The 56,669-nt window shown below is 72.6% G+C and carries 50 protein-coding genes, 1 pseudogene and 1 riboswitch (2 of these 52 only partly in view); of the genes and pseudogenes, 36 read left to right on the forward strand and 15 right to left on the reverse strand.

What is annotated here, in order from left to right; genetic code table 11:
• From K7B10_RS31970 to K7B10_RS32065, 20 genes are all read left to right on the forward strand, one after another.
• Positions 1-229, forward strand: partial view of an STAS domain-containing protein gene (locus tag K7B10_RS31970; RefSeq protein ID WP_229341649.1) — the 3' portion only. It extends 134 nt beyond the left edge of the window; 229 of the gene's 363 nt are visible here — the last part of the coding sequence; the start codon falls outside the window, past its left edge; the stop codon is at positions 227-229.
• Entirely contained in the window at positions 226-2,361 is a 2,136-nt protein-coding gene (gene glgX / locus K7B10_RS31975) for a glycogen debranching protein GlgX (RefSeq protein ID WP_229341660.1), read from the forward strand. The genes K7B10_RS31970 and glgX overlap by 4 nt, the downstream gene beginning before the upstream one ends.
• A 64-nt stretch (positions 2,362-2,425) precedes the next feature.
• The gene (locus K7B10_RS31980; protein ID WP_030157520.1) at positions 2,426-2,737 is read left to right on the forward strand and encodes an STAS domain-containing protein; all 312 of its coding nucleotides are present in this window, start codon (positions 2,426-2,428) and stop codon (positions 2,735-2,737) included.
• A 5-nt stretch (positions 2,738-2,742) separates the two neighbouring features.
• Positions 2,743-3,207 carry an ATP-binding protein gene (locus K7B10_RS31985; RefSeq protein ID WP_229341662.1) on the forward strand — a complete coding sequence of 155 codons (465 nt, stop codon included), beginning with the start codon at positions 2,743-2,745 and terminating at the stop codon, positions 3,205-3,207.
• A complete protein-coding gene (locus tag K7B10_RS31990) occupies positions 3,189-4,457 on the forward strand; it encodes a PP2C family protein-serine/threonine phosphatase (protein ID WP_229341664.1) in 1,269 nt (422 codons plus the stop codon). The genes K7B10_RS31985 and K7B10_RS31990 overlap by 19 nt, the downstream gene beginning before the upstream one ends.
• Positions 4,457-5,200, forward strand: coding sequence for a MinD/ParA family ATP-binding protein (locus tag K7B10_RS31995; protein WP_229341666.1), 744 nt, complete (start codon positions 4,457-4,459; stop codon positions 5,198-5,200). The genes K7B10_RS31990 and K7B10_RS31995 overlap by 1 nt, the downstream gene beginning before the upstream one ends.
• A 70-nt stretch (positions 5,201-5,270) precedes the next feature.
• Positions 5,271-6,011, forward strand: coding sequence for a type 1 glutamine amidotransferase domain-containing protein (locus K7B10_RS32000; protein WP_229341668.1), 741 nt, complete (start codon positions 5,271-5,273; stop codon positions 6,009-6,011).
• A gap of 31 nt (positions 6,012-6,042) precedes the next feature.
• Entirely contained in the window at positions 6,043-7,527 is a 1,485-nt protein-coding gene (locus tag K7B10_RS32005; protein WP_030871708.1) for an aldehyde dehydrogenase family protein, read from the forward strand.
• A gap of 48 nt (positions 7,528-7,575) precedes the next feature.
• Complete coding sequence (locus tag K7B10_RS32010; RefSeq protein WP_229341671.1) at positions 7,576-8,220, forward strand: NADPH-dependent F420 reductase; 645 nt, start codon at positions 7,576-7,578, stop codon at positions 8,218-8,220.
• Positions 8,205-8,777 (forward strand): (2Fe-2S)-binding protein, encoded by a 573-nt coding sequence (locus tag K7B10_RS32015; RefSeq protein ID WP_229341673.1) that lies wholly within the window; start codon positions 8,205-8,207, stop codon positions 8,775-8,777. The genes K7B10_RS32010 and K7B10_RS32015 overlap by 16 nt, the downstream gene beginning before the upstream one ends.
• Before the next feature lie 5 nt (positions 8,778-8,782).
• Positions 8,783-11,188 carry a xanthine dehydrogenase family protein molybdopterin-binding subunit gene (locus tag K7B10_RS32020; RefSeq protein WP_229341675.1) on the forward strand — a complete coding sequence of 802 codons (2,406 nt, stop codon included), beginning with the start codon at positions 8,783-8,785 and terminating at the stop codon, positions 11,186-11,188.
• The gene (locus K7B10_RS32025; RefSeq protein ID WP_229341687.1) at positions 11,185-12,009 is read left to right on the forward strand and encodes an FAD binding domain-containing protein; all 825 of its coding nucleotides are present in this window, start codon (positions 11,185-11,187) and stop codon (positions 12,007-12,009) included. The genes K7B10_RS32020 and K7B10_RS32025 overlap by 4 nt, the downstream gene beginning before the upstream one ends.
• Positions 12,010-12,034: 25 nt before the next feature.
• Positions 12,035-13,297, forward strand: a complete 1,263-nt coding sequence (locus K7B10_RS32030; protein ID WP_229341690.1) for an MFS transporter — start codon at positions 12,035-12,037, stop codon at positions 13,295-13,297.
• Positions 13,294-14,796 (forward strand): ATP-binding protein, encoded by a 1,503-nt coding sequence (locus K7B10_RS32035; protein ID WP_229341697.1) that lies wholly within the window; start codon positions 13,294-13,296, stop codon positions 14,794-14,796. Before K7B10_RS32030 ends, K7B10_RS32035 begins: the two co-directional genes overlap by 4 nt.
• Positions 14,797-14,808: 12 nt before the next feature.
• A complete protein-coding gene (locus K7B10_RS32040; protein WP_229341699.1) occupies positions 14,809-15,150 on the forward strand; it encodes a nuclear transport factor 2 family protein in 342 nt (113 codons plus the stop codon).
• Between the two features lie 128 nt (positions 15,151-15,278).
• Positions 15,279-15,926 (forward strand): TMEM175 family protein, encoded by a 648-nt coding sequence (locus K7B10_RS32045; RefSeq protein WP_229341701.1) that lies wholly within the window; start codon positions 15,279-15,281, stop codon positions 15,924-15,926.
• A 71-nt stretch (positions 15,927-15,997) separates the two neighbouring features.
• Complete coding sequence (locus tag K7B10_RS32050; RefSeq protein ID WP_229341703.1) at positions 15,998-17,323, forward strand: IS701 family transposase; 1,326 nt, start codon at positions 15,998-16,000, stop codon at positions 17,321-17,323.
• Positions 17,323-18,462 carry an XdhC family protein gene (locus K7B10_RS32055; protein ID WP_229341705.1) on the forward strand — a complete coding sequence of 380 codons (1,140 nt, stop codon included), beginning with the start codon at positions 17,323-17,325 and terminating at the stop codon, positions 18,460-18,462. Before K7B10_RS32050 ends, K7B10_RS32055 begins: the two co-directional genes overlap by 1 nt.
• 165 nt (positions 18,463-18,627) lie before the next feature.
• The gene (locus K7B10_RS32060; protein WP_229341715.1) at positions 18,628-20,070 is read left to right on the forward strand and encodes a GuaB1 family IMP dehydrogenase-related protein; all 1,443 of its coding nucleotides are present in this window, start codon (positions 18,628-18,630) and stop codon (positions 20,068-20,070) included.
• A 207-nt stretch (positions 20,071-20,277) separates the two neighbouring features.
• Positions 20,278-20,859 carry a sigma-70 family RNA polymerase sigma factor gene (locus tag K7B10_RS32065; RefSeq protein ID WP_229341717.1) on the forward strand — a complete coding sequence of 194 codons (582 nt, stop codon included), beginning with the start codon at positions 20,278-20,280 and terminating at the stop codon, positions 20,857-20,859.
• Here the strand turns inward: K7B10_RS32065 and K7B10_RS41385 are convergent.
• The 7 genes from K7B10_RS41385 to K7B10_RS32105 all read right to left on the reverse strand — a co-directional run bounded on the left by K7B10_RS41385 (position 20,793) and on the right by K7B10_RS32105 (position 30,564).
• Entirely contained in the window at positions 20,793-23,780 is a 2,988-nt protein-coding gene (locus K7B10_RS41385; RefSeq protein WP_308284654.1) for a LuxR C-terminal-related transcriptional regulator, read from the reverse strand. The genes K7B10_RS32065 and K7B10_RS41385 overlap by 67 nt on opposite strands.
• Positions 23,781-23,879: 99 nt before the next feature.
• Positions 23,880-25,115 (reverse strand): histidine kinase, encoded by a 1,236-nt coding sequence (locus K7B10_RS32080; protein ID WP_229341719.1) that lies wholly within the window; start codon positions 25,113-25,115, stop codon positions 23,880-23,882.
• Positions 25,112-26,896: a sodium/solute symporter gene (locus K7B10_RS32085; protein WP_229341721.1), complete on the reverse strand. Its 1,785-nt coding sequence runs from the start codon at positions 26,894-26,896 to the stop codon at positions 25,112-25,114. The genes K7B10_RS32080 and K7B10_RS32085 overlap by 4 nt, the downstream gene beginning before the upstream one ends.
• Positions 26,897-27,012: 116 nt before the next feature.
• Entirely contained in the window at positions 27,013-27,288 is a 276-nt protein-coding gene (locus K7B10_RS32090) for a hypothetical protein (protein ID WP_229341723.1), read from the reverse strand.
• A 225-nt stretch (positions 27,289-27,513) separates the two neighbouring features.
• Positions 27,514-28,359 (reverse strand): LytR/AlgR family response regulator transcription factor, encoded by an 846-nt coding sequence (locus K7B10_RS32095; protein ID WP_229341724.1) that lies wholly within the window; start codon positions 28,357-28,359, stop codon positions 27,514-27,516.
• A gap of 131 nt (positions 28,360-28,490) precedes the next feature.
• On the reverse strand, positions 28,491-29,456 hold the full coding sequence (locus K7B10_RS32100; protein ID WP_229345563.1) for an SCO0930 family lipoprotein: 966 nt from the start codon (positions 29,454-29,456) through the stop codon (positions 28,491-28,493).
• Between the two features lie 124 nt (positions 29,457-29,580).
• Positions 29,581-30,564 carry a GDSL-type esterase/lipase family protein gene (locus tag K7B10_RS32105; RefSeq protein WP_229345565.1) on the reverse strand — a complete coding sequence of 328 codons (984 nt, stop codon included), beginning with the start codon at positions 30,562-30,564 and terminating at the stop codon, positions 29,581-29,583.
• Between the two features lie 417 nt (positions 30,565-30,981).
• Between K7B10_RS32105 and K7B10_RS32110 the strand changes: the two genes are divergently transcribed.
• Together K7B10_RS32110 and K7B10_RS32115 are read left to right on the forward strand one after the other, a co-directional pair.
• Positions 30,982-32,451 carry an amino acid transporter gene (locus tag K7B10_RS32110; protein ID WP_229341726.1) on the forward strand — a complete coding sequence of 490 codons (1,470 nt, stop codon included), beginning with the start codon at positions 30,982-30,984 and terminating at the stop codon, positions 32,449-32,451.
• Positions 32,452-32,461: 10 nt separating this feature from the next.
• On the forward strand, positions 32,462-32,917 hold the full coding sequence (locus K7B10_RS32115) for an Lrp/AsnC family transcriptional regulator (protein ID WP_030871775.1): 456 nt from the start codon (positions 32,462-32,464) through the stop codon (positions 32,915-32,917).
• Between the two features lie 81 nt (positions 32,918-32,998).
• Here K7B10_RS32115 and K7B10_RS32120 read toward each other — a convergent pair whose 3' ends face one another.
• Positions 32,999-33,316 (reverse strand): WhiB family transcriptional regulator, encoded by a 318-nt coding sequence (locus tag K7B10_RS32120; protein ID WP_229341728.1) that lies wholly within the window; start codon positions 33,314-33,316, stop codon positions 32,999-33,001.
• A gap of 152 nt (positions 33,317-33,468) precedes the next feature.
• Complete coding sequence (locus K7B10_RS32125) at positions 33,469-34,185, reverse strand: GNAT family N-acetyltransferase (RefSeq protein WP_229341743.1); 717 nt, start codon at positions 34,183-34,185, stop codon at positions 33,469-33,471.
• Between the two features lie 445 nt (positions 34,186-34,630).
• Here K7B10_RS32125 and K7B10_RS32130 point away from each other — a divergent pair, with 445 nt between their 5' ends.
• From K7B10_RS32130 to K7B10_RS32140, 3 genes are all read left to right on the forward strand, one after another.
• Entirely contained in the window at positions 34,631-35,005 is a 375-nt protein-coding gene (locus K7B10_RS32130; RefSeq protein ID WP_229341745.1) for a glutathione S-transferase family protein, read from the forward strand.
• 168 nt (positions 35,006-35,173) lie between these two features.
• Complete coding sequence (locus tag K7B10_RS32135) at positions 35,174-35,974, forward strand: carbon-nitrogen hydrolase family protein (protein WP_229341753.1); 801 nt, start codon at positions 35,174-35,176, stop codon at positions 35,972-35,974.
• Between the two features lie 51 nt (positions 35,975-36,025).
• The gene (locus K7B10_RS32140; protein ID WP_229341755.1) at positions 36,026-37,723 is read left to right on the forward strand and encodes a flavin monoamine oxidase family protein; all 1,698 of its coding nucleotides are present in this window, start codon (positions 36,026-36,028) and stop codon (positions 37,721-37,723) included.
• A 78-nt stretch (positions 37,724-37,801) separates the two neighbouring features.
• Here K7B10_RS32140 and K7B10_RS32145 read toward each other — a convergent pair whose 3' ends face one another.
• From K7B10_RS32145 to K7B10_RS32155, 3 genes are all read right to left on the reverse strand, one after another.
• Complete coding sequence (locus K7B10_RS32145; protein ID WP_229341764.1) at positions 37,802-38,443, reverse strand: DUF5995 family protein; 642 nt, start codon at positions 38,441-38,443, stop codon at positions 37,802-37,804.
• Positions 38,444-38,535: 92 nt separating this feature from the next.
• On the reverse strand, positions 38,536-39,963 hold the full coding sequence (locus tag K7B10_RS32150) for a uracil-xanthine permease family protein (RefSeq protein ID WP_229341766.1): 1,428 nt from the start codon (positions 39,961-39,963) through the stop codon (positions 38,536-38,538).
• A gap of 64 nt (positions 39,964-40,027) precedes the next feature.
• A complete protein-coding gene (locus K7B10_RS32155) occupies positions 40,028-41,242 on the reverse strand; it encodes an MFS transporter (RefSeq protein WP_229341768.1) in 1,215 nt (404 codons plus the stop codon).
• A 55-nt stretch (positions 41,243-41,297) separates the two neighbouring features.
• On the opposite strand from K7B10_RS32155, the gene K7B10_RS32160 reads away from it, so the two are divergent.
• A complete protein-coding gene (locus K7B10_RS32160) occupies positions 41,298-42,455 on the forward strand; it encodes an ROK family transcriptional regulator (protein WP_229341770.1) in 1,158 nt (385 codons plus the stop codon).
• A 210-nt stretch (positions 42,456-42,665) separates the two neighbouring features.
• Here K7B10_RS32160 and K7B10_RS32165 read toward each other — a convergent pair.
• Positions 42,666-43,049 (reverse strand): annotated as a pseudogene (locus tag K7B10_RS32165) (CorA family divalent cation transporter); the annotation flags it as partial.
• Between the two features lie 19 nt (positions 43,050-43,068).
• Positions 43,069-45,444 (reverse strand): chitinase C-terminal domain-containing protein, encoded by a 2,376-nt coding sequence (locus K7B10_RS32170; protein WP_229341772.1) that lies wholly within the window; start codon positions 45,442-45,444, stop codon positions 43,069-43,071.
• A gap of 277 nt (positions 45,445-45,721) precedes the next feature.
• Positions 45,722-45,851: riboswitch (FMN riboswitch) on the forward strand.
• A gap of 247 nt (positions 45,852-46,098) precedes the next feature.
• Here K7B10_RS32170 and ribD point away from each other — a divergent pair.
• From ribD to K7B10_RS32220, 10 genes are all read left to right on the forward strand, one after another.
• Positions 46,099-47,187 carry a bifunctional diaminohydroxyphosphoribosylaminopyrimidine deaminase/5-amino-6-(5-phosphoribosylamino)uracil reductase RibD gene (ribD, locus tag K7B10_RS32175; protein ID WP_229345567.1) on the forward strand — a complete coding sequence of 363 codons (1,089 nt, stop codon included), beginning with the start codon at positions 46,099-46,101 and terminating at the stop codon, positions 47,185-47,187.
• The gene (locus tag K7B10_RS32180; protein ID WP_229341774.1) at positions 47,188-47,811 is read left to right on the forward strand and encodes a riboflavin synthase; all 624 of its coding nucleotides are present in this window, start codon (positions 47,188-47,190) and stop codon (positions 47,809-47,811) included.
• Entirely contained in the window at positions 47,808-48,461 is a 654-nt protein-coding gene (locus tag K7B10_RS32185) for a nicotinamide mononucleotide transporter family protein (RefSeq protein WP_229341776.1), read from the forward strand. Before K7B10_RS32180 ends, K7B10_RS32185 begins: the two co-directional genes overlap by 4 nt.
• Entirely contained in the window at positions 48,458-49,756 is a 1,299-nt protein-coding gene (locus K7B10_RS32190) for a bifunctional 3,4-dihydroxy-2-butanone-4-phosphate synthase/GTP cyclohydrolase II (RefSeq protein WP_229341778.1), read from the forward strand. Before K7B10_RS32185 ends, K7B10_RS32190 begins: the two co-directional genes overlap by 4 nt.
• Before the next feature lie 71 nt (positions 49,757-49,827).
• The gene (ribH, locus tag K7B10_RS32195) at positions 49,828-50,313 is read left to right on the forward strand and encodes a 6,7-dimethyl-8-ribityllumazine synthase (protein WP_030871826.1); all 486 of its coding nucleotides are present in this window, start codon (positions 49,828-49,830) and stop codon (positions 50,311-50,313) included.
• 35 nt (positions 50,314-50,348) lie between these two features.
• A complete protein-coding gene (locus K7B10_RS32200; RefSeq protein WP_030871828.1) occupies positions 50,349-50,630 on the forward strand; it encodes a phosphoribosyl-ATP diphosphatase in 282 nt (93 codons plus the stop codon).
• A 76-nt stretch (positions 50,631-50,706) separates the two neighbouring features.
• Positions 50,707-51,555, forward strand: coding sequence for an ATP phosphoribosyltransferase (hisG, locus tag K7B10_RS32205; RefSeq protein ID WP_053693951.1), 849 nt, complete (start codon positions 50,707-50,709; stop codon positions 51,553-51,555).
• A gap of 52 nt (positions 51,556-51,607) precedes the next feature.
• Positions 51,608-52,072 (forward strand): PH domain-containing protein, encoded by a 465-nt coding sequence (locus K7B10_RS32210; protein ID WP_229341781.1) that lies wholly within the window; start codon positions 51,608-51,610, stop codon positions 52,070-52,072.
• Between the two features lie 327 nt (positions 52,073-52,399).
• Positions 52,400-53,869 carry a hemolysin family protein gene (locus K7B10_RS32215; RefSeq protein WP_229341783.1) on the forward strand — a complete coding sequence of 490 codons (1,470 nt, stop codon included), beginning with the start codon at positions 52,400-52,402 and terminating at the stop codon, positions 53,867-53,869.
• The gene (locus K7B10_RS32220; RefSeq protein ID WP_229341793.1) at positions 53,866-54,939 is read left to right on the forward strand and encodes a hemolysin family protein; all 1,074 of its coding nucleotides are present in this window, start codon (positions 53,866-53,868) and stop codon (positions 54,937-54,939) included. The genes K7B10_RS32215 and K7B10_RS32220 overlap by 4 nt, the downstream gene beginning before the upstream one ends.
• 51 nt (positions 54,940-54,990) lie before the next feature.
• Here K7B10_RS32220 and K7B10_RS32225 read toward each other — a convergent pair whose 3' ends face one another.
• A protein-coding gene (locus K7B10_RS32225) for an AAA family ATPase (protein WP_229341803.1) crosses the window boundary here: on the reverse strand, positions 54,991-56,669 show its 3' portion. 271 nt of this gene lie beyond the right edge of the window; the window shows 1,679 of its 1,950 coding nt (coding positions 272-1,950); the start codon falls outside the window, past its right edge; its stop codon occupies positions 54,991-54,993.

Raw genomic sequence — 56,669 nt, forward strand, 5'->3', positions numbered from 1 at the left:
CATCGACCTCACGGCCGTCACGTACGTGTCCAGCGCGGGCCTGCGCACCCTGCTCGTCGTCTACCGCGAGGCCCAGCACGCCGGTGTCGCCGTCACCCTCTACGGGGTGAGCGAGGAAGTCCGGTTCGTCATGTCGGCCACCGGCTTCCTCGACTTCTTCGAGACGGGCGAGGCGGCGGCCGCGCAGTCCAAGGCCAAGTCGACGCCCAAGACCGCGGTCGCGCGATGAGCGAGGCCCGGTCCGAGCAGGTGCTGCGCGTCGACGCGTACCCGACCCACGAAGTGGGCGGGTACCGCGTCCGCGCCGGCAAACCGTTCCCCTTCGGGGCCAACGTGGTCCCCGGCGGGGTCAGCTTCTCCGTCTTCTCCGACCAGGCGAGCTCCATGACCCTGGTCATCTTCAAGCGCGGAGAGTCCGAGCCGATGGCCGAGCTGGAATTCCCCGAGGAGTTCCGCACCGGCAGCGTCTTCGCCATGACGGTCTTCGGCCTCGACCACGAGAACATCGAGTACGGGTACCGGGCCGACGGCCCCTACGACCCGGTGTCCGGCCACCGCTTCGACGCCCGCCAGGTCCTCTCCGACCCCTACGCCCGGCTGATCTCCGGCCGCGACGTGTGGGGCGTGGAGCCGGACCGCAGCCGCGGCTACCAGTACCGCTCGCGGGTCTGCCTCCAGGACTTCGACTGGGGCGACGACACGCCGCTGCGGCTGCCCGCCGAGGACCTCGTCGTGTACGAGACCCACGTGCGCGGCTTCACCCGGCACCCCTCCTCGCAGGTCACCGCCCCCGGCACGTTCGCGGGGCTGCGGGAGAAGATCCCGTACCTGAAGGAGCTAGGGGTCAACTGCATCGAGCTGCTCCCGGTGTTCGAGTTCGACGAGAGCGACAACATGCGCTCCAACCCGGAGACGGGCGAGCACCTCTTCGACTACTGGGGTTACAACACCGTCTCGTTCTTCGCACCGAAGGCGGGCTACGCGGCCACCGGACGCTACGGGATGCAGGGCGACGAGTTCCGCACCCTGATCAAGGACCTGCACGCCGCCGGCATCGAGGTCATCCTCGACGTCGTCTTCAACCACACCGCCGAGGGCAACGAGCAGGGCCCGACGATCTCCTTCAAGGGGCTCGACAACGCCACGTACTACATGCTCACGCCGGAGGGGTACTACTTCAACTTCAGCGGCACGGGCAACACGGTCAACTGCAACCACCCCGTCGTGCGCAACTTCGTGCTCGACTGCCTGCGCCACTGGGTCGCCGACTACCACATCGACGGCTTCCGCTTCGACCTCGCGGCCATCCTCGGCCGGGCCCTGGACGGCACGCCGCTGCCCAACCCGCCGCTGCTGGAGCTGCTCGCCTTCGACCCCGTCCTGCGGCACACCAAGCTCATCGCCGAGGCCTGGGACGCGGGCGGTCTCTACGAGGTCGGCAACTTCCCGGCGTACGGCCGCTGGGCCGAGTGGAACGGGAAGTACCGCGACACCGTGCGCAGCTTCCTCAAGGGCGACCCCGGGGTGACCGGAGAGCTGGCCACCCGGATCGCCGGCTCGCCCGACCTGTACTCCACCCGGGGCACCTCCGCCTCGGTCAACTTCATCACCGCCCACGACGGTTTCACCCTGGCCGACCTCGTCTCGTACAACGACAAGCACAACGAGGCGAACGGCGAGGGCAACAACGACGGCGGCAACGACAACGCCAGCTGGAACTGCGGGGCCGAGGGGCCGACCGACGACCCCGAGATCAACCGGCTGCGGACGCGCCAGATGAAGAACGCCCTGGCCATCCTCATGACCAGCCAGGGCATCCCGATGCTGTTGTCGGGCGACGAGGTCGCCCGCACCCAGCAGGGCAACAACAACACGTACTGCCAGGACAACGAGCTGTCCTGGTTCGACTGGAGCCAGGTCGACGAGAACGCCGAACTGCTCCGGTTCACCCGGGAGATGATCGCCTTCCGCGGTCGCCACCGCGAACTGCGCTCCACCTCCCACCCCACCGGCCAGGTCCGCGAGAGTCTCGGCCTGCCGGACATCAGCTGGCACGGCGAGCGCGCCTGGCAGCCCGACTGGTCGGCGGAGAGCCGGCTGCTGGCGGTGGCCCGCTGCGGCACCGGGGACGACGACGTGGTGTACGTGGCCATGAACTCGCACTGGGAGGCGCACGACCTGGAACTGCCCGCGCTGCCGCACGGGCGCAGCTGGCACCTGTTCGCGGACACCGGGGCCGAGGCCCCGCACGACATCCGCACCCCGGGCGGCGAGCCCGAGCTGGAGAACGCCGGGAAGTACCTGATCGGTCCGCGCTCGGTCGTGATCCTGGTCGGCCGGACGCCCGATCCCGAGCTCTAGCCCCGGCCGCACCCGCTCCCGATCCCACCGAACGCTCCAACCGCAGCGCCGAAGGAGACCTGACATGCCGCTTTCCGTGTCCCTGAGCATCGAGGGCGACACCACCGTGATCGAGCTGGCGGGCGAGCTGGACGCCAAGACCGCGCCGGACTTCCACCAGACCATCGAGAAGGCCGCCGGGCACGGCACCGGAACGGTCGAGATCCGGATGGCCGGTGTCGGCTACATGGCCAGCGCCGGACTGCGGTCCCTGGTCTTCGCCCAGCAGAAGGTGGCGAACCACGTGACCATCAAGGTGGTCGGCGCGATCGAGCCCGTGTCCCGGACCATCCGGACGGCCGGGCTCGACCGCAGCATCGTGCTCTCCGATGAGTGAATCGCATGACTGACATGGTCGAACTGGCGAGGGCGCCCGCGGAGCTGGAGGTGCCCGCCACGCTGGGGGCACTGGGCGACATCGCCTCGTTCGTCCTGCGGCTGGCCGGCCGGGCGGGCCTGGGCAAGGGGCCCGCGTACCGGATCCGGCTGGCCGTGGACGAGCTGGCCACGAACATCGTGATGCACGGGTACCGGGGCGGCGACGGGCGGATCACCGTCCGCGGCCGCTCCGGTCCCGGCCGGGTGCAGATCTCCCTAGCGGACTCCGCGCCGGCGTTCGACCCCGTCGAGGGCTGTCTGCCGCCCGCCCCCGGGGTTCCCCCCGAGCGGCGCAGGATCGGCGGTCTCGGCATCCACCTGGCACTGACCAGCGTGGACGAATTCAGCTACGTACGCAGGGACGGCCGCAACATCAGCACGCTGACTGTGAACGCTGAGGGGACGGACCCATGCCCTCCACGACCGTGATCATCCTCGACGAGTACCCGCCGCCGCCGCTCGAACTGCTCGACGCGATCCGCTCGATGGACGCGGAGATCGTCGCGCGCACGCTGGCGGAGCTGCGGGGCGGCCCGCTCGACGAGCTGCCGGTCGCCGACGTCCTGCTCGCCCCGGCCGAGGCCGACGGCGAGTCGGTGCGCCTGGCGGTACGGCGGCTGCGCCGCTGGGCCGGGGCCCCCATCGTGGTCGTCTGGACGGTGACGGGGTTCGCCGCCCTGGAGGAGCACGTCCGGCTCGGCCACGACTACCTCGTACCGCCCTTCCTGCCCGCCCTCGTCGGGGCCCGGCTGCACAGCTGCTCGGAGCGCGCCGGGCTCGGCCGCACCCTGCGTGAGGCCGACGCCCGCGCCGAACTCATGGGCTACGAGAAGGAGCTGGAGATCGGCCGGGAGATCCAGGCCGGCTTCCTGCCCGAATCACTGCCCGTTCCCGAAGGCTGGGAGATCGACGTCCGCTTCCGGCCCGCCCGGCAGGTCGCCGGGGACTTCTACGACGTCTTCGAGATCTCCCGCGGCCGCCGCCTCGCCTTCGTCGTCGCCGACGTCTGCGACAAGGGGGTCGGCGCCGCGCTGTTCATGGCGCTGATCCGCTCGCTGCTGCGGCACACCGCGGAGAACAGCGGACTCCAGCACCTGGTGGCCGCCGGGCGCGCCGGCGGCAGCCGGCGGATCCCGGTGGTCGGCGCGACGCCACTGCTCAACGCGGTCACCGCCACCAACGGCTATCTGACCCGCAACCACCTGAGACAGGGCTACTTCGCCACCCTGTTCTTCGGTGTGCTCGACCCCGTGACCGGCAGCCTCGTGTACATCAACGGGGGCCACAACGCGCCGCTGCTGCTGCGCGCCGACGGCGGCGACCCCCTCGCCCTGGAGGTCACCGGACCCGCCGTCGGGGTGCTGCCGGACTGCGTGTACACGCTCGGCTACGCCCAGCTGAACCCCGGCGACACCCTGTTCGTGTTCACCGACGGAGTGCCGGAGGCCCGCTGCCCCGACGGCAGCTTCCTCGGTGACGAGCGGATGCTGGAGCTGCTCGCCGGCTCCCCGGTGAGCGGCAGGGAGGTGGTCGACCGCATGGACACCGCGGTACGGGAGCACACCGGGACGGCCGAACAGCACGACGACGTCACCATGCTGGCCCTGCACCGGCCACGTGCGGCGCGGGGGCCGCACGCGGACCGGACCACGGCCGCGGGCCGTACGGCGGTGGCCTGATGGCCCGGACCATCGTGGTGCACTCGCACCGCGGGGGCACCGGCAAGTCCTCGGTACTGGCGAACCTGGCCCTGCTCATCGCGGGCGAGGGGCGCCGGGTGGGGGTGGTCGACACGGACATCCAGTCGCCCACCCTGGACCTGCTCTTCCGGCTCGGCCCGGGTCCCTCCCTGGCCGACTACCTGCTCGGTCGCTGCGAGATCGAGTCCACGGCCCAGCAGGTCGGCGTGCCCGGGCTGTACGTCGTACCGGCACGGACCGGGACGGCGGCCCTGCGCGAGCTCATGACCAGCGGGTACGACGTGGGGCTGTTGCCGGAGGGCTTCGACCGGCTGATCGAGCGCCACGCGCTCGACGTGCTGCTGCTCGACACGCACGCCGGGCTGAACAACGAGTCGGTGACCGCCATGGCGAGCGCCGACGTACTGATGATCATGGCTCGGGCCGACCGGATCGACCTCTCCGGGGTCGAGGAGACCATCGCCCTCGCCGGGCGGCTGGCCTGCCGGCGGGCTCTGGTCATGAGCATGGCTCCCGAGGGCATCGACGGGGAACGGATCCGCCGGCGTGCCGAGGAGGTGTACGGCGCCCCCCTGGCCGGAATCCTTCCTTATGTGCCGGAAATGGCCGCCCTGTACGGCGAGCGCATATTCGCCGAAGCCCATCCCGACCACCCCCTGGTCGGTGAATTCCGCACCATCATCTCCGCGTTGGACGCACCTCACGAAGTATCGCGCGCCTGACGCTCCCCCCTTACGCCCCCTGCGGGGGGCGTGTTGAATCGGCAGCGATTCCAGAACAAGGAGAGAAGTCATGAAGATTCTCGTCGTCATGACGGCCAAGGCAACGCTCCACCTGTTGGACGGGGAACAGCACCCCTCGGGTTTCTGGGCCGAGGAATTCGTCGTTCCCTACACCCTCTTCAAGGCCGCAGGCCACACCGTGGACGTGGCGACGATCGGGGGCCGGGCCCCCACGGTCGACCAGACCAGCATCGACCCCCAGTTCCTCCGGTGGGTCCGCCCCGAGGGCTCGCCCGACGAGGACGCGGCCAACGCCGCCGAGTACGTGAGAGTCGTCGAGAGCACGCCCCAGCTCAAGAACCCCATCGCCCTGGAATCCCTGGGCGAGAAGGACATCGCCGAGTACGACGGCATCTACGTCAGCGGCGGGCACGGCGCGATCGGGGACCTGCCCCACTCCGACGAGCTCGCCCAGATCCTGCGCTGGGCCATCGCCCAGGACAAGCCGCTCGCCACCGTCTGCCACGGCCACACCTCGCTGCTCGCACTGCGCGACGGCGAAGGCCACTGGCCGTTCGAGGGTTACCGGATGACGGCCTTCTCGCACAGCGAGGAGATGGTCACCAACATGGCCGGCCGCCTCCCGCTCATCCTCGAGGCCGAGCTCACCCGGCTCGGGGCGCGCTACGAGAAGGCCGAGAAGATCTGGGACTCGCACGTGGTCGTGGACCGCAGGCTCACCACCGGCCAGAACCCGTACTCCTCCAAGGCCCTTGCCGAGACGTTCCTGACACAGCTCGCCAAGGGATAGACCGCCCCCCATCCGACACCGGAAGGCAGCCATGACCAAGCGCGCGCTCAGCGACCAGCCCTTGGCCAACCCCGGGAAGCTGTTCATCGGCGGCACATGGGTCTCGGCCCAGGACGGCCGTACCGAGCCGGACATCAGCCCCGTGGACGGACAGGAGATCGTACCGGTGGCCCAGGCCGCCGCCGCGGACGCGGACGCGGCCGTCGCCGCCGCCCGCCAGGCGTACGAGGAAGGTCCCTGGAGCAGACTGTCCGCCCAGGAACGCGCGCTGCGTCTGAACCGGGTCGGCGAGCTCATCGAGCGCGACCTGGAGGAGATCGCCCTGCTGGAGACGGTGGACATGGGCAAGCCGTTCGCCTTCTCCAGCACGGTCGACGCCCCCATGGCCGCCCAGCTCATGCACTACTACGCCGGCGCGGTCACCCGGGTCGACGGCTCCTCGCGGGCCCCGGCCGGCGGGCAGCTCGCGTACACCCTGCGCGAGCCGCTGGGCGTGGTCTGCGCCATCACCCCGTTCAACTTCCCGCTGCTGCTGTCGATGACGAAGATCGCACCGGCACTGGCGGCGGGCAACACGGTCGTCCACAAGCCCTCCCCGGCCACCCCGCTCACCGCGCTGAAGATCGCCGAGCTCTTCCAGGAGGCGGAGATCCCGGACGGCGTGCTGAACGTCATCACCGGTCCGGGAGTGGAACTGGGCGAGACCCTCACCGGCCACCCCGACATCGACAAGATCGCCTTCACCGGCTCCACCGCGGTCGGCCAGACGATCATCCGCAAGTCGGCCGGCACCCTGAAGAAGGTGACGATGGAGCTCGGCGGCAAGTCCGCCAACATCGTCTTCGCCGACGCCGACCTGGACGCCGCCGAGGAACTCGCCTTCTTCGGCATCTACTACAACAAGGGCGAGATCTGCACCGCCGGCTCGCGCCTGCTGCTCCAGCGCCCCATCCACGACGAACTGGTCGAACGCCTGGTGAGCCGGGCCGCGGCCCTCAAGCCCGGCGACCCGCGCGACCCGGAGACCCTGTTCGGGCCGCTGGCCCACCGCGGCCAGTTCGAGAAGGTCAGCTCGTACATCGAGGTCGGCGAGAAGGAAGGCGCGATCCTGCGCACCGGCGGCACCGGCTGGACCCCGGAAGGGGCCTCCAGCCAGGGCCTGTACTTCCTGCCGACGATCTTCACCGGAGTCGACAACGGCATGCGGATCGCCCAGGAGGAGATCTTCGGCCCGGTCCTGTCGATCATCCCCTTCGACACCGAGGAAGACGCGATCCGGATCGCCAACGACAGCGCGTACGGGCTCGCCGCGGGCGTCCACACCAAGGACCTGCGGCGTGCCCACCGGGTGGCCTCCCAGATCAAGGCCGGCACGGTCTGGGTGAATTGCTACAACCAGTACGACCCCTCCGTGCCGTACGGCGGCTACAAGGCCTCCGGATACGGGCGCGAGTGCGGACCGGAATCCCTCGAGAGCTACACGCAGACTAAGTCGGTCTGGATCGGCATGGACTGAGCGCCCGACCGGCAGACCGACCGAGCGACCGACGGAGTAGGAGCGGCAATGCGCACAGGCATCATCGGGACCGGGCGGATCGGTTCCACCCTCGCGCGGATCCTGGTGGCGGCCGGGCACGAGGTCGTACTGGCCAACGCCCGCGGACCCCGGTCGATCGGCCCCTTACTGGCCGAACTGGGCCCGGCGGCCTCGGCGGCGCACCCCGCCGAGACCGCCGGCCAGGCCGAACTGCTGGTGCTGATGGTGCCGTACGCGAGCGTCCAGGGGCTCCTGCCGTCCGCGGCCGTACAGGACAAGGTGCTGGTGGACGCCACGAACGCGTTCGGCGGCGGCGGCGAGCCCCTGGACCTGGGCGGCCGCGCCTCCAGCGAACTGGTCGCCGAGTGGTATCCCGGCGCCCGCGTCGTGAAATCCCTGAACACCATGCATTTCGAGACACTCGCCGTCGCTGGGGGCACCTCCCGGACGAAGTCCAGGGGGAGCGCGTCCGAGGACGAACGCCTGGCCCATTTCACGGCGGGCGACGACGAGAAGGCGAAGGAAATCGTCGCGGGAATCATCGCGGATTTGGGATTCGCGCCCGTCGACACCGGCTCGCTGCACTCCGGGGGAATTCTCCAGCAGCCCGGCGGGCCCCTTTTCAACCGGCCGCTCACGGAAGCGCAGGCGCTGGCATGGACCTCTCACTGAACGTGAACGGAAGACCCGAGCAGTTCTCGGCCGAGCCGAACGAACTGCTGGTGGAACGGCTCCGCGACGGCCTCGGGCTGACCGGCACCAAGGTCGGCTGCGACACCGGCCAGTGCGGCACCTGCGTCGTCCGGCTCGACGGACGCTCCGTCAAGAGCTGCCTGATCCTCACCGCGTCGGCCGCCGGCTCCCGGGTGACCACCATCGAGGGGGTCACCACCCGCGGCGGCGAACTCAGCGGCCTCCAGGAGGCCCTGCGCCAGGAGCACGGGACCCAGTGCGGGTTCTGCACCCCCGGCATGGTGATGGCCCTCGGCGAACTCGTCGAGAACACCGCGGACCGCGAGGCGCCCACCGAGCCCGAGATCCGCGAGTGGCTCACCGGCAACCTGTGCCGTTGCACCGGCTACCACAGCGTCGTACGGGGCGTGCAGCGCGCCTGCTCCGCCGCCCGGACCGGGATACCCGAGGAGATCAGCGGGAGCGCCGCCGTCTCCGCGTCCGCCGGGTCCGAGCCGGCGTCCGTGTCCGCCTCCGCGTCCGGCCAGGAGGGGTGAGGCAGATGACCGCAGTGACGGGGGAGGCACCCCTCCAGGGACCGGGCCTGCTCGGCCGGCCGCTGGACGCCCGCGAGGATCCGCAGCTGCTGCGCGGCGAGGCCACGTACGTGGCCGACATCGACCTGCCGGGCACCGCCCACATGGCGATCCTCGGCAGCCCGGTCGCCCATGCGAAGATCCTGTCCATCGAGACCAAGGCCGCGGAGCAGATGCCCGGCGTGCTGAAGGTGGCCACGGCGGCCGACTTCACCGACGTGATGCCACTGCCCTGCATCTGGATCCCCGGCGGGGTCGAGAGCCACTTCCCGCCCCACCCCTACGGACTTCCCGGCGCCCGCCCGGTCCTGACCGGAGACGCCGTCCGGCACGTCGGCGACCCGATCGCCGTGGTCGTCGCCGAGACCCCGCGCCAGGCCGCCGCCGCGCTGGCCGCCATCGCCGTCGAGTACGAACCGCTGCCCGTGGTCACCCGGGCCGACGCGGCACTCGCCGAAGGCGCACCCCAGCTGCACGAGGCCGTACCCGGCAACCTGAACGCCTACTGGACCTGCGGCGACAAGGACCGCACCGAAGCGGCCCTCGCCGAGGCCGAGGTCAAGGTGGAGCTGGACCTGGTCAACCAGCGCACGATCAACAGCCCCATCGAGCCGCGCGGCGCCGTCGGCGACTACAACGCCGCCACCGACGAGTACACGCTCTACGCCTCCACCCAGGGCCCGCACAACCACCGCTTCCTGCTCGCCGCGCTGGTCCTCGGCATCCCGTTCAACAAACTCCGGGTGATCGCCCCGACCGTCGGCGGCAGCTTCGGCACCAAGGGGTACCTCTACCCCGACATGGCGCTGGTCCTGCTGCTCTCCAAGGCGCTCGGCCGGCCCGTGAAGTGGGTGGACACCCGCACCGGGCTGATGAACTCCACGGTCCAGGGCCGCGACCACCGCCAGCACGTGGTGCTCTCCGGCACCCGCGACGGCCGGATGACCGGCCTGTGGGCCACCAGCTACGCCAACCTCGGCGCGTACCCCTCCACCATCGGCCCCGGTGTCGCCACCGCCCTGATGGGACGCTCCATCAGCGGCATGTACGACATCCCGGCGGCCTTCTGCGAGGTGTACGCCGCCTTCACCAACACCGTCCCGCTCGGCGCCCAGCGCGGCAGCGGGCGCGCCGAGGCGGCCTTCCTGATGGAGCGGCTCGTCGACCGGTTCGCCTCCGAGATCGGCATGGACCCGGCCGCCGTCCGGCGCAAGAACCTGGTGCCGAACGAGAAGTTCCCGTACGACAACGGCCTCGGCTGGACGTACGACTCCGGGGACTACCGGCTGAACTTCGACAAGGCGATGGAGCTGTCCGGCTACGCCGACATGCCCGCCCGCAAGGCCGAGGCCCGCACCCGCGGCAAGCGGCTCGGCGTGGGCATCGCCACCTACGTCGCGATCTGCGGGGTCGGACCCTCCACCCGGATGTCCCAGGAGGGCATGCTCGGCGGCACCTGGGAGAGCGCGAACATCCGCGTCCACCCGACCGGCGAGGTGGCCGTCACCGTGGGCTCCGCCTCCACCGGCCAGAGCCACCACACGGTCTTCGCGCAGGTCGCCGCCGACGAGCTCGAGATCGACCCGGCCCTGGTCCAGGTGTACGAGGGCGACACGCTCAAGGCACCGTACGGGCAGGGCACGTACGGATCGCGCTCCTACAGCATGGCCGCGCCCGCCGTCGCCCTCACGGCCCGGAAGGTCAAGGCCAAGCTGGTCAAGGCCGGGGCCGTCTTCCTCGGCGTTCCCGAGGAGAAGGTCGTCTACGCGGGCGGGAAGGTCTACGAGGAGGGCAACGAGGAGAACGCCAAGACCTTCTCCGAGATGGCGATGGCCATGTGGTACGGCTGGGGGCTGCCCCACGAGATCGAACCCGCCATCGACGAGACCACCCACTTCGACCCGCCGGACTTCAACTACCCCTTCGGCACGCACGTCGCCGTCGTCGAGGTCGACGAACTCACCGGCGAGACCGCGGTGGTGGCGTACACCGCCGTCGACGACGCCGGCCACATCGGCAACCCGAAGATCGTCCTCGGACAGATCGAGGGCAGCATCACGCACGGCCTGGGCCAGGCGCTGATGGAGGCCGCCGTATACGACGAACAGGGGCAGCTGCTCAGCTCCGACCTGACCCGCTACGCCCTGCCGCGCGCCGCGGACGTGCCGTTCTTCACGCTCGGCAAGACCACCACGCCGACCCCGCACAATCCACTGGGCGCCAAGGGCGCCGGTGAGATCGCCACCGTGCCGCCCGCCGCCGCCGTCGTCAACGCGGTCGTCGACGCCCTGTCCGACCTGGGCGTACAGCACATCGACATGCCGCTCACCCCCGAGAAGGTCTGGCGCCGTCTGAGAGGGGAAGCCCAGTGATCCTCGCCGAGTTCGACTACGTCCGGCCCGTCGGCCTCGAAGAGGCCCTGACCCTGCTCTCCGGCACCCGGGGCTCCCGGGTGCTGGCCGGCGGCCAGAGCCTGCTGCCCGGGCTGCGCACCGGGGAGGACACCGCCCGGCTGCTCGTCGACGTACGCCACCTCGAAGAGCTCCGCGGCATCGACCGGACGGCCGACGGGATCCGGATCGGCGCACTGACCACGCTCGCCGAGCTGGCCGACCACCCGGTGGTCCTCGCCGAGGCCCCGGAAGTGGCGGCCGCCGCCCGGGCCAACGGGGACCCCCAGGTCCGCAACCTCGGCACCGCGGGTGGGAACCTCGCCGCCGCGGGACGCGCCACCGACCTGCCGGTCGCGGCCATCGCCGCGGACGCCGAGGTCGAACTGGCCGGACCCGGCGGGCGGTGGACCGTGCCCGCCGAAGAGTTCGCGGTCTCCGGGGCGCCGGCCGCGGCCGTGGTCACCGCACTGCTGGTGCCCGCCGCCGGGCGGGCCGCCGCCTTCGAGAAGACCGCCGACCGGGCCACCCGCTACCCGGTGTGCGCCACCGCCGTACGGATCACCCCCGGCGGACCGCGCATCGCGGTCACCGGGGCCACCGCCCACCCGCTGCGGCTGCGCGGGGTCGAAGAGCGGCTGCGCGGGGGGCCGTACACGACCGAGGCCGTGCTCGCGGCCTTCCGCGCCGAGCCCAGGGAGCTGTTCGTCCCCGGGCGCGGCACCTCGGCCGAGTACCTCGGCCACCTCGCGGGGGTGCTCGCCGCCCGCGCGCTGCAGAGGGCAGACCAGGCCCTCGCCTGACCGCCCACCACGGGGAGTTGACGCAGTGGCCGAATTGTCCAGGACGACCACGGGGGTTCCGGCCGGGCCGGCCGCCCAGGCGGCCGCGGCCCCCAGAGGCTCCGGCTTCTGGGTGGTCGGGGCGGTGCTCGTCCTGCTGATGCTCTCCTCGTCCGTACCCTCCGCCCTCTACGTGCTCTACCAGGAGAGGTGGGGCCTGTCCTCCGGCACGATCACGGTGGTCTTCGCCCTGTACGCGGTCACCGTGCTGATCGGGCTCCTGCTGTTCGGGTCCCTCTCGGACACCCTGGGCCGGCGCCCCGTGCTGGGTGTCGGCCTGGTCCTGGCGATCGTCTCCATGGGATTGTTCGCCGGGGCCCAGGGGCTCGGGCTGCTGCTCGCCGCCCGCGCCGTACAGGGGCTCGCGGTGGGCCTGGCCACCGGGGCCATGGGCGCCGCCCTGCTCGAACTCGCCCCGCGCTCCCGGCCGGCGCTCGGCGCCCAGGTCAACAGCGCGGGGCCGACGGTGGGCATCGGGCTCGGCGGGATCGGGGCCGGGCTGCTCGTCCAGTACGCGCCCGCCCCGACCGTGCTCAGCTACCTGGTGCTGATCGCCGCCTTCACGGTGACGCTGGTGGGGGTGTTCAGGATGCGTGAGAGCGCTCCCGAGGCCCGCGCCGGCGGCCGGATGCGCATCAGCGCGCGCCGGATCCACGTCCCGGCCGCCGTACGGGGCCGGTTCGCGATCCTCGTCCTGACCATCGTCGCCGTCTGGTCGGTCGGCGGCTTCTACCTCTCGCTCGGGCCGCACCTGGCCCTCTCGCTGCTCGGCAGCTCCAACTACCTGGTCGGCGGGGCCACCGTGGCCCTGCTCGCGGGCGCCGCGACCGCGGCGCAGCTGCTGCTGGGCCGCGTCGAGGCCCTGCGCACCGCGGTCCTCGGGCTGTGCGGGCTGCTGGCCGGGCTGGGCCTGGTCCTGCTCGCGCTGGGCCTGCGCTCGGCCCCCGTGTTCCTCGTGGGGACCGCCGTCCTGGGCGGCGGCTGGGGGGCGGCGTTCCTCGGCTCCTTCCGGGCGCTGAGCTCGCTCGCCGAGCCGGCGCACCGCGGCGAACTGACCGCCGCCGTGTACGTCTTCGCGTACCTCGCGATGAGCGTGCCGGCGGTACTCGCCGGAATGCTCACCAACATCCACGGTCTGCACCGCACCTCGGTGGGCTTCATGGCCGCCGTCGCCGGGGTGTGCGCGCTGGCCCTGCTCGTCACGCTGCGGCTGGCCGCCCGCACCCGGGCCGAAGGGAGCACGACATGAAGGCTGCCGACACCGACCCCGCCGAGCTGCGGTCGTCCCTGCTCGGACTGGAGATCTTCGCCGGGCTCACCGAGGACCAGCTGGACTGGCTGGTCTCCGTCTCCGAGCCCCGGGTCCTCGGCGACGGGGAGGTCCTGTTCCGGGACGGCGAGGAGGCTTCCGGCTTCCACGTCCTGCTGGCGGGTGGGCTGGTCGTCACCAAGGTCGTGGACGGCCGGGAGGAGGTACTGACGCGGCACTCCACCGAGGAGGAGAGCGCCGCCGCCGAGGAGCACGACGGGAAGCCGTCCGCCGCACACCGCTTCACGGGCGAGCTGCCGCTGCTGACGGACGGGGCGTACGTGGCCACCGCCGCGGCGAGCGGACCGGCGACGACCGTCGTCGCGTACCCGAAGCCGGTGTTCTTCGAAATGCTGACCCGCTGCCACGGGGTGGCGGCCGTCCTGATCCCGGTACTGGCCTGGCGGATCAAGTCCTCGGAGGTGCAGGCCCGCAAGCGGGCCACCGTCGAGGCGCTCGGCACCCTGGCCGCCGGCCTCGCGCACGAGCTGAACAACCCGGCGGCCGCCGTGGCCCGGGCCGCGCAGGAGCTGGCGCCGGCCCTGGAGGGGCTCACGAGGACCGCACAGGCCTGGGGCGCCGCGGCGACGGGCGCGGAGCGCTCCGTGCTCGACCGGCTGGCGGAGGAACTCGACAAGCTGCCGCCGCCGGTCACCACCGACCCGTTCGCCCAGGCCGACGCCGAGGAGGAGATCGCCGACTGGGCCGAGCGGGCGGGTACCGAGCGGCCCGGGCTGCTCGGCTCGGGGGTCTCGGACCTCGGGCTGGAACTGGGCTGGCTGCTGGAGCGGCTGGAAGGGATCGGGGAGCCGGCCCTGCCCGCCGCCCTGGACCATCTGGCGGCCCTGCTGGAGATCCGCTCGCTCGCCGCGGAACTGCGTGCCGCCGGTCCCAGGATCTCCCAACTCGTCGCCGCCACCCGGGATTACGCCAATCTCGACCGGGCACCCGAGCAGCGCTTCGCGGTGGCCGACGGGATCGAGAACACGCTGGTCGTCCTGCGGGCCAAGCTCGCCGGGATCACCATCGTGCGCGCGTACGAATCGGACCTGCCCGAACTGACGGGCTATCCGAGCGAGTTGAACCAGGTGTGGACCAACCTGGTCGACAACGCGGCCGAGGCCATGGAGGGTGCCGGCACCCTCACCCTGCGGGTGCGCGCCGAGGGCGTGTGCCTGGTCGTGGAGATCACCGACACCGGGCGGGGCATCCCCGAGGACTCCCTGCCGCGGATCTTCGAGCCCTTCTACACGACCAAGGACGTGGGGAAGGGCACGGGCCTCGGACTGCACCTCAGCTACCGCATCGTGACCCAGCGCCACCACGGATCGATCACCGCCCGCTCGCGTCCGGGCGAGACCCGGATGGTCGTCCGGCTGCCGCTCACCGCGGCCGCCGCCTGCGCCGAAACACCTGATGAACCCACCTCCACCCACTGAAACGGAGTCGACATGGCCACGTACGACCTCTCCAAGCTCCACCCGGTGTTCGTCCGCCAGATGGAGGCGCTGGCCGCCCTGGACATCGAGGCGGTCATGAAGAACTACACCGACGACGCGGTGCTGTTGCGCTTCGAGGGGGCCTCCGTCGGCATCGAAGCCGTGCGGGAGACCTTCACGGGATACCTGACCGTGAAGCCGACCCTGGTGGAGCTCCAGGAGTACATCGAGACCGAGGACACGATCTTCTACCGCGCGATCATGAACCTGAACGGCGAGCCGGAGCACGCGTTCGGGACACTCGTGGTCCGCGATGGCCGGATCTGGCGCCAGACCGCCGGTTTCGGCAGCTGACCAACGATATCTGGGTAGCGTGTGCGGGGAGGGCGAAGGCAGCGCCCTCCCCGCACGTACAAGCCCCTCCGGCGACAGGGACGGCGCCGGTCGGAAGGCTTGGCTTGTGAAATGGCAAAGGGGAGGTCATGGAACGCGAAACCGGGCGGGTCGAGGCATTCAGTGACGGTGTATTCGCCATCGTCATCACGATTCTTGTTCTGGAACTCAAGGTTCCGGAGGAAAAAGGATCGGACTTCTGGCACGGGGTGTCGGAACAGTGGCCGCACTATGCCGCATACGTGGTGAGTTTCCTCATCATCGGCGTGATGTGGGTGAATCACCACACCATCTTCAGTCACCTGAAGCGGGTCGACCGACCACTGTTGTTCCTGAATCTCCTGGTGCTGATGGTGGTATCGGTGATTCCCTACACCACCACCGTGCTGGCCGAGCACCTCGTCGAAGAGGGCGGCTCCGCCAATGCCGCCGCCGTCCTCTACAGTTCGGTCACCGTCGCCTACGCGCTGGCGTTCCTGGCCTTCTGGTGGTACGTCACGCGGGTGGGCCACCTGTTCCACGAGCGGGTGGACAAGGACGGCGCCCGCGCCACCCGCGTGCGCTTCGGTCTCGGCGCCGTGGCCTACCCCTTGACCGTTCTCCTGTCCTTCTTCTCCGCTCCCCTCACTCTCGCCGCACACTTCCTGATCGCTCTCTACTATGCGGCGAACCAGATCCCCATCCCCCTCGTGGTAGAGGAAGAGCGGCTCGAATCTGTGAGCGACCTCAGGAAGTAGCCGCCGGGGCCTACGGCCGTTCTGTACGGTCAAGTAGGGTATTGGATCTAGTGGTCGCGGGGGAGGCCCAGATGGCTCGCGTAGTCACGCCGGAGGATTCCACGAAGGAAATCTCCGAATTGATCGACGTCCTGATCTCTCTTTTCTTCGAATCCTTACCCCGGCGGGACCAGCGAAACTGGGCCCGCGTTTATCTCAACGGCCTGGTGCGGACCAGTGGGAAGAAAACAATCCGTAACATCGCCGGAACGGGCGCCAGTTCCGTCGAGCAGAGCCTCCAGCAGTTCATCAGCAAGTCCCCCTGGGACTGGACCCCGGTGCGCCGCTCCCTCGCCCAGTACCTCGAGCGCACCGCCCAGCGCCCGCTGGCCTGGGTGGTCCAGCCCATGGTCATCGAGAAGGCCGGCGACCGCTCCGTCGGGGTCGGCCGCCAGTTCGTCCCCCAGCTGGGCCGGACCGCCAACTGCCAGCAGGCCAGCGGCATCTGGCTGGCCTCCAGCGAAGCCAGCTTCCCCGTCGAATGGACCCTCACCCTCCCGGGGCCCTGGACGAACGAGCTGATGCGCCGCCGGCGGGCCGGCATCCCCGACACCGCCCGCTCGCTCACCCCCGCCCAGGACGCCGTACACGCCGTCCAGCGGATGGCCGCCACCTGGCAACTCCAGCGCCGGCCCGTGGTGATGGAGGTCGCCAACACCGACATCCCGCAGAGCATCGAGTCCTTCGCCCTGCAGGACATCCCCTTCGTCTTCAAGGTCGACGGCTCGCTGCCCGTCTCCTTCGGCGGCGCCGGCCGGCACAAGCCCGGACCGCACACGGCCCCCGCCCGCGAACTCATCGACTCCCTGCGCTCCCAGCGGCGCGTCGTCGAATGGACCCGGCACGGCCGGGCCGAAGGGGCAGTCACCCTGCTGACCTCGGCCGCCATCCTCGCGACCCCCGGCGAGGACCGCCCCGTACCGATGCCGCCCACCCCGCTGCTGCTCGTCGGCGCCTGGACCGAGGCGGCCCTGCTGCCCTCCGAGTTCTGGATCACCAACATCGGGGACCGGCCGCTGGCCCAGCTCTTCCTGCTCGCCAAACTCACCGACCGGGTATCCCTCGATTTCACCGAGACCTGCGAACCCGTAGGCATCCGTGATTTCGAGGGCCGCTCCTTCCGTGGCTGGCACCACCACGCCACGCTCGCGAGCGTCGCCCACGCGTCGAAACTGCTCAGCGCCCGCGGCCGGGTCCCCGACGTATTCCCCGGCCCCGGCCGGCCCGCCATCGGAGGGGCTCCGGCTCCCCGCCCGCGCACCGCGGGGCCCGGCCCCCTGCCGCGGACCGGGCCGCCCGTGCTGCCGCCGCGGCCGCTGATCCCCGGCCAGAGCGCGAGACGCGAGTACATCCGCTGATGCTCGACATCGCCGAGGAACTACGCGCGTGGTGTGCCGCGCACCGGGAATTCGCCCTGGCCACCGTGGTCGCCGTCACCGGGAGCGCGCCGCGCGGACCGGGCGCCTCGCTCGCCGTCGACGCCGGCGGCACGGCCCTCGGCTCCGTATCCGGCGGCTGCGTGGAATCCGCCGTGCACGAGCTCTGCCTCGACGCCATCACCTCAGGCGAGGGCGGGGTGCACCGCTTCGGATACAGCGACGACGACGCCTTCGCCGTCGGCCTGACCTGCGGGGGAGTCCTGGACGTGCTCGTCACCCCGGTGCGCGGGCACGACCCGGTACGGCCCGTCCTCGGCTCCGTCCTGGAGGCCGCCGCCGGCGGGGCCCGGGCCGCACTGGCCCGGGTGGTCTCCGGCCCGCCGGCACAGCTCGGCCGGGCCCTCGCCGTCCGCCCCGACGGATCGTACGAGGGCTGCCTGGGCGGGGGCGCTGCCCTGGACCGGGCCGCCGCCCTGCACGTACGGGACCTCCTGCTGGCCGGGCGGACCGGTACCGCCGAGCTCGGCACCGCGGGCGGGCTGTGCGGGCAGCCGCTGACGCTGCTGGTCGAGTCCGCCGCCGAACCGCCCCGCCTGATCGTCTACGGGGCCATCGACTTCGCCGCCGCCCTCGCCCGGATCGGGGCCTTCCTGGGGCACCGGGTCACCGTCTGCGACGCCCGGCCCGTCTTCGCCACGCCCGCCCGCTTCCCCGCCGCCGACGAAGTGGTCGTGGACTGGCCGCACCGGCACCTGGCCGCGGAATGGGAGGCGGGCCGGGTGGACTCCCGTACGGCGGTGTGCGTCCTGACCCACGACGCCAAGTTCGACGTACCGCTGCTGGCCCTCGCCCTGCGGATGCCCCTCGGCTACGTCGGGGCCATGGGATCACGGCGCACGCACGCCGCGCGCGAGCAGCGGCTGCGCGAGGAGGGGGTGCCGCAGGCCGCACTCGCCCGTTTGCGCTCGCCCATAGGGCTGGATCTCGGAGGCGCCACGCCCGAGGAGACGGCCCTGTCGATCGCCGCCGAGTTCACCGCGGCCCGGTACGGAGGATCGGTCCTGCCCCTGGCGCACCGGCCCGGTCCGGTGCATCGTGAGAGGACCAAGGTCCCGTGAGACAGCCGACCGTCCCGTAGGAACAGACCACACGGCCCGGTATGTCCTGGACGATCAGCCGGGGCGGCATTGATACCGGGCCGTGGGAGAATGAAGTACGTGCGTTTCCCCGGCCGCCCGCCGGGGCCGCAGCCGGATCCTTCGATCGACTGGGATGTTCAGCACGTGCGTTTCCTCAATGACCAGAAGCCGCCGTACGACCTGACGTACGACGATGTGTTCATGGTGCCGAGCCGCTCCGCGGTCGGTTCCCGCCAGGGCGTGGACCTCTCCTCGCCCGACGGCACCGGCACCACCATTCCGCTCGTCGTGGCGAACATGACCGCCATCGCGGGCCGCCGCATGGCCGAGACGGTCGCCCGCCGCGGCGGCATCGTGGTCATCCCGCAGGACATCCCGATCGAGGTCGTCACCGACGTCATCTCCTGGGTGAAGACCCGCCACCACGTGCTCGACACCCCGATCACGCTGGCGCCCACCCAGACCGTCGCCGACGCCCTGTCCCTGCTGCCCAAGCGGGCCCACGGCGCCGGTGTCGTCGTCGACGCCGACGGCCGCCCGGTCGGTGTCGTCACCGACCACGACCTGACCGGCGTGGACCGCTTCACCCAGCTCTCCGAGGTCATGTCGAAGGAGCTCCTGCTCATCGACGCCGACATCGACCCCCGCGAGGCCTTCAACAAGCTCGACGCCGGCCACCGCAAGCTGGCCCCGGCCGTCGACAAGGACGGCAAGCTCGTCGGCCTCCTCACCCGCAAGGGCGCGCTGCGCGCGACCCTCTACACCCCGGCCACCGACGCCGACGGCAAGCTGCGCATCGCCGCGGCCGTCGGCATCAACGGCGACTTCGTGCAGAAGGCCAAGCAGCTGCTCGACGCGGGCGTGGACACGCTCGTCATCGACACGGCCCACGGCCACCAGGAGTCGATGATCAACGCGATCAAGGCCGTGCGCGCGCTGGACCCGCACGTCCCGATCGTGGCGGGCAACATCGTCGCCGCCGAGGGCGTCAAGGACCTCATCGAGGCCGGCGCGGACATCATCAAGGTCGGTGTGGGCCCCGGCGCCATGTGCACCACCCGCATGATGACCGGCGTGGGCCGCCCGCAGTTCTCCGCGGTGCTGGAGTGCGCGGCGGAGGCGAAGAAGCACGGCAAGCACGTGTGGGCCGACGGCGGCGTCCGTCACCCGCGCGACGTGGCGATGGCGCTGGCCGCCGGCGCGTCGAACGTGATGATCGGCTCCTGGTTCGCCGGGACGTACGAGTCCCCGGGCGACCTGCAGCAGTCCGCCGACGGGCGCTTCTACAAGGAGTCGTTCGGCATGGCGTCGGCGCGCGCCGTGCAGAACCGCACCTCCGAGGAGTCCGCGTACGACCGGGCCCGCAAGGGCCTGTTCGAGGAGGGCATCTCCACCTCGCGGATGTTCCTGGACCCGGCCCGTCCGGGCGTCGAGGACCTGATCGACTCGATCATCGCCGGCGTCCGCTCCTCCTGCACCTACGCGGGCGCGGGCTCCCTCGCGGAGTTCGAGGAGAAGGCCGTGGTCGGCGTCCAGTCGGCGGCCGGCTACGCCGAGGGCAAGCCCCTCCACGCCAGCTGGAGCTAGTTCCCGCTTCCCGCTTTCCCGGTGGCCCCGGGCCCGTCCTCCGCGGACGTGGCCCGGGGCCACCGGCGCGTCCGGGAGACCGTTCGGCGAACCGTTCGACCGGTCGGCGCAGGTGGCGGACGGATACGCCATGCGGCGGATAACTCCGGGCGCCGGGTCCGTCACGCTCGGGTCATCCGACCCGGAACGACCCGGAAGGGGCACCCCGTGACCACGACCCTCTGCCGCCGGACCGACGCCCGCACCCTCGCGCGACTGCACAGCGAACACGGCAAGGCCCTCTACGGCTTCCTCCTCGGCCTCACCTTCGGCGACCGCCACCGGGCCGAGGACCTCCTCCAGGAGACGTTCTTCCGCGCCTGGAAACACCCCGAGGTACTGGAGAGCGACCACGCGTCCCTGCGCCCCTGGCTCTACACCGTCGGCCGGCGCCTGGCCATCGACGCCCGGCGGGCCCGCCTGGTCCGCCCCGCCGAGGTCGGCCCCGATGCCCTCGACGGCCACGCGCCGCTCGCCGACGACGGCACCGAGCAGGCCGTCACCGTCCTCGACGTCCGCGACGCGCTGAGATCCCTCAGCCCCCAGCACCGCGCGGTGCTCGTGCAGATCTACTTCCGAGGGGCCTCGGTCTGCGAGGCCGCCCGGGCGCTCGGAGTCCCCACCGGGACCGTCAAGTCCCGTACGTACTACGCCCTGCGCGCCCTGCGCGAGGCCATGCCCGGCTACGGCCCGGGCCCCGGCACCGCGCCCGGTGCAGCCTCCGGCCCCGGTCGCCGCGCCGCCGCCTGAGCCGCCACCGCCGCCCGCGAGCGGACCTGGAGCTTCGCCAGGATGTGCGAGACGTGCGTCTGGACCGTCCGCGCGGACAGGAACAGGGCGCTCGCGATCTCCGGGTTGGAGCGGCCCTGCGCGACGAGCAGGGCCACCTTCAGCTCCGCCGGGGTCAGCGCCTCCCACCCGTTGGCCGCCCGCCGCCGCGCCGAGCGGCTGCCGCGCCGCACCCCCAGGCTCCGCAGCCGGGCGTCGGCCCGCGCGATGTCCCACCGCGCGCCCGGCACCGCGTACGCGGCCACCGCTTGCGTCAGCGCCGACCGCGCCGCCGCCAGATCGCCGTGCCAGGCCCGGGCCACCGCCAGGTCCTCCCACGCGTGGCCCAGCACCAGCGGACGCCCGCCGCGCTCCGCACGCTCCAGCGCCCGCCCCAGCAGCCGCGGATCCTGGGCGAACAGGCCCTCGCAGCGCAGCAGCGCCAGCGCCGGGCCCGGGTACTCGGCCAGCGCCGCCGCCGTCCGCCCGCAGGCCGCCACCGCGGCCCGGGCCGTCGCGGTGTCCCCGCACTCCAGGGCGAGCCGGACGATCTCCGACAGCATCCAGGGGCGTTCGTACGCCCTCGCCTCGTCCGGTCCGTCCGCCAGCGCCGGCAGCAGCTCGCGCACCGCGTCGGCCGGGCGGCCGGCCCGCTCCGCCAGCAAGGCCCGGGCCAGCAGGACGTGCCCGCCGTAGCGGCGCGCAGCCGGGGCCGCGAAGGCGTCCGACGGGAGCAGCGCCAGCTCGCCCCGCGCCGCCTCGCGCTCGTCACGATGGCCGTGTACGAGCGCCCGCAGCCCGTGCACCACCACCGGAAGCCAGCCGTCCGAGACCGTCAGCCCGTCCGCCCGGGCCGCTCCCGCGAGCGCGGCGTCCCAGTCGCCGAGCCGGTAGTGGAACTCGGCCTCCAGGGCCTCGGTCACCATCAGCCGCCCCGTCGACCGGGTGGCGAGCGCCAGCTCCCGCGCCTCGCGCAGCGCCGCCGCCACGGGCTGCGGCTCGTCGAACCGCTCATGGCCCTCCGCCTGGTTGGCGAGGAGCAGCAGCCGCATGTCGTTGGCCTCGGGGTCGCGCCGGGCCCAGGCGATCCCCTCGGCGACATGGCGCAGCGACTCCCGGCCGCGGCCCAGGTGGAACAGGGCGAAGGACATCGCGTGGTGGGCCTCGGCCCCGCACAGCGGATCGCCCAGCCGGGCCGCCTCCGCCACCACCGGGCCGGCCAGGACATGGGCCTGGGCCGGGCAGCCCCGTTCGGCCAGGGCCAGCACCCGGCAGGCCTCCAGCCGCAGCCGGAGCGCGGGGGGGTGGACCCGCTCCGCCAGCGCGTCCTCGGTGACGGCCAGCGCCCGGGCCATGTCCCCCTCGATCATCAGCGCCGACACCAGCTTGAAGGCCAGCGCCGCCCGGGCCCCGGGATCGGTGGCCCGCTGGTGCAGGGTGGCCAGCAGCCGCGCCGACTCGGGGCGGCGCAGCATCAGCGCGGCGTCCGCGAGGCTCCCCTCCAGGGCCTCCCGGTCCGCGCGGTCGGCCTGGCCGACGGCCCGCTCCAGCAGTTCGGCGGCCGCTGCGGGCGCCGCCGCGATCAGGGACCGCGCCGCGTCCGCCAGCCAGCGCACTGCCCAGCCGTCCAACGCCCCGCCGGCGAGGAGCTGTTCGGCGGTGCGGGCAGGGTCGTGCCCGGCCTCGGCGAGGGCGAGGGCCGCCTCCTGGTGCAGGGCGGTGCGGGCGGGCCGGGGCAGCGCGGCGTACAGGGCCCGGCGCAGCGCGGGCTGCCGGAAGCGCAGCTGCTCGCCGGTGTCCTCCAACACCCCGGCGAGCAGCGGCTCCTCCAGTTCGGCCAGCACCTCGCGGGCGGACCTGGCCTGTACGAGGGCCAGCTCGCGCGGCGTGAAGGCCGGCCCGAGCAGCGCGGCGTGCCGCAGGGTGGTGTAGGCGGCGCGGGAGAGGTAGCCGAGGCCCCGGGGGAGGGAGTCGGGGGGTCGGGGCAACTCCTCCTCGGGCACGGTCAGTTCGGCGAAGCCACCGAACTCCCGGTCGTCGCCCCGCCCGTTTCCCGGGCCGTCGCCCGGCGGCGCGGGCGGCCCCGGCCGCCCCGGCCGGCCTCCCGGCCCCTCGTCCGGCCGGTCTTCGCAGCCGTCCCCGCGGGTGCCTCCCGTGTCGTCGCCCCGGCGGGGTTCGGGGCCGTCGCGGGTGATCTCGATGAACCCGGCCCAGTGTGCGGTCAGCTCCCGCAGCAGCCCGGGATTGCCGCCGGCCTGCCGGGCGGCCTCCCGTAGCCGTGGGCCGGGCTCCGCGCGCAGCATCCGGCGCAGCGCCTCGGCCGACTCCGGCCCGGTCAGCGGCTCCAGCCGTACGGTGCGGCCGCCCGGGCCCGCTCCCAGGTCGGCGCACAGCTGCTCCACCTCGGGGCGCCGGGGCAGCGGCCTCCGGGTCGCCGCGAGCAGCAGGGGCAGGCGGTCCGCCGACCGGCCCAGGCGCCGCCACAGCAGCAGGCTGGCCGGGTCCGCCCGGTGCAGGTCGTCCAGGACCAGCAGCGTCGGGCCCCGCGCGCACCACTCCTCGACCCCGGACACCAGCAGGTCCGTGGCCGCGAGCCACGCCCCGCCGCCCTGCTCCGGCCGCCGGGCCTCGCGGAGCAGGGCGATCACGGCCGCCCGGCCGGCGCCCCGGGGGTGCAGGCAGTCCAGCGCGGCCCGCAGCGGCAGCTCCGCCGTGAACGGGTCGGCGGCCCCGTAGCGCACCCGGCAGCCCAGCACGGCCGCCTCGGCCAGCGCCTCGCGCACGTACGCCGTCCGGCCCGCGCCGGGCTCGCCCTCCACGATCAGGCGGCCGCCGCGGCCCCGCGCACCGCCGCGCACCCAGTCCCGCAACTCCTCGCGCAGCTGATCCCGCCCGACCCGCACCTCGGCGAACCTCCCAGACCGTTCCCCGGCTGCCACCGGGGGAGAGCCCCGGCAGTCGGTTTCGCGCCGCTGCCAGGATGGCACGCGCCGCGGGCCCGGTCAGTAGCGGGGCGGATGCTGTCCCGGCCCCGAACTGTGCACCCCCGCACGGTACTTGGGTATCCGCAGGGAGATCTTCATGCCCGCGCCGACCCCCGTCTCGATCACCGGGCCGTACGCGTCCCCGTACACCTGCCGGATCCGCTCGTCCACGTTCGTCAGCCCGATGCCCGACGAGGAGCCGCCGTGCTCCCCGGCCAGGATCCGCCGCAGCACGGCCGGGTCCATGCCGACCCCGTTGTCCTCGATGGTGATCAGGGCCTCCGCGCCCGCGTCCCGGGCGGCGATGGTGATCAGACACTCCTCGGTGGAGTCCTCCAGCCCGTGCTTGACGGCGTTCTCCACCAGCGGCTGCAGGCACAGGAACGGCAGCGCCACCGGCAGCACCTCGGGCGCCACCTGGAGGGTCACCTTCAGCCGGTCCCCGAACCTGGCCCCGGCCAGGGCCAGGTACTGCTCGATGGAGCGCAGCTCCTCGGCGAGCGTGGTGAACTCGCCGTGCCGCCGGAAGGAGTAGCGCGTGAAGTCGGCGAACTCCAGCAGCAGGTCCCGGGCCCGCTCGGGATCGGTACGGACGAACGAGGCGATCGCCGCCAGGGAGTTGAAGATGAAGTGCGGGGAGATCTGTGCGCGCAGCGCCTTGATCTCCGCCTCCATCAGGCGGGTGCGCGAGCGGTCCAGCTCGGAGAGCTCCAGCTGGACGGAGACCCAGCGGGCCACCTCCGTCGCGGCCCGCACGAGCACCGCCGACTCGCGCGAACCGTAGGCCACGAGCGCACCGAGCACCCCGTCCTCGCCGGTGAGCGGGGCGAACACCGCCCATTTCAGCGGGCAGTCGGGGCGGGTGCACTCGGTCCGCACGCTCATGCTGCGGCCGGAGTCCAGCATGACGGCGACCCGGGCCATCGCCCGCCGCTCGTGGTGGTCGGCGCCCGGTCCGTCCCAGGCCAGCACGGACCGCCGGTCGGTGAGGCACAGGGCCTCCGTGCCCAGCAGCGAGCGCAGCCGCTTCGCGGCCTTGCGGGCGGCGTCCTCGGTGAGCCCGGCGCGCAGCGGGGGAGCGGCCAGCGAGGCGGTGTGCAGGGTGTGGAAGGTGGCCCGCTCCACCGGCGTGCCGAGGTCCAGGCCGCCGGCCCGGTCGCCGCGCCGTGCGTGCAGGCGGCCGCCGGCCCAGCCGAGGCCCAGCAGGAGCACCGCGCCGGCCACGGCCAGGGCCGCGAGCACCGCTCCGGTCACGGAGCACCGCCCGCGCGGGCGCCGGGACCGGGGCCGGCCGCGGACGGGGCACCCGCAGCGGGATCCGCCCCCGCCCCCGTCACGCTCTCCGGCAGGTGCAGCCGGGCCAGCGTCGCCGCCGTCCCCGCCGGGATCCGCGACCGGGTGGCCAGCGATACGAGCACCATCGTCAGGAACCCCAGCGGCACCGACCACGCCGCCGGCCATGCCATCAGCGTGTGCACCCATCCCGCCGGGGGCAGCCCCGCCCGGGTCGCCACCACCGCTCCCAGCGCCGCCCCGCCCCCGGTGACCAGCCCGGCCACCGCACCCGGCGGGGTCAGCCCGCGCCACCAGATGCCCAGCACCAGCAGCGGGCAGAAGGACGAGGCCGACACCGCGAAGGCCAGCCCCACGGCGTCCGCCACCGGCACGTCCGTCAGCAGCACGCTCCCGCCCAGCGGCACCAGCATCGCCATCAGCACCGCGATCCGGAACGTCCGCACCCCGCGCGTCGCCAGGACGTCCTGGTGCAGCACCCCGGCCACCGCCATGGTCAGCCCCGAAGCCGTGGACAGGAACGCCGCGAACGCGCCCCCGGCCACCAGTGCCCCCAGCAGATCGCCGAGCACCCCGCCCACCATCCGCTCCGGCAGCACCAGCACCGCCGCGTCCGCGTCCCCGGTCAGGGCGAGTTCCGGGGCGTAGGTCCGGCCGAGCACCCCGTACACCGGCGGCAGCAGGTAGAAGAAGCCGAGCATCCCGAGCACCACCAGCGTGGTGCGGCGCGCGTCGCGGCCGTTCGGGCTCGTGTAGAAGCGCACCGCCACGTGGGGCAGGCCCATCGTGCCGAGGAAGGTCGCCAGCACCAGCCCGTACGTCGCGTACAGGCCGAGCGCGGGCCGCCCCCCGTCCATCGGCCGGGACCAGCGGGGAGTGTTGCGCCCGGACGTCGCACGGGTCTGCGGAACCGGGGTGTCCGGGGCGAACTCCAGCCGCGCCCCGGCCCGTACGGAGTGCTGCCCGGGCTCCAGCGTCAGCGGGGCGGCCGTGTGGCCGCGCCCGTCCACCCGCCCGGTGACCTTCAGCGAGAGCGGCGCGTCCAGGGTCAGCCGCACGTCCTCGGCGAGCGTGACGACGGTGTGCTCTCGGAAGACCGCCGGCGCGTCGAAGGAGGCGCGCGGCGCCCCGTCCCCGGCCCATGCGGCGAGCAGGAAGAAGGCGGGCACCAGCAGCGCGGTGAGCTTGAGCCAGTACTGGAAGGCCTGCACGAAGGTGATGCTCCGCATCCCGCCGGCCGCGACGGCCGCGGTCACCACGAACGCGACGACCACCCCGCCCACCCAGTGCGGGGCACCGGTCAGGATCTCCAGGGTCAGTCCGGCGCCCTGGAGCTGCGGCAGCAGGTACAGCCAGCCCACCCCGACCACGAACAGCACCGCGACCCGGCGCACCGTCTGCGACTCCAGCCGGGCCTCGGCGAAGTCGGGCAGCGTGTACGCCCCCGAGCGGCGCAGCGGGGCCGCCACCAGCGCCAGCAGCACCAGGTACCCGGCGGTGTACCCGACCGGGTACCAGAGCATCTCGGGCCCCTGCAGGAGCACCAGCCCGGCCACCCCGAGGAAGGAGGCAGCGGAGAGGTACTCCCCGCTGATCGCCGCCGCGTTGAGCCGGGGCCCCACCGTCCGCGAGGCGACGTAGAAGTCGGAGGTGGTCCGCGATATCCGCAGCCCCAGCGCGCCGACGAGCACCGTGACCAGGACGACGACGGTGACCGCGGTCAGCGCGTACGTCTGGTTCAAGGCTCGGTCCTCATCGCCCGGGGGAGGGGGTACCGGAGTCTACGCAGGGCCGCGGAGCCCGCAACAGACGCGAACCGGGCCGATCCCCACCCCTTCCACCGGCCGAAAAGGGGGTGTCAGTGCGCGGGATCGCGGTGTTCGGCGCAGTCGCGCAGGGCGATCTCCAGTTCCACGTACGAGTCTTCGGCGCGGCGGAAGGCCAGGGTCAGGGCGGCCTCGGCGCGGGGCGGGAGCTGCCGGCGGACGCCCTCGTTGGCCTCGTACAGGACGTCGGCCCAGCGGGCGGCGGCGCTGCGCAGGCGGGCGAGCAGCAGTTCGGCCTCGGCGGGGCCGGCGGGCGGGGTCCGGGGCAGTACGGCCAGCGCGTCGAGCAGCGCCTGGATCTCGGCCATGCGCACCCCCCAGCTCGTTCCCGGCGGGCTCCACCATAGGTCCGGGGCCGGCCGGCCGCGGGCGGCGGGGGCCGCGGTGCGACCGACGGCAGGGGTGGGGCGCCGTACGTCCCGTTCGGTGCGACGAACGGCGCCCGCGCACGCCGGACGGTCGGCGGTCCGCCAGGGGGTGTCGTGCCGATCGGGCCGCACCCCGCGAGCCCGGCCCGATCGGCAGGACAGTCCTCAGCCGGTCGCCTGGCGCATCAGCAGGTCCCGTAGCTGGCGGGAGTGGCGGCGGCTGACCTGGAGCTCGGCGGATCCGACGCGGACGCTGGTGGTGCCCGCGTCCAGCCGGAGCTCGTCGATCCGGCCGAGGGCCACCAGGTGGCGGCGGTGGATGCGGACGAACCCGCGGGCCGCCCAGCGCTCCTCCAGCGTGGAGAGCGGGATGCGGACCAGGTGGCTGCCCTCGTCGGTGTGCAGGCGGGCGTAGTCGCCCTGGGCCTCGACGTACGCGATGTCGGCGATCGCCACGAACCGGGTGACGCCGCCCAGCTCGACGGCGATCTGGTCCGCGGTGCGGTCGGCGATGGTGACCTCGGGGGCGGGGCGGCGCTGCGGCGGGACGCCCGGACCGGCCGGGGCGACCGGAGCGGTCGGGGGCCCCGCGGACTCGGGGGGCTGCGCGGCGGCGGTCCGGCCCAGCTGGGCGCAGGCCCGGCGGACGGCCTCGGCCAGCCGCTCCGGGCGTACGGGCTTGAGCACGTAGTCCACGGCCTTGAGGTCGAAGGCCTGGACGGCGAAGCCCTCGTGGGCGGTGACGAACACGATCAGCGGCGGCCGCGCGAACCCGGCCAGCAGCCGGGCGATGTCCAGGCCGGTCAGTCCGGCCATGTGGATGTCGAGGAAGACCACGTCGATGCCGTCGGGCCCCTCGGGGCCGGTCTCCAGGGCCCTGGTGATCCGCCGCAGGGCCTGCGTGGCGTCCGAGGCGCCCTCGGCGCTGAGCACCCGTGGGTCGGAGCGCAGGAGGTAGAGGAGCTCCTCGAGGAGCGGCTTCTCGTCGTCGACGGCCAGTACGCGCAGCATGCGGTGGAGTGTAGGGACGAGCGCGCCACGGCGGAACGGGTGCGCGGCCCGCCTGCCGGGGGGAGTGGGCAGGGGGCCGCGCGGTTCCGGATGTGGGGGAGGGGATGGGGGGAGCGGTCAGGGGCCGGTGATCAGGAGGTGGTGATCAGCTTGCCGTCGGGGGACACCGCGTACCACGTGCCGCCGACGCCCTGGCCGTTGATGTCGCCGGCCTTCTTGTCACCCGTGAAGGTGTAGACGGGCCAGCAGTCGATGGCCTGCTGCTTCTTGCCGTCGGGGCGGTCCAGGACCGAGTAGCCCTTCTCCACGATGCCCTTGGCGTTGGCCTTGTCCACCGGGGGCACCACGGGCCACTTCGCCACGCAGTCGCCGGTGCAGTTGGAGGCCATCGGCCAGGCGGTGTCCTTCTTGAAGCGGTAGACCGTCATCCCGTTGCCGTCGACGATGTGCTCGCCGAGCTTGGGGTCCTTGGCCACGGTCAGTGCGCCCGCGGCCTCGCCCGCTCCGGCCGGCGCGGCCGGTGCCGCGGCCTTCGCGGCCTTCTTGCCGTCGGGGGCCAGGGCGAACCAGGTGCCGCCGACGCCCTGCCCGTTGGTCTCGCCCGCCTTGGTGTCCTTGCTGTACCGGTACACCGGCCAGCCGGCCACCGTCAGCTGCTTGCTGCCGTCGGTGCGCACGACCTCGCCCAGCAGCGCCGCGTCCATGCCCGCGGCTGCGGTGGCGTCGCCGGCCTGTACGGCGGGCCAGGCCTTCGCGCAGTCCCCGTCGCAGTTGGACTTCGGCGGCTTGGCCGTGTCCTTGTCGAAGCGGTAGAGGGTGAAGCCGGCGCTGTCGGTGAGGAGGGCGCCGATCTGCTCGTTCTGGGCGATGGCCAGCTGTCCGGCACCCTTGGCGTCCGCGCCGGCGGCGGCTCCCGCGCCGGAGTCGGAACCGTAGTCGGAGCCGTAGGCGCCGGCGCCGGAAGCGGCGGCGGGAGCCTGGGCCGCGGCCCCGGCCGGCTTCGCGTTGCCCGCCGTGTCGTCCCCGCCGCAGGCGGTGGCCGTCAGGGCGACGACGACTGCGACGGCGGCCAGGGTGGTTCCGCGCTTGATGCCCATCTTGATCTCTCCCACGTGTGGTGTCTCCGTGTCCGCCGCCCGTCTCCGGTGCGTCGGCAACTGTGCTCAGGACACGCCCTGTCGGGGTCGATCCGTTCAAGCGGATTCCTGTGGTCTGTTTCACTCACCCCGGACCGAACGCGGAGCGCCGCAGAGCCGTGACCACAGCGAGGCCGAGGACTTGGTGTCCGGAGTCGTTGGGGTGCAGACCGTCCGCCAGGTGCTCCGGACCCAGCAGGTCACGGCCCGGAAGCAGGGCGAGGCGGTCGTCCCCGGCGGCGATCCGCTCGCGGGCCGCCCGCTCCATCGCGTCGCGCAGGGCGCCCAGGGTGGCGCCGAGCCGGTTCGGGGTGCGCTCGGCGTCGGGCCGCAGTACGGGGGAGACCAGCAGCAGCGGGGTCCGTGGATGCCCCTGCCGGACCAGCTCGAGGAAGGCGCGGGTGGTCTCGTACAGCAGCGGCGCCGAAAAGGGCACGCGGGACCAGCAGTTGGTGCCGAACGCGAGGGTGAGGACATCGGCGGGCAGAGCGGCGATCTGCTCGGCGGTGGCGAGTTCCCCGCGGGCGGCGCCCGCGTACCCGAGGTTGACCGTGTCCCAGCCCAGCGCCCGCCCGGCGACCGCGGGCCAGCCGTGGGCGGGCCGGGTCGCCCACCAGCCCTCGGTGATCGAGTCGCCGTGCACCACCCAGCGCGGGCCGGCCGGAGCCGGGGTGACGGCGCCGCCGATCCCGCGCAGGCCGAGGATCAGCGGGGACTGCCCCTCCGGCGGGTGCAGGGTGAACGGTCCGCTCCCGCCGCCCAGTTCGATCCGTACGACGGCCTCCGCGGCCGGCTCGGTCCAGACCTCGCGGACCACCCCGTGCCGGTCCCACAGCGCGAAGCCGTGCGCGAGGTCGCGCAGCGCGTCGGTGGGGCCGGGCACGGTCGCCCGGTAGCGGATCTCCACGGCGTGCGCCGCGTGCGCCGTGAACTCCAGGCGCACCCCTATCGGCAGGGTGGCCCGCTCCCCGGTGTCCCACGGCAGCCGCATGCCGTCCTGCGGGTCGGCCCGGACCGGGCGCCCCCCGTCCAGCCAGGCGACCCCGCGCAGGAAGGGCCCCGGATCCAGCCAGTGCGCGTGGGTGCTCTCGGTCCTCTCGGTGCTCTCGGTCCTCTCGGTGTTCTTCGCGTTCTCGGCGTTCTCGGCGTTCACGGCGCGCCTCCGGTCGTCGGTCCCGGCGGGCATGCTCCGGCAGTTCTGATGAGGAGTCAACGAAGGAGACAAAGGGGGCGTACGCACTGATCGATCATCCGTGCGCAACAAAGGACCATCCAGGACAGATCCGCGCAACGATCGTGCGGCAATGTGCAAGGATGGTGCATTACGGGCGGTATCACTCAGCTCGTAGGCTCACTCGCTGTACGTGGAGTGGCGCGGACCGCCTGCTCGGCGGTCCCCCATGCCCAGGCTTCCTTGTCTGTGTCCTGCCCCGGACCGCTGCGGTCGATGCCACAGTCCCCATCCGCAGTGTCAAAGGAGTCCCTCGTGCTCGAAACCGGCCAGGCGCCACCGCTCACCTCCGAGCCCCGCAAGCCTGTGAACCCTCTGCTGCGCCGCAAGCCGGTCGAGCAGATGGTCGCCGAGGGCGGCCAGGGCGAGGGCGGCAACCTGCGCCGCTCGCTCACCATGTGGCAGCTGACCATGATCAGCATCGGCGCCACCCTGGGCACCGGCATCTTCGTGGTCCTCGGCGAGGCGGCTCCCAAGGCCGGTCCCGCCGTCACGATCTCCTTCGTCATCGCGGGCCTGACCGCCCTCTTCTCGGCGCTCTCCTACGCGGAGCTGGCCGGATCGGTGCCGGTCTCCGGCTCCTCGTACTCGTACTCGTACGCGACCATGGGCGAGTTCATCGCCTGGGTCTGCGGCTGGTGCCTGGTCCTGGAGTACGCCGTGTCCGTCGCGGCGGTCGCCGTCGGCTGGGGCCAGTACCTCAACGAGCTGCTCGACGGGACCATAGGCGTCACGATCCCCGACGCCGTGTCCGCGCCGCTGGGCGAGGGCGGCTTCATCAACCTGCCGTCGCTGGTCGTCGTCCTGCTCGCCATGGTCTTCCTGATGCGCGGCGCCAAGGAGAGCGCCCGGATCAACACGATCATGGTCGCGGTGAAGATCGTCACCCTGGTGCTCTTCATCGGCATCGGCGTCATGGGCATCAAGTCCGGCAACTACGCCCCGCTGGCCCCGCTCGGCATCACCGGCATCAGCGCCGCCGCCTCCACGCTCTTCTTCTCGTACATCGGCTTCGACGCCGCCTCCACCGCCGGTGAGGAAGCCAAGAACCCGAAGAAGGACCTGCCCCGCGCGATCATGCTCTCGCTGGGCATCGTCACCGTCCTGTACTGCCTCGTCGCCTTCGTCGCCGTCGGCGCACTGCCCTGGAAGGACTTCGAGGGCACCGAGGCCGCGCTGGCCCAGATCATGACCAACGTCACCGGTGACAGCTTCTGGGGCGTCGTCCTCGCCGCCGGCGCCGTCGTCGCCATCGCCTCCGTCGTCTTCGCCGTCCTCTACGGCCAGACCCGCATCCTCTTCGCGATGTCCCGCGACGGCCTCGTCCCCAAGGTCTTCGCCAAGGTCGACGAGAAGACCGGCGCCCCCCGCGCCAACGTGGTGATCGTCTCCCTCTTCTGCGGCGCGCTCGCGGCGTTCATCCCCCTGGGTGAGCTGGCCAACGCGACCAGCATCGGCACCCTCTTCGCCTTCGCCCTCGTCAACGTCGCCGTGGTGATCCTGCGCCGCACCAAGCCCGACATGCCGCGCACCTTCAAGGTGGCGCTCTTCCCGGTCACGCCGATCCTCGGCTTCCTCGCCTGCGGCTACATGATGTACAGCCTGCCGACGGCCACGTGGATCGCGTTCGGTGTCTGGATGGCCGTCGGCCTCGTGGTCTACTTCCTGTACGGCATTCGCCGCTCCCGACTGGCCACGGCAGAAGTGGCCACAGCAGAAAAGTGATCCACCCGCAGTGCGACTGAACGATCTCGACGAACGCATCGTGCACGCCCTCGCCGAGGACGCCCGCCGCTCCTACGCCGACATCGGCTCCGAGGTCGGGCTCTCGGCCCCGGCCGTGAAGCGTCGCGTGGACCGGCTGCGGGCCGAGGGGGCCATCACCGGCTTCACCGTCCGCGTCGACCCCGCCGCCATGGGCTGGGAGACCGAGGGCTTCATAGAGATCTACTGCCGCCACAACACCTCGCCGGACGACATCCGGCGGGGGCTGGAGCGGTACCCGGAGGTGGTGTCCGCGTCGACCGTCACCGGCGACGCCGACGCCGTCGTCCAGGTCTTCGCCTCCGACATGCGGCACTTCGAGCGGGTGCTGGAGCGCATCGCGGGCGAGCCGTTCGTGGAGCGCACCAAGTCCGTCCTGGTCCTCTCCCCGCTGCTGCGCCGCTTCACCTCGGGCGCACCGGCCTGACCGCCACCCCCTCGAACACCGCTGCGCCCCGGCATTCCGCATGCCGGGGCGCAGCCGCGTCCGGGGTCCCGCGGGTGGCGTTCAGCGGTGCCCCGCGCCCGCGTGGGCCGCAACGGTACGGCGGCCGGTCTGCCCCGGCAGGGCCCGGCGCTCCTCCTCCGTCAGCCCGCCCCAGACCCCGAACGGCTCGCGGGTCCGCAGCGCGTGCTCCAGGCACGCGGCACGCACCGGGCAGACCGCGCAGACCCGCTTCGCGGCCTCGTCGCGGTCCTCGCGCTCCTCGCCCCGCTCACCGGCCGGGTGGTAGAAGCGGCCCGGCCCCAGATTCCGGCAGGCGGCCCGCAGCTGCCACTGCCAGTGGTGGTGGGCCGAGCCGGGCAGGCGTGAGACGTCGTTCATGGCGGGTCCTCTCGGTTCCTTTCGTGTGCATGGGATTCCCCGCGTGTGACCGCTGAGCGCCACGCGAAACCTGCCGGCCCTGCCTCCGGCCCCGTGCCCGCCCCCCCGTGCCCCTTCTCCCCTCCCGGTGCGCCGCTCTGCGAGGTCGCGCGTCAGGCAGCCCCGTCCGGGGTGCGGACGCCCATGAAGAGCGGGCGGCGGCGCAGCGTGAAGCCCATCGACTCGTAGAGGGCGACGGCCCCCGTGTTGCCGGCCGCCGCGTGCAGGAACGGGCGCTCGCCGCGCTCGCGGATGTCGGCGGCCACCGCCCTGATCAGCCGGCCCGCGAGTCCCTTGCCCCGGTGGTCGGGGTGCGTGCACACCGCGCTGATCTCCGACCAGCCGGGCGGGCGCATCCGTTCCCCCGCCATCGCGACGAGCCGGCCCTCGTGCCGGATCCCGAGGTACGTGCCCAGCTCGACGGTGCGCCGGGCGAAGGGCCCCGGCTTCGTGAGGCCGACCAGCTCCAGCATCTCCGGTACGTCGGCCGGCCCCAGCCGGACCGCCCCGGGCGCGGCCTCGGCCCGTACCGCCCCGCCGTCCAGCTGGACGCCCGGTATCGAGTCCTCCGTCGTCCACCCCGCGGGCGGGGTCGGCAGGCCGGTGATCCAGACCGTCGTGCCCGGGCCGGCCAGCGCGGCCAGGTCCGCCCAGGCCGCCGGGTCCTCGGGATCCGCGAGCGCGACGAACGGCGAGGTGTCGGCGACGTACCGGGCCGCGAGCCCCCCGGGCCCGGTCTCGGCGAAGGCGCTGCTCGGGCCGGTCAGCGCGGCCCAGACCGGATTGTCGAGGACGTGCACGGGCGTTGCCGTTTCGGTGTCGGGCGCCATGGGGTCGGGAACTCCTTCCCTCGGGAACGGCCACGGGGCCGTCCCCCACCTTCTTGACGGCCCCGCGCACCGCCACGAGACTGCTGGTGACGACGGTCACGAGAGTCAGCGTCCGTCGCGGGCGGGTTTATGCCCCAAGGGCGGGACGGAGTCGGTGGACATGGCCAGGACGGTGCGCGCACGGGCGCGGATCCTCCGTGGCTGGTGGCTGACCCGGCGCCTGCACATCGACCTGCTGCGCGTGCGCAGCGCCTTCCGCGCGAGCGCCTGAGCCTCCTCCCGTACGCCGCGCGAGGCCTCCCCGGCGGTCCCGCCCCGGTCGCAGGGCGACCGTGGTTCCCCGGGTCCCCGCGCCGCGTACGCATCCCCGCGCCGACTCCGTGAACCCGGCCCGCCCCGCGCCGCCGGGAGGTCCGCCACGCCCCGCGCCGTCCCCAGGAGAGTCATGCTGCCCATGGTCCTGCCCCGAACCGGTCCGGCCCTCGTCCTGCGCGGCCGCATCGGCGCCGGCTTCTCGCCCGTGCCGAACCGCTACCGCCTCTACCTCGCCGCCGACTGTCCGAGCTCCCTGCGCGTCGCGGCCGCCCTCGCCCGGCTGGGCCTGGAGGACTCCGTCGCCACCACCGTGCTCGGCACGCCCGCCTCGTACGCCGCACTGCGCCGGGCCTACGAGGCCGTCGGACACCACTACGACGGCGCGCTGGCCGTCCCCGCCCTGTGCGACACCTGGAGCGGCCGCGTCATCGGCAACGACACGGACGATATCCTCGACGACCTGTGGCGACTGCGCGCCCACCCGGCCTTCCGTGCCGACACATAGCCCCCGGCGGGAGGGGAACCCACAGGTCCCGCGCAACGAATCGCCGACTGCTCCCGAAAACACGCAACGAATCGATGCGCGGAGCGCAACAGTCATGGCTTGTCGGCGTCGAACGGGTGAACGTACCTTCAATAGGACCCACTCCCCTCCTGCCACAGAGGTACGCCCATGCCCCCGCTGCGCACCGCCCTCCTCCAGAGCTCCGGACGGCTCGGCGACACCGCCGAGAACCTGAAGGCGCTCGACGAGGCCGCGCAGCGCGCCGCACAGGCGGGTGCCGGGCTCCTCGTGACCTCGGAGATGTTCCTGACCGGCTACGCGCTGGAGGTCCGGGAGGTCGCCGACCTCGCCGAGGCCGCCGACGGCATGTCGGCCCGCGCCATCGGCGAGATCGCCCGCCGCCACGGCGTCGCCGTCCTGTACGGCTACCCGGAGCGCGACGGGGACACCGTGTACAACGCGGCCCAGCTCATCGGCCCCGACGGGGTCCGGCTCGCGAACTACCGCAAGACCCACCTCTTCGGCTGCTTCGAGCAGGACGCCTTCACCCCCGGCGACACCCCCGTCGTCCAGGCGGACCTGAACGGCCTCCGCATCGGCATCATGATCTGCTACGACGTGGAGTTCCCCGAGAACGTCCGCGCCCACGCCCTGGCCGGCACCGACCTCCTCCTGGTGCCGACCGCGCAGATGCACCCGTTCCAGTTCGTCGCAGAACAGCTCGTCCCCGTACGGGCCTTCGAGAACCAGATGTACATCGCGTACGTCAACCGCACCGGTCCGGAAGGCGAGTTCGAGTTCGTCGGACTCAGCTGCCTGGCGAGCCCCGACGGGGTGACCCGCACCCGGGCCGGGCGCGGCGAGGAGCTGGTGATCGGCGAGGCCGATCCCGAGCTGCTGCGCGCGTCGCGCGAGACCAATCCGTACCTGCGCGACCGCCGCCCCGGGCTCTACGACTCCCTCGTCTGAGCCCCGCCAGCGCCCTCCCCCCTGCCCCACCCCCGCAAGGAGCCGTACCCCATGACGTCCACGGTGCCCACCACCGCCGTCCCGCACAGCGACGGACAGCCGCCGATCACCATGTTCGGCCCGGACTTCCCGTACGCGTACGACGACTTCCTCGCCCACCCCGCGGGCCTGGGCCAGATCCCGGCGACCGAGTTCGGGACCGAGGTCGCCGTCATCGGCGGCGGGCTCTCCGGCATCATCTCCGCCTACGAGCTGATGAAGATGGGCCTCAAGCCCGTCGTCTACGAGGCGGACCAGATCGGCGGCCGCCTGCGCACCGTCGGCTTCGAGGGCGCAGGCACCGAGGGCCTGACCGCGGAGATGGGCGCCATGCGCTTCCCGCCGTCCTCCACGGCGCTCCAGCACTACATCGACCTCGTGGGCCTGGTCACCGAGCCCTTCCCGAACCCGCTCGCCGAGGCCACCCCCTCGACGGTCGTGGACCTCAAGGGCGAGACCCACTACGCCGAGACCATCGCCGACCTCCCGCAGGTCTACCGCGACGTGTCGGCCGCGTGGAACGCCTGCCTCGACGAGGGCGCCGACTTCTCCGACATGAACCAGGCGATGCGCGAGCGGGACGTCCCGCGCATCCGCGAGATCTGGGCGAAGCTCGTCGAGAAGCTCGACGACGAGACCTTCTACGGCTTCCTCTGCAAGTCCGAGGCCTTCCAGTCCTTCCGCAAGCGCGAGATCTTCGGCCAGGTCGGCTTCGGCACGGGCGGCTGGGACACCGACTTCCCGAACTCCATCCTGGAGATCCTGCGCGTCGTCTACACCGAGGCGGACGACCACCACCGCGGCATCGTCGGCGGCTCGCAGCAGCTGCCGCTGCGCCTGTGGGAGCGCGAGCCCGAGAAGATCGTCCACTGGGCGCAGGGCACCTCGCTGTCCTCCCTGCACGACGGCACCCCGCGTCCGGCGGTGACGCGCCTGCACCGCACGGCCGGCAACCGCATCACGGTCACCGACGCCGACGGCGACATCCGCACCTACCGTGCCGCGATCTTCACGGCGCAGTCCTGGATGCTCCTGTCGAAGATCGCGTGCGACGACACGCTGTTCCCGATCGACCACTGGACGGCGATCGAGCGCACCCACTACATGGAGTCGTCCAAGCTCTTCATCCCCGTCGACCGGCCGTTCTGGCTGGACAAGGACGAGGAGACGGGCCGCGACGTCATGTCGATGACCCTGACGGACCGCATGACCCGCGGCACGTACCTCCTGGACAACGGCCCGGACGCGCCGGCCGTCATCTGCCTCTCGTACACCTGGTGCGACGACAGCCTGAAGTGGCTGCCGCTGTCCGCGAACGAGCGGATGGAGGTCATGCTGAAGTCCCTCGGCGAGATCTACCCGAAGGTCGACATCCGCCGCCACATCATCGGCAACCCGGTGACCGTGTCCTGGGAGAACGAGCCCTACTTCATGGGCGCGTTCAAGGCCAACCTGCCGGGCCACTACCGCTACCAGCGGCGCCTGTTCACCCACTTCATGCAGGACCGCCTCCCCGAGGACAAGCGCGGGATCTTCCTCGCCGGCGACGACATCTCCTGGACGGCGGGCTGGGCCGAGGGTGCGGTCCAGACGGCACTGAACGCGGTCTGGGGCGTCATGCACCACCTCGGCGGCACCACGGACTCCACCAACCCCGGCCCGGGCGACGTCTACGACGAGATAGCCCCGGTCGAACTCCCGGAGGACTGACCCACCCGGTCCCTCCGCCCATGACCACGGGCCGCCCCCGCGCCACGAGCGCGGCGGCGGCCCGTTCTCATGCCCCGCTCAGGAGGTCGGGGTGAGGAGGCAGCGGCCCACCAGGCCCACTCCGGCGTCCAGGGAGTCCGTGAACTCCTCGGCCAGGTCGGGGGAGCGGCGCAGGGTCCACAGGAGGCGGGCCGCCGACCAGGCGGCGCCACGGGCGCGGTCCAGGCTCCACGAGCCGAGCAGGTGCGTCAGCGGGTCGGCGATCTCCAGCAGGTCCGGGCCCGGCATCAGGTCCTCCCGGATGTGCTCCTCAAGGGAGACCAGGGTGTCGCCGACCCGGTCGAAGTCCGCCTCCAGGGCCCGTGGGTCGCAGTCCAGGGCCCGGCAGGTGGCCACCACCGCCAGCGCCAGGTCGTGCCCGATGTGCGCGTTGATCCCGGCCAGGGCGTGCTGGAGCGGCCGGATCCCCGGGTGGCGGCGGTACTGGAGCAGCGGGCGCCAGCAGGCCGGGGCCCGGTCCGCCTCCACCGCCGTCAGGTACCGCTCCGCGAACCGCACGCTCAGCGCCTCCGCCCGCCGCGGCGCCGGGAACTCCCCCTGGGAGATGCGCGCGTGCAGCGTCTCCGTCACCGTCAGGTACACCCGGTTGAAGACGGCGACACCGTCCTGTGCGGGGAGCAGCTCGTCCAGGGCGCGCATCCGCGCGAGTACCGCTTCCATGGAGGGCAGCGTCGCAGCAGGGAGCGCGGATCCGGGGAACTTGGCCGTGTGCTTCCCCGGTTCGGGCGAACCCGGCCCGTTCGCCGGCCCCCTCAGGGGCGGTCGTCCCGGGCGGCCCCGCCACCGGCTCCCTCGCCCGCGTCGCCGCGGTCCGAGTCGTACGCCGACGTGCCCGCGTCGAGCAGCGGCTCCTGCCGCTTCAGGTGGGCGGGTGCGAAGTACCGCAGCGCGTGGTAGCCCGTGATCACCACGATCGTGCCGAGCGCGATGCCGCCGAGCTCGAAGCTGTCCGTGAGCTGCAGCTTCACCCCGCCGATGCCGATGATGATGCCCGCCGCGGCCGGCACCAGGTTCAGCGGATTGCGCAGGTCCACCCCGCCGTTGATCCAGATCTGCGCGCCGAGCAGGCCGATCATCCCGTACAGGATCACGGTGATCCCGCCCAGCACCCCGCCGGGGATCGCGGCGACGACCGCGCCGAACTTGGGGCACAGGCCGAAGAGCAGCGCGAAGCCGGCCGCCGCCCAGTAGGCCGCCGTCGAGTACACGCGGGTGGCCGCCATCACGCCGATGTTCTCGGAGTACGTGGTGTTCGGCGGACCGCCCACCGCCGTGGACAGCATCGACGCGGCGCCGTCCGCCGCGATCGCCGTGCCGAGCTCGTCGTCGAGCGGGTCTCCGGTCATCTCGCCGACCGCCTTGATGTGCCCGGCGTTCTCGGCGATCAGCGCGATCACCACCGGCAGGGCGATCAGGATCGCCGACCACTCGAACTGCGGCGCGTGGAAGGAGGGCAGACCGATCCAGTCCGCCGTGCCGACCCCCGAGAGGTCGAGCCGCCAGTGGTCGACGGCCGCCTCCCCGCCCACCGTCGAGTGGATCTTGCCGAAGAGCAGGTCGGAGATCCAGGAGATCCCGTACCCGAAGAGCAGCCCGAGGAAGATCGCGATCCGCGACCAGAAGCCCCGCAGGCAGACCACGGCCGCCCCCGTGAACAGCATGGTCAGCAGCGCCGTCCACTGGTCCTGCGGCCAGTACGTCGAGGCCGTCACCGGCGCCAGGTTGAAGCCGATCAGCATCACCACCGCGCCCGTCACCACCGGCGGCATCGCGGCGTGGATGACCCGCGCCCCGAAGCGCCGCACGGCGAGTCCGGCCAGGAACAGCGCCACCCCGACCACGAACACCGAGCCCGTGACGACCGCGCTGTCCCCGCCGCTCGCCCGGATCGCAGCGGCGACGCCCACGAAGGAGAGGGAGCAGCCCAGGTACGAGGGCACCCGCCCGCGCGTCGCCAGCAGGAAGATGGCCGTCGCGACACCCGACATCATGATCGCCAGGTTCGGGTCCAGGCCCATCAGGACCGGCGCGACGAAACTCGCCCCGAACATCGCCACGACGTGCTGGGCACCGAGCCCCGCGGTCCGCGGCCACGACAGCCGCTCGTCCGGCCGTACCACCGCACCGGGGGCGGGGGTCCGCCCGTCTCCGTGCAGGGTCCAGCGCAGGCCGAGGCCCATGTTTCCACCACTTCCGTCGAACCGATTGATCAAGCATCCGGGCCGCAGGGCAGCCTTCGCAATGCTACGGCCGGATAGCTGCTGGTTCGTCCCGGTCCACCGGCGCCGCCCCGGCCGCCACCGGCTTCTGCCGCAGTACGGCCGCCCCCACGACCAGCGCGAACGCGAGCAGCGTGACCAGCCCGAAGGACACCACGAGCGAGGTGGCGTCCGCCACCGCGCCGATCGCCGACGGCGCGATCAGCCCCGAGGTGTACGTGATCGTCGCGACGCCCGCGATGGCCTGGGCCGGGGCCGGCCCGCTGCGCGCGGCGGCCGCGAAGGCCAGCGGGACCACCACCGCGATGCCGAGCCCGATCAGCCCGAAGCCCGCGATCGCCACCCCCGGATTCCCGGCCGCCACCACGAGCACCCCGCCCGCGGTGGCCAGCAAGCCGCTCGCCCGGACCGTGGGTACCGCGCCGAACCGGTCCACCACCCGGTCCCCGACGAGCCGGGCGAGGGCCATGGTGAGCGCGAACGCGGTGGTGCAGGCGGCCGCGAGGCCGGCGTCCGTGTCCAGTACGTCACGCAGGTAGACCGCCGACCAGTCCATGCTCGCGCCCTCCGCGAAGACCGCGCAGAACCCGATCGCCCCGATCAGCAGCGCGGACTTGGGGGGCAGCGCGAAGTGCGGCGGTGCCTCCGCCCCCGCGGCGCTGCGCAGGTCGAGCACCCCTCGTACGGCGACCAGCCCGGCAGCGGTCAGGGCGAGCGCGGCGACCAGGTGGTGCAGCCGGGCGTCGGCCCCGGCGTGTGCGGCGACCGTGCCGGCCGCCGAGCCGATCAGCGCGCCCACGCTCCACATGCCGTGCAGCGAGGACATGATCGAGCGGCCGAGCCGGTTCTCGGTCTCGACGCCCAGCGCGTTCATCGCCACGTCCGCCATCCCGGCCGTGGCCCCGTAGACGAACAGGGCGAAGCACAGGGTGGCCAGGTTCGGGGCGAGGCTCGGCAGGATCAGGGACAGGGTCCACAGCACCAGCAGCCCGCGCAGTGCGGGGCGGGCTCCGAAGCGGTGGTTGATCCGGCCGGCCAACGGCATCGCGATCGCCGCGCCCAGGGCGGGGAAGGCGAGGGCGAGGCCCAGGGTGCCCGCGCCGAGGTGGGCGTGGTCCTGGATCCAGGGGATGCGGGTGGCGAAGGAGCCCGTGACGGCCCCGTGGGTGCAGAAGACGGCGGCTATGGCGAAGCGGGCATGGCGCAGGCGCGCCGGGCTGAGGTCTGTTTCCCCTGTCATGGAATTAAACTATCAGGGACCCTGCCTGATAGTTGGCATCGAGGAGCTACCTAGGATGGGCGCCGTGACTCCTGCCAAGGCCCTGACCCCCGCCGCCCCGTCGCCCGCGTCGCCGAGCACGGCCCGGGCCATCAACGACCGCCTGGCCCTGCGACTCCTGCAGGAGGAGGGGCCGCTGACCGCCACTCAGCTCAAGGCGATGACCGGTCTGTCCCGCCCCTCGGTCGCCGATCTCGTCGAGCGGCTCACCGGCGCCGGGCTGATCGAGGTCGTGGGGGAGTCGGGGGAGCAGCGCCGCGGGCCCAATGCCCGGGTGTACGGGATCGTCGCCCGCCGGGCGTACCTGGCAGCCCTGGACGTACGGACGGACAGCGCGACGGCGGTCGTCGCGGACCTGCTCGGCCGCCCGCTGGCCCAGGCCGCGCTGCCTGTGGACGCGGTGGACGAGGCGGTGGACGTGCTGGAGGCCCTGGCGCGGGAGGCGGGCGCGGACGGGCTGCACACGGTGGTGGTCGGCGCCCCCGGTCTGGTGGCCCCGGCGGGGGAGCTGCGCAGCACCGCCGGACTGCCCGCCTGGCACCGGGACCTGGTGGCGGCGCTGCAGCGGCGGCTGCCGGCCGCGGTGGCGGTGGAGAACGAGACCAACCTGGCGGCCCTCGCCGAACAACGGGTCGGTGCGGCCCGGGACCTGGACTCCTTCGTGCTGCTGTGGCTCGGCGCGGGCGTCGGCGCGGCTGTGGTCCTGGACGGACGGCTCCGGCGGGGGGCCTCCGGCGGAGCGGGCGAGATCGGTTTCCTGCCCGTGCCGGGTACGGGACGGCTCCCGTCGGCCACGGACTGCGGGGGCGGGTTCCACGCCCTCGTCGGCCGGGACGCGGTGGCGGCGCTGGCGGCGGAGCACGGCTGGACGGGCCCGGTGGACGAGGCGGTGTCGGGGGCGGCGGGCGAGCCCTTCCTCGACGCGCTGGCGGAACGACTGGCGCTGGGCGCGGCGGCGGTCGCGGCGGTCCTGGACCCGGGATGCCTGGTCCTGGCGGGGGAGCTCGGCCACGCGGGCGGACCCGCCCTCGCGTCGGCGGTGGCCCGCCGGCTGACGACGCTGACCCCGGTCCCGATGGAGGTCCGGGCCACGACCCTGGGCGACTCGGCGGTCCTCACGGGAGCGCGCCTGGCCGCCCGCGAAGCCGCCCAGGCGGACCTCTTCGCCCCCTGAGCCGCGCCGGCCCGGGCCGCGCATTGCCGGGCCCGACCGCACCGAGCCGCACCGAGCCGCACCGAGCCGAACCGAGCCGCACCGGCCGGGCCGGTCGGCCTGCTCGTCGTCGATGGTCTCGTCGTCGTGGAGCCGGCGCCGGATGCGGGTGCGGTGCAGCACGTAGAGCGCGCCTGCCAGGAAGACGACCTGGAGGCCCACGGCGAGCACCCAGAAGATGACCCGGCGCTCCAGCTCGTCCGCCAGGTAGGCGAAGTTCATGCCGAAGGACCCCGTCACGAAGGTCAGCGGCAGAAAGATCGTGGAGACGATCGCGAGCCGGTTGATCACGCCGTTCTGCTCCCCGGACACCAGCGAGGCGTAGGTGCAGAAGCCGTGCCGGGCGGCCTCCTGCAGTGCCTCGATGTCCGTGAGCACCAGCCTCGAGACGCGCCGGTACTCCCGGGCGAGCCGCTGGCGCTCCTCGGGGAAGTTGCGGTTCGGCACCCGGCGCGTGAGCCTGTGCGAACACCGCGGCAGCCTACGAGGGCTCCCGCGGCCGCACGTGCGAGGACCCGGTGGCCGCCGGGCCACCGGGTCCTCACGTCCGCTCACCTACGGCACGTGCGCGGTGTCAGCAGGCGCCCTGGTCCTTCCAGACGCCCCAGTCGCCGGTGGTGCCGGGCTCCTCGTTCTGCGTCCACCACTGGGCCTTCCAGTTGTGGCCCTTGTGCGAGACGACCTGTCCGCCCGTGTACACGCTGCCCGCCACGTACGCCGGGTTCGTGCAGGTTCCGCCCGGCGGGGTCGTCGGCGGGGTGGTCGGCGGCGTCGTCGGGGGAGTGGTCGGCGGGGTCGTGGGCGGAGTCGTCGGCGGGATCGTCGTGCCCCCCGGCTCGACGAGCGTCGTGCCGCGCGCCAGGTCCCCGGCGAGGGCGTAGGTGGTGCCGGAGATGTTCACCGTCCAGTTGGAGGGCGTGGAGACCGGCAGGTAGTAGTTGAACGCCAGGTCCACCGAGGCGCCGGGGGCCAGCGTCTGCCATGCCGGGAGCTTCAGCGAGACCCGCTGGAAGTCGCCCTTCAGCCCGCCGGCATTGGTGCCGGTGTGGCCGCTGCTGATCACCTTCGTGCCGAAGCCGGACTGGTCGGAGGCGTTGTCCGGGGCCGAGGTCCCGTAGTCGAACTGGAACTCCGTGCCGCCGGGCAGCGTGGCCTTGGTGTTGTTGGTGATCTTGAGCTTCGGGGTGATCGGGTAGTTGGAGTCGCCCAGCTTGAACTCGCCGAACTCCGTCTTGATGTCCACGGCCTGGGTCGGCAGGGCGGTCGCGCCCGCCTTCTTCGCGCCGTAGGGCGCGGCCGACTTGAACTTCTCGTACATCAGGGAGGTGAGCGTGTCGCCCATCTCGTACTGGCCCTTGGCGGTGTTGTAGCCGTAGTCGCCCGCCAGCTCCCAGACCATGGTGCCGCCGATGCCCTTGTTCACCACGTAGTCGGCCTTGGCGGCGACGGACTGCTCGTCCTCCGTCGACAGGAAGACCTTCTTCTGGGCGTTCCACAGCCACGGCGCCACCAGCGCGGAGTCGTACTTGCGGACGTAGGTGCCGGTCAGCGTGGTGTTCGCGGGGAAGCCGTACGTGGTGACGTAGTCGCCGACGACGCCCTTCTCCAGGTTCTTGGCGTGCCACATCGGGTTGGAGCCCGCCGGGGACTCGACCCCGTTGGCGTCCAGGTCGTGCCACAGGTTGTCGATGCCGACCGCACCGTCACCGCACTTGGTCAGCCCCGCGCCGGCCGGGCAGGTGGTCGCGGGGGCCTTGCCCCACAGGCCGTCCGTACCGCCCTGCACGTTCTTGAAGCCGCGGGTGTAGTACGGCAGGCCCATGTTGATGCGGCCGGCCGGCATGGAGCCGCGGAAGTAGTGGTAGGCCCAGTCGGAGTTCAGGTAGCCGATGCCGCCGTACTGGGAGGTGGAGTAGACGCCGGCCGCGGCCAGTTCGCCGTCCTTGCCGTCGTCGAAGAGCGAGGCGTTCGGGCCCACGTACTCGTTCCAGGCGCCGTGCAGGTCGTAGGACATGATGTTGACGTAGTCCAGGTACTTCTGCATCTGGAACGTCTCCATGCCGCGCAGCAGGTAGCCGGAGGAGGGGGCGGCGACGGACAGCAGGTAGTGCTTGCCGTCGGCGGCGCCCGCGCGGTCGAGCTTCTCGCGCAGCGACTTCATCAGAGCGGCGTAGCCCTGGACGAGGCCGGCCCGGCGGGCGTTGGAGAGCTGCCAGTCCAGCGGGTTGCCCGCGTCCTTCATGGTGGTCGGGTATTCGTAGTCGATGTCGACGCCGTTGAAACCGTACTTGCGGATGAAATCGACCGAGGAGTCCGCGAAGGTGTCGATGCCGGCCTGGTTCACCGAGCCGTCGGCGTTGGTGGCCATCGAGTAGAAGCCCCCGGAGGCGACGCGGTTGCCGTCGTCGCCGAAGTAGCCGCCGGTCTCGGCCCAGCCGCCGACCGAGATCAGCGTCTTGACGTTCGGGTACTGCTTCTTGAATTTGTTCAGCAGGTTGAAGTGGCCCTTGTACGGCAGGGCCGGGTCCATCTCGGCGCCCGCCACGCCCGGCCAGGTCATCCCGGTGGCGGCGTTGTTCGCGTTGTCGCCGCCGACCGAGATCTTGTTGTCGGAGCCGACGTGGGCGAAGGCGTAGTTCAGGTGGGTGACCTTGGACCACGGGACGTTGTTGGCCAGGTAGGCGGGGGTGCCGTCCTTGCCCGTCCGCCAGCCGGTGAAATATCCGATGACGCGGCGCTGGTGGTCGGCGCCCATCTTCTCGCGGCCTTCGGAGTCGTAGACCGAGCAGTAGGGGACGTCGACGCCGGCCGTCTTGTACAGCCCGTCGGGGCGACAGCTCTCGTTGTCGGCGGCGTGCGAGACGCCCGCCGAGAGCCCGCCGACCAGCAGTCCGGCGATCGCCGCGCCGGATGCCAGGAGCATCGCTCTCATACGTGTGGGGGACGGCATGGTGCCTCCTGGGGAGGGGAGGATGGCAGACACAAAGGACACAACAGGCGGAGAAGTGGTGCGTGTTGGCCCGTGACGTGCGCACATCTGACGGGCTGTCTCCCGGGGAAGATGAAGGGAACGTTAAGAGGACTAGACCACCCCGTCAATAGGTCTGGACCAATAGCGGTCCGACCTGACGGACTCCCGCGCCGCGCGCCCCCTGTGATCCAGGCCACAGCGCTTCCCTCGCATGGCCGACGATCGACCGTGGCAAACTGGCAGCAGTACCAGTAAGCAGCGCACTCCGGGGTCGGTGTAATTCCGAACCGGCGGTATAGTCCGCGACCCGTCCGCAGCCAGCGGCCGGTTGACCAGGTGAAATTCCTGGACCGACGGTGAAAGTCCGGATGGGAGGCAGTGCGCGGCGGGCCAGTGACCGGTACGCCGCCGTCGGCGGTTCATCGGCGTATCCCTGCGGATGCGTCCGGAGGGACCGTTTTTTCGGCCTCGGCGTCCCCGCGTGTGCTGTACCGCTTCATCTGTCGTATCCCGACAGGCCCCGGAGTCCGTGCCCGACAGAGGCAGGAGGACCCGGTGGCGAACCACGCCGCGCACGCACCGCACGACGCCTTCGGCGAGGCCGAGACCGTTGCCGCAGCCGACGCGCGGGCCATGCGCCGCGCCATCGAGCTCGCCGCCCGCGGCCTCGGCTCCACCAGCCCCAACCCGGTCGTCGGCTGCGTCATCACCGACGCCGCGGGCACCGTCGTCGGCGAGGGCTGGCACGAGCGGGCCGGCGGCCCGCACGCCGAGGTCCACGCCCTGCGCGCCGCCGGCGGGGCCGCCCGCGGCGGCACCGCGTACGTCACCCTCGAACCCTGCAACCACACCGGTCGTACGGGACCCTGCGCCCAGGCCCTCGCCGAGGCCGGCGTCACCCGCGTGGTCTATGCCGTCCCCGACCCGAACCCGCAGGCCAGCGGTGGCGCCGCCACCCTGCGCGCCGCCGGGATCAAGGCCGAGGGCGGGTTCCTGGAGGCCGAGGCCGCAGCCGGCAACGCCGCCTGGCTCACCTCCGTACGCCTGGGCCGTCCGCACGTGACCTGGAAGTACGCCGCCACCCTCGACGGCCGCAGCGCCGCGGCGGACGGCAGCAGCCGCTGGATCACCGGCCCGGAATCCCGCGCCGACGTCCACCGCCTGCGCGCGGAGGCCGACGCCGTCCTCGTGGGCGGCGGCACCCTGCGCGCCGACGACCCGCACCTGGCCGTACGGGGCGTCGAAGGGGCCACCCAGCCCCTGCGCGTCGCCCTCGACACCCGCGCCGGCCTGCCGGCGACCGCCCGCGTCCTCGACGACGCCGCGCCCACGCTGCTCGTCGTCGGCGAGGACGCCGACACCCGGCACCTGCCGGACGGCGTCGACCTGCTCCGGCTGCCCCTGCACGAGGGCCGCATCGCCGTCCACGACCTGCTCGCGCAGCTGTACGGCCGCGGCGTGCGCTCCGTGTTCCTGGAAGGCGGCCCCACCCTCGCGGGCGCCTTCCTCGCAGCCGGAGCCGTCGACCGCGTCATCGGCTACCTCGCCCCGGCCCTCCTCGGCTCCGGCCCCGCCGCCCTCGCCGACGCCGGCATCACCAACATCGCCCGCGCGGTGCGCCTCGACATCACCGAGGCCGTCCGCGTCGGCACCGATCTGCGCATCACCGCCGTACCCGTGTCCGAAGCCGTCCCCACCCCCACCGCCCCCAAGGAGCACTGAGTGTTCACCGGAATCGTCGAAGAACTGGGCGAGGTCACCGCCGTCGAGCAGCTCTCGGAGGCCTCCCGCTTCCGCCTGCGCGGCCCCGTCGTCACCGACGGCGCCAAGCACGGCGACTCCATCGCCGTCAACGGCGTCTGCCTGACCGTCGTGGAGACCGGCGACGGCGAGTTCACCGCCGACGTCATGCAGGAGACCCTCAAGCGCTCCAGCCTCGGCGCCCTCCACACGGGCTCCCGGGTCAACCTGGAGCGCCCGATGGCCCTCGGCGGACGGCTCGGCGGACACCTGGTCCAGGGGCACGTGGACGGAACCGGCGAGATCCTGTCCAGGACGCCCTCCGAGCACTGGGAGATCGTCAAGGTCTCGCTCCCGCAGAACCTGTCCCGGTACGTCGTGGAGAAGGGCTCCATCACGGTGGACGGCGTCAGCCTCACCGTGGTCGAGGCCGCCGCGCACTGGTTCACCATCAGCCTCATCCCCACCACGCTCGCGCTGACCACCCTCGGCCTCAAGCAGGCCGGCGACCCGGTCAACCTGGAGGTCGACGTGCTCGCGAAGTACGTCGAGCGCCTGCTCGCCGCCGGAGTGGACCCGCTGACCGCCAAGGAGGATCAGCAGTGACCGCCCTGACCTGGCTCAACGCGGAGGCCTTCACGGTCTTCGGCCAGAAGGTCATCTGGTCCGACATGATCGGCAACCTGATGGGCCTGGCCGCCCTCGCACTCGGCTGGCGCCGCTCGATATGGACCTGGCCCGCCCAGCTCCTGTCCGGCCTGATCCTCATAGCCGCCTACGCCTCCGCCCACCTCTCCGGCGGCGTCGGCAAGCAGCTCCTCGTCATCGGCGTGGCCGCCTGGGGCTGGCGCGCCTGGCAGCGCGGCCGGCAAGAGGCCCAGGACGGCACCCTCGCGGTGCGGACCGCCACCTGGACGGAGCGCGGACTGCTCCTCGCCGGTGCGGCCCTGGGCACCCTCGCCGTCGGCGGCCTCTTCACGCTCTTCCCGAACCTGTCCTGGAGCCCGTGGGCCGACGCCTACATCTTCGTCGGCACGATCGTCGCGATGGTCGCCCAGGCCCGCGGCCTCGTCGAGTTCTGGTTCGCCTGGCTCCTCGTCGACCTGGTCGGCGTCCCGCTCGCCTTCACCAACGGACTGGCCTTCTCCGGCCTCGTCTACGTCGTCTACTTCGCGCTCGTCCTCTGGGGCGCCCACGACTGGTACCAGCGTTCGCGCACCACCCCCGCCCCGGCCCTGGAAGGAGCAACGGCATGACCTCCCTCAAGCCCGTGCCCGACATCGACGCCGTCCTCGACGCCGTCTTCCGGCTCGACCCCGTCGAGCAGGCCATCCGCGACATCGCGGCCGGCCGGCCGGTGGTCGTCGTCGACGACGAGGACCGCGAGAACGAGGGCGATCTCGTCATCGCCGCCGAGAAGGCCACCCCCGAGATCGTCGCGTTCATGATGAGCGAGTGCCGCGGCCTGATCTGCGCCCCCATGGAGGGCCCGGAGCTGGAGCGGCTCGAGCTGCCCCAGATGGTCCAGAACAACACGGAGTCGATGAAGACCGCCTTCACGGTCTCCGTCGACGCGAGCGCCGCCCACGGCGTCACCACCGGCATCTCGGCCGCCGACCGCTCGACCACCCTGCGGATGCTCGCCGACGGGGTCTCCGAGCCCTCGGACTTCGTCCGCCCCGGCCACGTCTTCCCGCTGCGCGCCAAGCCCGGCGGCGTCCTGGTCCGCAACGGCCACACCGAGGCCGCCGTCGACCTCGCCCGCCTCGCCGGCCTGCGCCCCGTCGGCGCGATCGTGGAGATCGCCGGCGAGGACGGCGTCATGCTGCGCCTGCCCGAGCTGATCCCCTTCGCCCGCAAGCACGGCCTGACGATCATCTCCATCGAGGACCTGATCGCCTACCGCCGCTCCGCCGAGCCGACGGTGCGCCGGGAGGCCACGGTCGCGCTGCCGACCGCCCACGGCGACTTCACGGCGTACGGCTACCGCTCCACCGTCGACGGCGTGGAGCACGTCGCCCTCGTCCACGGCGAGATCGGCGACGGCGAGGACGTCGTCGTCAGGGTCCACTCCGAGTGCCTGACCGGCGACATCTTCCACTCCCTGCGCTGCGACTGCGGCCCCCAGCTGCACGCCTCCATGGCCCGCGTCAAGGAAGAGGGCCGCGGCGTGGTCGTCTACCTGCGCGGTCACGAGGGCCGCGGCATCGGACTGGTGTCCAAGCTGCGCGCGTACGAACTGCAGGAGCGCGGCCGCGACACCCTGGACGCCAACCTGGAGCTCGGCCTGCCCGCCGACGCACGCGACTACGCCGCCGGCGCGCAGATCCTCGCCGACCTCGGCGTCAAGAGCGTCCGGCTGCTGACCAACAACCCCGACAAGTCCGCCGCCCTCGTACGGCACGGCATCGCGGTCAACGACCGGGTGGCCATGCCCACGGAGGCCGGGGAGCACAATCTGCGGTACCTGCGCACGAAGCGGGACCGCATGGGCCACGACCTGCCCTGGCTGGACCGGGCCGTGACCGCCACCACCTGCGGCAACCAGTAAGCACGCACGAACCACCCCACCAGCAGCACACACCACGAACCACGAACCACGAAGAACCGAGGAGCACAGCTGTGAGCGGCAAGGGCGCACCCGAACTGAGTGTCAGGAACTGCGGAGACCTCCGGGTCGCCGTCATCGCGGCCCAGTGGCACGAGAAGGTCATGGACGGGCTCGTCGACGGCGCGCTGCGCGCCCTGCACGAACTGGGCATCGACGAGCCGACCCTGCTCCGCGTCCCGGGCAGCTTCGAGCTCCCGGTCGCGGCGAAGGTGCTGGCCGGCCGCGGCTACAATGCCATCGTCGCCCTCGGAGTCGTCATCCGCGGCGGCACCCCGCACTTCGAATACGTCTGCCAGGGCGTCACCCAAGGCCTGGTGCAGGTATCGATCGACACCGGAGTCCCCGTCGGCTTCGGCGTGCTGACCTGCGACAACGACGAGCAGGCGCTGGACCGCGCCGGGCTCGAGGGGTCGAACGAGGACAAGGGACACGAAGCGGTCATCGCCGCCGTCTCGACCGCTGTGACCCTGCGGTCCGTCAGCGAACCCTGGCACTGAGTGGTGGCGGGGGACCCCGTATTCTGAGGACCATCATGGCGAACACACCCTCCAAGAGTTTCGAAGAGCTCTTCAGCGAGCTTCAGCTCAAGGCCGCCACCGGCGACCCCGGCTCCTCCCGCACCGCCGAACTCGTCGGCAAGGGCGTCCATGCGATCGGCAAGAAGATCGTCGAGGAGGCCGCCGAGGTCTGGATGGCCGCCGAGTACGAGGGCAAGGAAGCCGCCGCCGAGGAGATCTCCCAGCTGCTGTACCACGTCCAGGTGATGATGGTCGCGCGCGGGATCTCCCTCGACGACGTCTACGCGCACCTCTAGGCCGCAGCCCGTTCCGCGGGTCCCCCGCCCGCCGCTCACCCACACGTTTCGCAATCCACGCACTGAAGGAAGCCCCATGCTGCGCATCGCCGTCCCCAACAAGGGTTCACTCTCCGGAGCGGCGTCGGCGATGCTCCATGAGGCCGGCTACCGCCAGCGCAAGGAGTCCAAGGAGCTCGTGGTCCTCGACCCCGAGAACGGCGTGGAGTTCTTCTACCTCCGCCCGAAGGACATCGCGATCTACGTCGCCTCGGGCAAGCTCGACATCGGCATCACCGGCCGTGACCTGCTGCTCGACTCCGGCGCCAGCGCGGAGGAGATCCTCCCGCTGAACTTCGGCCGCTCGACCTTCCGCTACGCCACCAAGCCCGGCACCGCGAAGGGCCCCGAGGACTTCACCGGGATGACGATCGCGACCTCGTACGAGGGAATCGTCGCCAAGCACCTCGCCGAGCAGGGCATCGACGCCTCCGTCGTGCACCTGGACGGCGCGGTCGAGACCGCCATCCAGCTCGGCGTCGCCCAGGTCATCGCGGACGTCGTCGAGACCGGCACCAGCCTGCGCAACGCCGGCCTGGAGGTCATCGGCGAGCCGATCCTCACCTCCGAGGCCGTGGTCATCCGCCGCAACGGCGCCGACGCCGAGAACCCGCAGGCCCAGCAGTTCCTGCGGCGCCTCCAGGGCGTCCTCGTGGCCCGCAGCTACGTGATGATGGACTACGACTGCCGCGCCGAGCACCTGGAGCGGGCCGTCGCCCTCACCCCGGGCCTGGAGTCGCCGACCATCTCCCCGCTGCACAACGAGGGCTGGGTCGCCGTCCGCGCGATGGTCCCGGCCAAGGAGGCGCAGCGGATCATGGACGACCTGTACGAGCTCGGCGCGCGCGCGATCCTCACCACCTCGATCCACGCCTGCCGTCTCTGACCCGTACGTCCTTCCGACCCGTACGCCCCCTCCCGAAGGCATCTCCCGCATCATGGCCGAGTCCGCCGCCCAGCCCGCACTGCCCACCCTGCCGGTCACCTTCCGGCCGACCCGTACCCGGGCCGTCCTGCTGGGCGTCGGGCTCGCCATGTTCGCCACCATCACGGCGATCGCCCTGCTGCTGGAGAACCTCGGCCCGGGGGAGCGGGTCAGCTTCGTCTTCACCGCCGTCCTGCTGTCGTCCGTACTCGTCCTGCTCAGCCGCCCCAAGGTGGTCGCGGACGAGGCGGGCGTCACCGTCGTGAACCTGACCAACACCCGCCGCCTGGAGTGGGCGCAGATCCTGCGCGTCAACCTCCGCCCGGGCGACCCGTGGGTGTTCCTGGACCTCAGCGACGGTACGAGCCTGCCCGCGCTCGGCATCCAGCCCGGCGTGGCCAAGCAGCAGGCCATCGGCGACGCCCGCGCGCTGCGCGCGCTCGCCGAAGCCCGGGGAACCGGGCCGCACCACCACTGAGCGCCCGCCGCACGGACGCCCGACCCGCACACCCCGGACAGCGGAAGCCCGAACACACGGCGAACAGCCGTGGAACGGGCCTCGCACAGGGCCTGAGCGGGCCTCGAGCGGCCCTCGGACGAAGCACCGGAGCCGCAGCCGACCGCTGCGTCCCATTGCGGCGGCGATCTCAGTGACTACCCTGGTGGCGGGGCGCACCCGTACGCCCTCCCACCGGCCCCGGGACCCCGAGGCCCGCGGGCACCTGCGACTTGAGGAGTGACTCCCTCCAGCAATGGACGGATCGTCCGGTAGTACCCGCGCCGCCCTCCCCACGGAGGCGGCGGCATGACCATCCCGCTACTTCTGCTCGTGGCGGCATTCGCCCTGATCCTCGCCAACGGCTTCTTCGTGGCGGCCGAGTTCGGCCTCGTCACCGTGGAACGGCCCGAGGCCGAACGCGCCGCAGCCGACGGCGACCGCCGTGCCCGCACGGTGGTCGAAGCCCTGCGGGAGCTGTCCTTCCAGCTCTCCGGCACCCAGCTCGGCATCACCATCACCTCCCTCGTGGTCGGCATGCTCGCCGAACCGGCCCTCGCCGGACTGCTGGCCGGGCCGCTCGCGGCCACCGGCCTGCCCGCGGGGGCCGTCTCCGGCGTCGCCGTCTTCATCGGCATGCTGCTCGCCTCCGCCGTCCAGATGGTCGTCGGCGAGCTCGTCCCGAAGAACTGGGCGGTCTCCCGGCCGCTGCAGGTGGCCCGCTTCGTGGCCGGCCCGCAGCAGGTCTTCTCCCGTGCCTTCCGGCCGGTCATCGCCGGCCTCAACGCCGTCGCCAACCGTCTCGTACGGATGCTCGGCGTCGAGCCGGCCGAGGAGATGGCCTCCGCCCGCACCCCCGGCGAACTGGTCTCCCTGGTCCGTCATTCGGCCCAGGCCGGCGCCCTCGAACAGGACACCGCCGACCTCTTCGTACGGACCCTCTCGCTGGGCGAGCTCACGGCCCAGCACGTCATGACCCCCCGGGTGAAGGTCAGCGCCCTCCAGCACACGGCCACCGCGGCCGACGTGCTGAACCTGACCCGCGCCACCGGGCTGTCCCGCTTCCCGGTCTACCGGGAGCGCATCGACGAGGTCACCGGGGTCGTCCACCTCAAGGACGCCCTCGCCGTGCCCGAGTCCGAGCGCGCCCGCACCACCGTGAGCCGGATCTGCGTGGCCCCGCTGCTGGTGCCCGGCTCCCTGCCGGTGCAGCCGCTGCTGGAACGGCTCCGCAGCGAGCAGCCGATGGCTGTCGTCGTCGACGAGTACGGCGGCACCGCCGGGGTGGTCACCCTGGAGGACATCGTCGAGGAGCTCGTCGGAGAGGTCCGCGACGAGCACGACCTCGCCGAGGACGAGAGCCCCGAACTGGCCGCGGTACCCGCCGAGGACGGCCGCCCCTCCTGGGAGGCCGACGGCAGCTGCCGGGTACAGACCCTGCGCCGGATAGGCCTGGACGTGCCCGAAGGCCCCTACGAGACCGTCGCCGGCCTCGTCGCGGACCTGCTGGGCCGGATCCCCGCCCCCGGGGACCGCGCCGAACTGCCCGGCTGGAAGCTGTCCGTCCGCCAGGTCGGCCGCAACCGCGCCGAACGCGTCCGGCTGGTCAGGCTGGGCAGCGTCCCCGCCGCCGCGCACGGGACCGCCCCCGAGGCCGCCCGCGCCACCGTCCGGATCGACACGGGCGCCGCACGCACCGGGCCCGGCCGGCAGGCCTCCCCGGACGGCCGGTCGCCGCAGTCGGCCCAGTCGGCCCAGCTGGAAGGCGCCGGCCGATGAACGCCCTCCAACTGCTGTTCGCCCTGCTCCTGGTCCTGGCCAATGGTTTCTTCGTCGGCGCCGAGTTCGCGCTCGTCTCCGTACGGCGCAGCCAGATCGAGCCGCTCGCCAAGGAGTCCAAGCGGGCCCGCCAGGTGCTGTACGGGCTGGAGAACCTGCCGCGGATGATGGCGGCGGCCCAGTTCGGCATCACCGTCTGTTCCCTGACCCTCGGCGCGGTCGCCGAGCCGACGGTGGCCCGCCTGCTGGAGCCGCTGTTCCACGCGGCGCACATCCCGCAGGGCGTGATCCACCCGCTGGGCTACGCGGTGGCGCTCGCCGCCGTCGTCTTCCTGCACCTGGTCATCGGCGAGATGGTGCCCAAGAACCTCGCCATGGCCGCGCCGGAGAAGACCGCCCTCTGGTTCAGCCCGGGCCTGGTGGCCTTCGCCCGGCTGTGCGGCCCGGTCACCAGTGCGCTGGGCTCCTGCGCGCACCTGGTGCTCCGCCTGTTCAAGGTGGAGCCCAAGGACGAGGTCGAGGCCGTCTACACCAGCGCCCAGCTCGGCCGGCTCGTCGAGGACTCCCGGCAGGCCGGGCTCCTGGAGCCGGGCGAGCAGGAGCGCCTGGAGGACGCCCTGGAGCTGGGCAGCCGCCCGGTCACCGACGTGCTGCTCGCCCGGGACCGGCTGGTCACGGTCGGCCCCTCGGCCACCCCGCGCCAGATCGAGCAGCTGACGGTCCGCACCGGCTACTCCCGCTTCCCGGTCCGCTCCGAGAACGGGGCCTTCATGGGCTACTTGCACGTGAAGGACGTACTGGACCTGGAGGACCGGGAGCGGGCCGTGCCCCAGCGGGTCTGGCGGCGGATGACCACGCTGTCCGCCACCCTCCCGCTGGACGACGCGCTCAGCGTCATGCGCCGGGACGCCACCCATCTGGCCCAGGTCGCCGACCCGGCCGGCCGGGTGCTGGGCCTGGTCGCCCTGGAGGACGTCCTGGAGATGCTGGTCGGCGAGGTACGCGATCCTGCGCACCGCGTCCCGGCCCGCCGCCCGGGCCCCCGGCAGAGCAGCCCCGCCGGGGTGTGAGCCGTGGTGTGAGCCGCTGCCGCCCCGCAGGAGCTCTGCGGGGCGGCAGCGCTACATCGGCGGCGGCTCCGGCCGGTCCCGGTCCTGGGGGCCGCGGCCCGAAAGGACCTCCCCGTACGCCTGCATCAGGTCCGGCAGCCGCAGCGTCGCCAGGTCGTCCCGCGAGGGCTCGCCCGGGAAGCCGGCCAGGCGCAGGTCCCGGTACGCGCAGCTCTTCTCGTACAGGGTGCGCAGGAAGCGGCCGTTGCCCAGCTCGTCGATCCAGCCCTGCTCCACCACGTGCCCGCTGATGCTGCGCAGCTCGTCCAGGGCCTCCTCGTCCCAGCAGTCGCCGTTGGCGTCCGCCAGTACCCCGCCGATCGCGGTCAGCTCCAGCGGCCGGTAGCTCGGGAAGTCCACCCGGGTCGTGAACCGCGAGGACAGCCCCGGATTGGCGGCCAGCAGCCGGTCCATCCCGGCCGGATAGCCGGCCAGGATCACCACCAGGTGGTCCCGGTTGTCCTCCGCCCGCTTCAGCAGCACCTGGAGCGCCTCGTCCCCGTACGCGTCGCCCTTGCTGTACCCGGTGTTGGAGAGGCTGTACGCCTCGTCCACGAACAGCACCCCGCCGATCGCGGAATCGATCAGCTCGTTCGCCTTCACGGCGGTCTGCCCGAGGAACTCGCCCACCAAGTCGGCCCGCTGGGCCTCCACCAGATGGTCCCCGCCCAGCAGCCCGAGTGCGTAGAAGACCCGGCCCAGGATCCGCGCCACCGTCGTCTTGCCCGTGCCCGACGGCCCGGAGAAGACGAAATGCCGCTTCGGCGGCTGCACCGGCAGCCCCTGCCCGGCCCGCAGCCGGGCCATGTGCAGCTGTGCGGAGAGCGCCTTCACCTGCCGTTTCACCGGCTCCAGCCCCACCATCCGCTCCAGCTCCGCCAGCGCCTGGGCGAGCAGCGCCGGATCGGCCGGCCCTGCAGGCAGCCCTCCGGGCGAGGCCTGCGGCGGGACCGCCACCTTGCGGCGTACGCCCTCCACCCGGCCCGCGCCCGGACCGCCCGGAGCCCCGAACCGCGGATCCGGATCCGGTGAGACCAGCGGGTCCGGCTCCGCCTGCCCGTCCGCCGCGATGTCCTGGACGGGACCGCCGCCGAGGGCCACCGCCGCGAAGTCCCCGCCGACGGGGGAGAGATCGTGGCCCGCGTACCCCTCGTAGCCGGAGGCGGCGTATCCGGCGTATCCGTCGGCCCCGTCGACGTAGTCGCTGTCCTCGATCGCCGTCAGCCGGGCCGCCGTGTCCATGAACGCAGGGTCCACCCGGTGCACCGCCCGGTACAGCGGCAGGGCCGCCGCGCTGCGCCCGGTCCCCTCGTGCGCCCGCGCCAGCCAGTACCGCAGCTCCTTGCGCTGCGGCTGCTCGCTGCGGCACCGCATCAGCGCCGCCGACAGCATCGGCTCGGCCTGCCCGTACATCTCCAGGCGGACCCTGGCCATCCCGCCGAACAGACCCGCCTCGATGCCGAGCAGCGGATCGTCCACCAGCGGCTCGGTGTGCCGCACCAGCTGCTCCCAGTCCTTGACCAGGTAGGAGCGGCAGGCGTGCAGGAACCGCACCTGCGCGTCGGTGTCCACCGGCGGCAGCGCGGCCAGCGCCTGGTCCAGCTCGGGGACGTGCCGGCCGTCCAGCCAGTGCGAGGCGTGCGCCAGCAGCAGGTCCCGACGGCTCTCCAGTACCGGCTGTACCCACCAGC

The organism is Streptomyces flavotricini (assembly GCF_020639365.1).
Lineage (GTDB): Bacteria > Actinomycetota > Actinomycetes > Streptomycetales > Streptomycetaceae > Streptomyces > Streptomyces flavotricini.

Excerpts from the sequence above, each read along its gene's own strand:
- glgX (WP_229341660.1), top strand. The coding sequence starts at position 226 with ATGAGCGAGGCCCGGTCCGAGCAGGTGCTGCGCGTCGACGCGTACCCG.
- K7B10_RS31980 (WP_030157520.1), top strand. The coding sequence starts at position 2,426 with ATGCCGCTTTCCGTGTCCCTGAGCATCGAGGGCGACACCACCGTGATC.
- K7B10_RS31985 (WP_229341662.1), top strand. The coding sequence starts at position 2,743 with ATGACTGACATGGTCGAACTGGCGAGGGCGCCCGCGGAGCTGGAGGTG.
- K7B10_RS31990 (WP_229341664.1), top strand. The coding sequence starts at position 3,189 with ATGCCCTCCACGACCGTGATCATCCTCGACGAGTACCCGCCGCCGCCG.
- K7B10_RS31995 (WP_229341666.1), top strand. The coding sequence starts at position 4,457 with ATGGCCCGGACCATCGTGGTGCACTCGCACCGCGGGGGCACCGGCAAG.
- K7B10_RS32000 (WP_229341668.1), top strand. The coding sequence starts at position 5,271 with ATGAAGATTCTCGTCGTCATGACGGCCAAGGCAACGCTCCACCTGTTG.
- K7B10_RS32005 (WP_030871708.1), top strand. The coding sequence starts at position 6,043 with ATGACCAAGCGCGCGCTCAGCGACCAGCCCTTGGCCAACCCCGGGAAG.
- K7B10_RS32010 (WP_229341671.1), top strand. The coding sequence starts at position 7,576 with ATGCGCACAGGCATCATCGGGACCGGGCGGATCGGTTCCACCCTCGCG.
- K7B10_RS32015 (WP_229341673.1), top strand. The coding sequence starts at position 8,205 with ATGGACCTCTCACTGAACGTGAACGGAAGACCCGAGCAGTTCTCGGCC.
- K7B10_RS32020 (WP_229341675.1), top strand. The coding sequence starts at position 8,783 with ATGACCGCAGTGACGGGGGAGGCACCCCTCCAGGGACCGGGCCTGCTC.
- K7B10_RS32035 (WP_229341697.1), top strand. The coding sequence starts at position 13,294 with ATGAAGGCTGCCGACACCGACCCCGCCGAGCTGCGGTCGTCCCTGCTC.
- K7B10_RS32040 (WP_229341699.1), top strand. The coding sequence starts at position 14,809 with ATGGCCACGTACGACCTCTCCAAGCTCCACCCGGTGTTCGTCCGCCAG.
- K7B10_RS32045 (WP_229341701.1), top strand. The coding sequence starts at position 15,279 with ATGGAACGCGAAACCGGGCGGGTCGAGGCATTCAGTGACGGTGTATTC.
- K7B10_RS32050 (WP_229341703.1), top strand. The coding sequence starts at position 15,998 with ATGGCTCGCGTAGTCACGCCGGAGGATTCCACGAAGGAAATCTCCGAA.
- K7B10_RS32055 (WP_229341705.1), top strand. The coding sequence starts at position 17,323 with ATGCTCGACATCGCCGAGGAACTACGCGCGTGGTGTGCCGCGCACCGG.
- K7B10_RS32090 (WP_229341723.1), bottom strand. The coding sequence starts at position 27,288 with ATGGCCGAGATCCAGGCGCTGCTCGACGCGCTGGCCGTACTGCCCCGG.
- K7B10_RS32095 (WP_229341724.1), bottom strand. The coding sequence starts at position 28,359 with ATGCTGCGCGTACTGGCCGTCGACGACGAGAAGCCGCTCCTCGAGGAG.
- K7B10_RS32100 (WP_229345563.1), bottom strand. The coding sequence starts at position 29,456 with ATGGGCATCAAGCGCGGAACCACCCTGGCCGCCGTCGCAGTCGTCGTC.
- K7B10_RS32120 (WP_229341728.1), bottom strand. The coding sequence starts at position 33,316 with ATGAACGACGTCTCACGCCTGCCCGGCTCGGCCCACCACCACTGGCAG.
- K7B10_RS32125 (WP_229341743.1), bottom strand. The coding sequence starts at position 34,185 with ATGGCGCCCGACACCGAAACGGCAACGCCCGTGCACGTCCTCGACAAT.
- K7B10_RS32130 (WP_229341745.1), top strand. The coding sequence starts at position 34,631 with ATGCTGCCCATGGTCCTGCCCCGAACCGGTCCGGCCCTCGTCCTGCGC.
- K7B10_RS32135 (WP_229341753.1), top strand. The coding sequence starts at position 35,174 with ATGCCCCCGCTGCGCACCGCCCTCCTCCAGAGCTCCGGACGGCTCGGC.
- K7B10_RS32140 (WP_229341755.1), top strand. The coding sequence starts at position 36,026 with ATGACGTCCACGGTGCCCACCACCGCCGTCCCGCACAGCGACGGACAG.
- K7B10_RS32145 (WP_229341764.1), bottom strand. The coding sequence starts at position 38,443 with ATGGAAGCGGTACTCGCGCGGATGCGCGCCCTGGACGAGCTGCTCCCC.
- K7B10_RS32150 (WP_229341766.1), bottom strand. The coding sequence starts at position 39,963 with ATGGGCCTCGGCCTGCGCTGGACCCTGCACGGAGACGGGCGGACCCCC.
- K7B10_RS32155 (WP_229341768.1), bottom strand. The coding sequence starts at position 41,242 with ATGACAGGGGAAACAGACCTCAGCCCGGCGCGCCTGCGCCATGCCCGC.
- K7B10_RS32160 (WP_229341770.1), top strand. The coding sequence starts at position 41,298 with ATGGGCGCCGTGACTCCTGCCAAGGCCCTGACCCCCGCCGCCCCGTCG.
- K7B10_RS32170 (WP_229341772.1), bottom strand. The coding sequence starts at position 45,444 with ATGCCGTCCCCCACACGTATGAGAGCGATGCTCCTGGCATCCGGCGCG.
- ribD (WP_229345567.1), top strand. The coding sequence starts at position 46,099 with ATGCGCCGCGCCATCGAGCTCGCCGCCCGCGGCCTCGGCTCCACCAGC.
- K7B10_RS32190 (WP_229341778.1), top strand. The coding sequence starts at position 48,458 with ATGACCTCCCTCAAGCCCGTGCCCGACATCGACGCCGTCCTCGACGCC.
- K7B10_RS32200 (WP_030871828.1), top strand. The coding sequence starts at position 50,349 with ATGGCGAACACACCCTCCAAGAGTTTCGAAGAGCTCTTCAGCGAGCTT.
- hisG (WP_053693951.1), top strand. The coding sequence starts at position 50,707 with ATGCTGCGCATCGCCGTCCCCAACAAGGGTTCACTCTCCGGAGCGGCG.
- K7B10_RS32210 (WP_229341781.1), top strand. The coding sequence starts at position 51,608 with ATGGCCGAGTCCGCCGCCCAGCCCGCACTGCCCACCCTGCCGGTCACC.
- K7B10_RS32215 (WP_229341783.1), top strand. The coding sequence starts at position 52,400 with ATGACCATCCCGCTACTTCTGCTCGTGGCGGCATTCGCCCTGATCCTC.
- K7B10_RS32220 (WP_229341793.1), top strand. The coding sequence starts at position 53,866 with ATGAACGCCCTCCAACTGCTGTTCGCCCTGCTCCTGGTCCTGGCCAAT.